Annotated in this window: 52 protein-coding genes, 2 tRNA genes and 1 pseudogene (1 of these 55 cut by a window edge); 22 read left to right on the plus strand and 33 right to left on the minus strand. The window is 62.1% G+C overall.

All coding sequences use genetic code 11. From position 1 onward, the window contains the following. Positions 1-234: 234 nt before the first annotated feature. Positions 235-981: pseudogene (locus HNH97_RS17250) on the minus strand (IS5 family transposase). A gap of 101 nt (positions 982-1,082) precedes the next feature. Here HNH97_RS17250 and HNH97_RS17255 point away from each other — a divergent pair. Next, positions 1,083-1,739 carry an IS1595 family transposase gene (locus HNH97_RS17255; protein WP_171791699.1) on the plus strand — a complete coding sequence of 219 codons (657 nt, stop codon included), beginning with the start codon at positions 1,083-1,085 and terminating at the stop codon, positions 1,737-1,739. Positions 1,740-2,036: 297 nt separating this feature from the next. On the opposite strand, the gene HNH97_RS17260 is transcribed toward HNH97_RS17255, so the two are convergent. From HNH97_RS17260 to gatC, 4 genes are all read right to left on the minus strand, one after another. Next, positions 2,037-2,128, minus strand: a tRNA-Ser gene (locus HNH97_RS17260). 100 nt (positions 2,129-2,228) lie between these two features. Next, positions 2,229-3,677, minus strand: a complete 1,449-nt coding sequence (gene gatB, locus HNH97_RS17265; protein WP_171791700.1) for an Asp-tRNA(Asn)/Glu-tRNA(Gln) amidotransferase subunit GatB — start codon at positions 3,675-3,677, stop codon at positions 2,229-2,231. Continuing rightward, positions 3,677-5,158 (minus strand): Asp-tRNA(Asn)/Glu-tRNA(Gln) amidotransferase subunit GatA, encoded by a 1,482-nt coding sequence (gatA, locus tag HNH97_RS17270; protein WP_171791701.1) that lies wholly within the window; start codon positions 5,156-5,158, stop codon positions 3,677-3,679. The genes gatB and gatA overlap by 1 nt, the downstream gene beginning before the upstream one ends. Beyond that, positions 5,158-5,445, minus strand: a complete 288-nt coding sequence (gene gatC, locus HNH97_RS17275) for an Asp-tRNA(Asn)/Glu-tRNA(Gln) amidotransferase subunit GatC (RefSeq protein WP_110914238.1) — start codon at positions 5,443-5,445, stop codon at positions 5,158-5,160. The genes gatA and gatC overlap by 1 nt, the downstream gene beginning before the upstream one ends. A 75-nt stretch (positions 5,446-5,520) precedes the next feature. On the opposite strand from gatC, the gene ruvX reads away from it, so the two are divergent. Continuing rightward, on the plus strand, positions 5,521-5,982 hold the full coding sequence (gene ruvX, locus HNH97_RS17280; RefSeq protein ID WP_110914224.1) for a Holliday junction resolvase RuvX: 462 nt from the start codon (positions 5,521-5,523) through the stop codon (positions 5,980-5,982). Here ruvX and HNH97_RS17285 read toward each other — a convergent pair. Further along, positions 5,946-6,272, minus strand: coding sequence for a hypothetical protein (locus HNH97_RS17285; RefSeq protein ID WP_171791702.1), 327 nt, complete (start codon positions 6,270-6,272; stop codon positions 5,946-5,948). The genes ruvX and HNH97_RS17285 overlap by 37 nt on opposite strands. A 200-nt stretch (positions 6,273-6,472) precedes the next feature. On the opposite strand from HNH97_RS17285, the gene HNH97_RS17290 reads away from it, so the two are divergent. The 3 genes from HNH97_RS17290 to HNH97_RS17300 all read left to right on the plus strand — a co-directional run bounded on the left by HNH97_RS17290 (position 6,473) and on the right by HNH97_RS17300 (position 9,563). Further along, on the plus strand, positions 6,473-7,789 hold the full coding sequence (locus tag HNH97_RS17290; protein ID WP_110914222.1) for a UDP-glucose dehydrogenase family protein: 1,317 nt from the start codon (positions 6,473-6,475) through the stop codon (positions 7,787-7,789). A gap of 245 nt (positions 7,790-8,034) precedes the next feature. Beyond that, complete coding sequence (locus tag HNH97_RS17295) at positions 8,035-9,093, plus strand: AI-2E family transporter (RefSeq protein WP_171791703.1); 1,059 nt, start codon at positions 8,035-8,037, stop codon at positions 9,091-9,093. Positions 9,094-9,149: 56 nt separating this feature from the next. Then, a complete protein-coding gene (locus HNH97_RS17300; RefSeq protein WP_171791704.1) occupies positions 9,150-9,563 on the plus strand; it encodes an Ivy family c-type lysozyme inhibitor in 414 nt (137 codons plus the stop codon). Positions 9,564-9,914: 351 nt separating this feature from the next. Here the strand turns inward: HNH97_RS17300 and HNH97_RS17310 are convergent, their stop codons facing one another. The 7 genes from HNH97_RS17310 to HNH97_RS17340 all read right to left on the minus strand — a co-directional run bounded on the left by HNH97_RS17310 (position 9,915) and on the right by HNH97_RS17340 (position 18,681). Beyond that, the gene (locus HNH97_RS17310) at positions 9,915-10,628 is read right to left on the minus strand and encodes a VIT1/CCC1 transporter family protein (RefSeq protein WP_110914219.1); all 714 of its coding nucleotides are present in this window, start codon (positions 10,626-10,628) and stop codon (positions 9,915-9,917) included. Positions 10,629-10,783: 155 nt separating this feature from the next. Next, the gene (locus HNH97_RS17315) at positions 10,784-12,136 is read right to left on the minus strand and encodes a sensor histidine kinase (protein WP_171791705.1); all 1,353 of its coding nucleotides are present in this window, start codon (positions 12,134-12,136) and stop codon (positions 10,784-10,786) included. After that, the gene (locus tag HNH97_RS17320; protein ID WP_171791706.1) at positions 12,133-12,804 is read right to left on the minus strand and encodes a response regulator transcription factor; all 672 of its coding nucleotides are present in this window, start codon (positions 12,802-12,804) and stop codon (positions 12,133-12,135) included. Before HNH97_RS17320 ends, HNH97_RS17315 begins: the two co-directional genes overlap by 4 nt. Next, a complete protein-coding gene (locus tag HNH97_RS17325; protein ID WP_171791707.1) occupies positions 12,804-15,878 on the minus strand; it encodes an efflux RND transporter permease subunit in 3,075 nt (1,024 codons plus the stop codon). The genes HNH97_RS17320 and HNH97_RS17325 overlap by 1 nt, the downstream gene beginning before the upstream one ends. Then, complete coding sequence (locus HNH97_RS17330) at positions 15,878-16,993, minus strand: efflux RND transporter periplasmic adaptor subunit (RefSeq protein ID WP_407716847.1); 1,116 nt, start codon at positions 16,991-16,993, stop codon at positions 15,878-15,880. Before HNH97_RS17330 ends, HNH97_RS17325 begins: the two co-directional genes overlap by 1 nt. A gap of 44 nt (positions 16,994-17,037) precedes the next feature. Continuing rightward, complete coding sequence (locus tag HNH97_RS17335) at positions 17,038-18,279, minus strand: TolC family protein (RefSeq protein ID WP_171791709.1); 1,242 nt, start codon at positions 18,277-18,279, stop codon at positions 17,038-17,040. Between the two features lie 21 nt (positions 18,280-18,300). Next, positions 18,301-18,681, minus strand: coding sequence for a hypothetical protein (locus HNH97_RS17340; RefSeq protein WP_171791710.1), 381 nt, complete (start codon positions 18,679-18,681; stop codon positions 18,301-18,303). Between the two features lie 700 nt (positions 18,682-19,381). Between HNH97_RS17340 and HNH97_RS17345 the strand changes: the two genes are divergently transcribed. Continuing rightward, positions 19,382-20,311, plus strand: coding sequence for a DMT family transporter (locus HNH97_RS17345; protein ID WP_171791711.1), 930 nt, complete (start codon positions 19,382-19,384; stop codon positions 20,309-20,311). Between the two features lie 125 nt (positions 20,312-20,436). On the opposite strand, the gene HNH97_RS17350 is transcribed toward HNH97_RS17345, so the two are convergent. Then, positions 20,437-22,011: a carbohydrate porin gene (locus tag HNH97_RS17350; RefSeq protein WP_171791712.1), complete on the minus strand. Its 1,575-nt coding sequence runs from the start codon at positions 22,009-22,011 to the stop codon at positions 20,437-20,439. Between the two features lie 327 nt (positions 22,012-22,338). Here HNH97_RS17350 and HNH97_RS17355 point away from each other — a divergent pair, with 327 nt between their 5' ends. Further along, complete coding sequence (locus tag HNH97_RS17355) at positions 22,339-23,214, plus strand: peptidylprolyl isomerase (protein WP_171791713.1); 876 nt, start codon at positions 22,339-22,341, stop codon at positions 23,212-23,214. Positions 23,215-23,692: 478 nt separating this feature from the next. Here HNH97_RS17355 and HNH97_RS17360 read toward each other — a convergent pair whose 3' ends face one another. Together HNH97_RS17360 and HNH97_RS17365 are read right to left on the minus strand one after the other, a co-directional pair. After that, the gene (locus tag HNH97_RS17360; RefSeq protein WP_171791714.1) at positions 23,693-23,830 is read right to left on the minus strand and encodes a hypothetical protein; all 138 of its coding nucleotides are present in this window, start codon (positions 23,828-23,830) and stop codon (positions 23,693-23,695) included. Further along, on the minus strand, positions 23,827-24,099 hold the full coding sequence (locus HNH97_RS17365; RefSeq protein WP_244949524.1) for a hypothetical protein: 273 nt from the start codon (positions 24,097-24,099) through the stop codon (positions 23,827-23,829). Before HNH97_RS17365 ends, HNH97_RS17360 begins: the two co-directional genes overlap by 4 nt. Positions 24,100-24,256: 157 nt before the next feature. Between HNH97_RS17365 and HNH97_RS17370 the strand changes: the two genes are divergently transcribed. The 4 genes from HNH97_RS17370 to HNH97_RS18460 all read left to right on the plus strand — a co-directional run bounded on the left by HNH97_RS17370 (position 24,257) and on the right by HNH97_RS18460 (position 26,231). Next, complete coding sequence (locus HNH97_RS17370; protein WP_244949525.1) at positions 24,257-24,745, plus strand: hypothetical protein; 489 nt, start codon at positions 24,257-24,259, stop codon at positions 24,743-24,745. A gap of 205 nt (positions 24,746-24,950) precedes the next feature. Continuing rightward, positions 24,951-25,187 (plus strand): type II toxin-antitoxin system HicB family antitoxin, encoded by a 237-nt coding sequence (locus tag HNH97_RS17375; protein WP_171791715.1) that lies wholly within the window; start codon positions 24,951-24,953, stop codon positions 25,185-25,187. A 19-nt stretch (positions 25,188-25,206) separates the two neighbouring features. After that, positions 25,207-25,590 carry a helix-turn-helix domain-containing protein gene (locus tag HNH97_RS17380; protein ID WP_216657706.1) on the plus strand — a complete coding sequence of 128 codons (384 nt, stop codon included), beginning with the start codon at positions 25,207-25,209 and terminating at the stop codon, positions 25,588-25,590. 452 nt (positions 25,591-26,042) lie between these two features. Next, positions 26,043-26,231, plus strand: coding sequence for a KTSC domain-containing protein (locus HNH97_RS18460; RefSeq protein WP_171791716.1), 189 nt, complete (start codon positions 26,043-26,045; stop codon positions 26,229-26,231). 198 nt (positions 26,232-26,429) lie between these two features. On the opposite strand, the gene HNH97_RS17395 is transcribed toward HNH97_RS18460, so the two are convergent. Then, complete coding sequence (locus HNH97_RS17395; RefSeq protein WP_171791717.1) at positions 26,430-26,720, minus strand: hypothetical protein; 291 nt, start codon at positions 26,718-26,720, stop codon at positions 26,430-26,432. Between the two features lie 4 nt (positions 26,721-26,724). Continuing rightward, complete coding sequence (locus tag HNH97_RS17400; RefSeq protein WP_216657707.1) at positions 26,725-28,488, minus strand: glycoside hydrolase family 55 protein; 1,764 nt, start codon at positions 28,486-28,488, stop codon at positions 26,725-26,727. Between the two features lie 415 nt (positions 28,489-28,903). Here HNH97_RS17400 and HNH97_RS17405 point away from each other — a divergent pair, with 415 nt between their 5' ends. After that, positions 28,904-29,251, plus strand: a complete 348-nt coding sequence (locus tag HNH97_RS17405; RefSeq protein WP_171791718.1) for a tyrosine-type recombinase/integrase — start codon at positions 28,904-28,906, stop codon at positions 29,249-29,251. Here the strand turns inward: HNH97_RS17405 and HNH97_RS17410 are convergent. Next, positions 29,230-29,304 (minus strand) — tRNA-Val (locus HNH97_RS17410). The two genes, HNH97_RS17405 and HNH97_RS17410, sit on opposite strands and share 22 nt — an antisense overlap. Before the next feature lie 162 nt (positions 29,305-29,466). On the opposite strand from HNH97_RS17410, the gene HNH97_RS17415 reads away from it, so the two are divergent. Continuing rightward, positions 29,467-30,318: an N-formylglutamate amidohydrolase gene (locus tag HNH97_RS17415; RefSeq protein ID WP_171791719.1), complete on the plus strand. Its 852-nt coding sequence runs from the start codon at positions 29,467-29,469 to the stop codon at positions 30,316-30,318. Positions 30,319-30,330: 12 nt separating this feature from the next. Here HNH97_RS17415 and HNH97_RS17420 read toward each other — a convergent pair whose 3' ends face one another. From HNH97_RS17420 to HNH97_RS17435, 4 genes are all read right to left on the minus strand, one after another. Continuing rightward, positions 30,331-30,690 (minus strand): YidB family protein, encoded by a 360-nt coding sequence (locus tag HNH97_RS17420; protein WP_110914411.1) that lies wholly within the window; start codon positions 30,688-30,690, stop codon positions 30,331-30,333. Positions 30,691-30,897: 207 nt separating this feature from the next. After that, positions 30,898-31,602, minus strand: coding sequence for an NUDIX domain-containing protein (locus tag HNH97_RS17425; RefSeq protein ID WP_171791720.1), 705 nt, complete (start codon positions 31,600-31,602; stop codon positions 30,898-30,900). Positions 31,603-31,705: 103 nt separating this feature from the next. Next, the gene (locus tag HNH97_RS17430; RefSeq protein ID WP_227744478.1) at positions 31,706-32,845 is read right to left on the minus strand and encodes a YncE family protein; all 1,140 of its coding nucleotides are present in this window, start codon (positions 32,843-32,845) and stop codon (positions 31,706-31,708) included. A 73-nt stretch (positions 32,846-32,918) separates the two neighbouring features. Next, positions 32,919-33,740 (minus strand): creatininase family protein, encoded by an 822-nt coding sequence (locus tag HNH97_RS17435; protein ID WP_171791755.1) that lies wholly within the window; start codon positions 33,738-33,740, stop codon positions 32,919-32,921. Between the two features lie 156 nt (positions 33,741-33,896). Here HNH97_RS17435 and HNH97_RS17440 point away from each other — a divergent pair, with 156 nt between their 5' ends. The 5 genes from HNH97_RS17440 (at position 33,897) to HNH97_RS17460 (ending at position 40,014) form a co-directional block, all read left to right on the plus strand. Continuing rightward, on the plus strand, positions 33,897-36,002 hold the full coding sequence (locus HNH97_RS17440) for a catalase (RefSeq protein ID WP_171791722.1): 2,106 nt from the start codon (positions 33,897-33,899) through the stop codon (positions 36,000-36,002). A gap of 81 nt (positions 36,003-36,083) precedes the next feature. After that, positions 36,084-36,362 carry a SelT/SelW/SelH family protein gene (locus tag HNH97_RS17445; protein WP_110914408.1) on the plus strand — a complete coding sequence of 93 codons (279 nt, stop codon included), beginning with the start codon at positions 36,084-36,086 and terminating at the stop codon, positions 36,360-36,362. Positions 36,363-36,515: 153 nt separating this feature from the next. Then, complete coding sequence (locus HNH97_RS17450) at positions 36,516-36,890, plus strand: DUF4112 domain-containing protein (protein ID WP_244949526.1); 375 nt, start codon at positions 36,516-36,518, stop codon at positions 36,888-36,890. Positions 36,891-36,957: 67 nt separating this feature from the next. Beyond that, on the plus strand, positions 36,958-38,376 hold the full coding sequence (locus HNH97_RS17455; protein ID WP_244949527.1) for an FAD-binding oxidoreductase: 1,419 nt from the start codon (positions 36,958-36,960) through the stop codon (positions 38,374-38,376). A 39-nt stretch (positions 38,377-38,415) separates the two neighbouring features. Continuing rightward, the gene (locus tag HNH97_RS17460) at positions 38,416-40,014 is read left to right on the plus strand and encodes a glycosyltransferase family 9 protein (protein ID WP_244949528.1); all 1,599 of its coding nucleotides are present in this window, start codon (positions 38,416-38,418) and stop codon (positions 40,012-40,014) included. 113 nt (positions 40,015-40,127) lie between these two features. On the opposite strand, the gene HNH97_RS17465 is transcribed toward HNH97_RS17460, so the two are convergent. After that, a complete protein-coding gene (locus HNH97_RS17465; protein WP_227744477.1) occupies positions 40,128-40,805 on the minus strand; it encodes a FadR/GntR family transcriptional regulator in 678 nt (225 codons plus the stop codon). Between the two features lie 67 nt (positions 40,806-40,872). Next, on the minus strand, positions 40,873-42,153 hold the full coding sequence (locus HNH97_RS17470; protein WP_110914404.1) for an NAD(P)/FAD-dependent oxidoreductase: 1,281 nt from the start codon (positions 42,151-42,153) through the stop codon (positions 40,873-40,875). Between the two features lie 346 nt (positions 42,154-42,499). Between HNH97_RS17470 and HNH97_RS17475 the strand changes: the two genes are divergently transcribed. Continuing rightward, positions 42,500-43,051, plus strand: a complete 552-nt coding sequence (locus HNH97_RS17475) for a hypothetical protein (RefSeq protein WP_171791726.1) — start codon at positions 42,500-42,502, stop codon at positions 43,049-43,051. 224 nt (positions 43,052-43,275) lie between these two features. On the opposite strand, the gene HNH97_RS17480 is transcribed toward HNH97_RS17475, so the two are convergent. From HNH97_RS17480 to glpD, 5 genes are all read right to left on the minus strand, one after another. Next, on the minus strand, positions 43,276-44,076 hold the full coding sequence (locus HNH97_RS17480) for a DeoR/GlpR family DNA-binding transcription regulator (RefSeq protein ID WP_171791727.1): 801 nt from the start codon (positions 44,074-44,076) through the stop codon (positions 43,276-43,278). 154 nt (positions 44,077-44,230) lie between these two features. Next, positions 44,231-45,319, minus strand: coding sequence for a class II fructose-bisphosphate aldolase (fbaA, locus tag HNH97_RS17485; RefSeq protein ID WP_171791728.1), 1,089 nt, complete (start codon positions 45,317-45,319; stop codon positions 44,231-44,233). Positions 45,320-45,351: 32 nt separating this feature from the next. Continuing rightward, a complete protein-coding gene (gene glpX / locus HNH97_RS17490) occupies positions 45,352-46,338 on the minus strand; it encodes a class II fructose-bisphosphatase (RefSeq protein WP_171791729.1) in 987 nt (328 codons plus the stop codon). A gap of 37 nt (positions 46,339-46,375) precedes the next feature. Next, positions 46,376-47,875: a glycerol kinase GlpK gene (gene glpK / locus HNH97_RS17495; RefSeq protein WP_110914401.1), complete on the minus strand. Its 1,500-nt coding sequence runs from the start codon at positions 47,873-47,875 to the stop codon at positions 46,376-46,378. A gap of 69 nt (positions 47,876-47,944) precedes the next feature. After that, positions 47,945-49,507, minus strand: a complete 1,563-nt coding sequence (gene glpD / locus HNH97_RS17500; RefSeq protein ID WP_110913432.1) for a glycerol-3-phosphate dehydrogenase — start codon at positions 49,505-49,507, stop codon at positions 47,945-47,947. Between the two features lie 432 nt (positions 49,508-49,939). Between glpD and HNH97_RS17505 the strand changes: the two genes are divergently transcribed. Beyond that, the gene (locus HNH97_RS17505; protein ID WP_171791730.1) at positions 49,940-50,800 is read left to right on the plus strand and encodes an MIP/aquaporin family protein; all 861 of its coding nucleotides are present in this window, start codon (positions 49,940-49,942) and stop codon (positions 50,798-50,800) included. A 71-nt stretch (positions 50,801-50,871) separates the two neighbouring features. On the opposite strand, the gene HNH97_RS17510 is transcribed toward HNH97_RS17505, so the two are convergent. Then, on the minus strand, positions 50,872-51,321 hold the full coding sequence (locus HNH97_RS17510) for an Lrp/AsnC family transcriptional regulator (RefSeq protein WP_110913442.1): 450 nt from the start codon (positions 51,319-51,321) through the stop codon (positions 50,872-50,874). 111 nt (positions 51,322-51,432) lie between these two features. On the opposite strand from HNH97_RS17510, the gene alr reads away from it, so the two are divergent. Together alr and HNH97_RS17520 are read left to right on the plus strand one after the other, a co-directional pair. Next, the gene (gene alr / locus HNH97_RS17515) at positions 51,433-52,605 is read left to right on the plus strand and encodes an alanine racemase (protein WP_171791731.1); all 1,173 of its coding nucleotides are present in this window, start codon (positions 51,433-51,435) and stop codon (positions 52,603-52,605) included. A gap of 42 nt (positions 52,606-52,647) precedes the next feature. Further along, positions 52,648-53,904: a D-amino acid dehydrogenase gene (locus HNH97_RS17520; RefSeq protein WP_171791732.1), complete on the plus strand. Its 1,257-nt coding sequence runs from the start codon at positions 52,648-52,650 to the stop codon at positions 53,902-53,904. 157 nt (positions 53,905-54,061) lie between these two features. Here HNH97_RS17520 and HNH97_RS17525 read toward each other — a convergent pair whose 3' ends face one another. Further along, entirely contained in the window at positions 54,062-55,405 is a 1,344-nt protein-coding gene (locus HNH97_RS17525) for a GntT/GntP/DsdX family permease (RefSeq protein ID WP_171791733.1), read from the minus strand. A 30-nt stretch (positions 55,406-55,435) separates the two neighbouring features. After that, positions 55,436-56,773: the 3' portion of a TolC family protein gene (locus HNH97_RS17530; protein ID WP_171791734.1), read on the minus strand. Its footprint extends 129 nt past the window's final position; the window shows 1,338 of its 1,467 coding nt (coding positions 130-1,467); the start codon falls outside the window, past its right edge; it ends in the stop codon at positions 55,436-55,438.

Raw genomic sequence — 56,773 nt, forward strand, 5'->3', positions numbered from 1 at the left:
GCAGGCGATCGCCGCCCGGCTTCTGGTCCACGAACTGGATGCCAATGCGGGTCGGCCGCCACGGCAGTTTGAGCCGCTGCCATCCTATCCCGCCCCACCTGTCGAACCAGCAGACCCTATGCCTGACCAAGAGGACATAAAAAAAGAGGTCTGATTGACCTCTCAGAACCCTCTAAGAATGCGTTCTATGGGGTTCCAAACTATGTGTCCCGCGGTTCCAATCCTGTTGGCGCGCTACATTGCTGCGATGTGGATTGCAGACATGAATGTATGAGCACAGCGGTCGTCGTATCTGGTCGCAACACGCCGCCAGTCTTTCAGTTTTGCGAACATGTTTTCGATCAGATGGCGCTTCTTATACAGATGCCAGTTGTAAGGCGGCTTTGATTTCCGGTTCTTTTTCGGGGGAATACAGGCAGTGATATTGCGTTCTGCAAGCGATAACCTGATCCGGTTGCTGTCATAGCCTCTGTGCCCGATGACTTCTTCTGTCTCGTCGGAGAGATCTGCCAGCAGCACGTCTGCGGCTTTGAAGTTACTGACCTGATCTGCTATCAGATGCAGGCGAACAGGCCGACCCTGACCATCGCACACGGCATGGAGTTTTGAGTTCAGGCCGCCTTTTGTCTGCCCGATATGGCGGGGAAAAGCCCTTTTTTGAGCAGTGACGCCGATGTCCGGTGCGCTTTGAGATGTGTCGCATCGATCATCAGGCGCTTCGAACGGCCAGCCTGTTCTGTCAGGGCGACGAAGATCCGGTCAAAGACACCCAGGCGGCTCCACCGGATGAAGCGATTATACAAAGTCTTGTGCGGACCATACGCTTTCGGGACGTCTTTCCACTGAAGGCCGTTGCGGATCACATAAACGATCCCGCTCAGAACACGCCGGTCATCCACGCGTGGCACTCCGTGCGCCAGAGGAAAAAAATGGCTCAGTCCGCTCCATCTGGCTCTCAGATCGCAAAAATACCTCATTCACAGCCTCACCTCCAGCGGTAAGCCTGTGAATCACAACGTCTCGCTCAGTTCAATAAATTAAGGGGCTGGCATAGGTAAGCCAACAGAGGCTTGATATGTTGTATGAAAGCACGTCGTCGCAGCCGGCTGCCTGTCAGCATCCAAAAGCGCCTTCTGGAGCACTTCGTGGCGGGAACGCCCGCCCGGAGCGCTGCCGAACTTGTCGGCGTCAATCGCAATACAGCGACCCTGTATTACCGGAAATTGCGAGAGATCATCGCGGAACAGATTGCTCATGAGGCACCGGTCTCAGGTGAAATCGAAGTCGATGAGAGCTATTTCGGTGGACATCGCAAAGGAAAACGGGGCCGGGGTGCTGCCGGAAAAGTGGCTGTCTTTGGCCTGCTGAAACGGCATGGCCGCGTCCATGCCGTCATGATCCCCAATGCCGGACATCAGACGCTGATGTCGATCATTCGAAAGAAAGTGCAGCCGGATTCAAACGTCTACAGCGATTCCTGGCACGCTTACGACAAACTGGATGTCTCGGAATTTCATCACGAACGCATCGATCACAGCAGGCATCTTGCCTTGGGCAGAAACCATATCAATGGCATCGAGAATTTCTGGAGCCAGGCGAAACGGCATCTGCGGCGATACAATGGAATACCAGGCAAGGACTTCCATCTCTTCCTGGCCGAGTGCGAGTGGCGCTTCAACATCCGCTCGCCTGCAAAACTCCTGAAAATCCTCATTCAATGGGCTAAACTGCCTGCGTGAATCGTTCCAAATAATCCTTACCTATGCCAGCCCCTAAATTAATAGGTCCTGAGCCTAGAACATCCTCTGCTTTTTGGTCAGAGGGGGCGGCTTGTAAGGTTTTTGGCTTTGCACGCCGGATCGCGGCATCCGTCAGCATGGATACCCCCATGCATGCAGAGAGATACCCCCATATATACCCCCATCGTATCCGTCCTTCGGCGTCTCTCCATGTCATCGCATGGCAGACCAGAAGGCGACAAAACGGCAGAAATCCCTAAAGATTGTCAACCGTTGTCACTGTATGTCAGGGGAAATTGGCGGAGGGGATGGGATTCGAACCCACGGAACGAGTTACCCCGTTCAGCGATTTAGCAAACCGCCGCCTTCAGCCTCTCGGCCACCCCTCCGCCGGGGAAAAGCGTATATTTCTACACGGCGTTTGCAGCGCTGCTTGTAGCGTGTTCCAGCAGCGCCGTCAAACGTTCATACGAAAAAAATATCCAGTTTTTACAAAACCTTTTTCAGCGCCTCGTTCACGAGGGCCGGATTGGCCTTTCCGGCCATCGCTTTCATGACCTGGCCGACGAAAAACCCGAACAGACGGTCCTTGCCACCGCGATATTCCTCAACCTTGTCGGCATGTTTGGCCATGATGTCGGCCACGACCCTGTCGATGGCCCCCGTGTCCGTCACCTGCTTCAGGCCCTTGCGCTCGACAATGTCGGCGGCGCTGTCGCCCGTCTCCAGCATGTCCTCGAACACTTCCTTGGCGATCTTGCCGTTGATCGTCCCGTCTGCAACGAGGTCCAGCATCCCGCCAAGGGCCGCCGCCGAAATCGGGCTGTCGCCGATATTGCGCCCCGTTTTGTTCAGCGCCGCGAACAGGTCGCCAGTGACCCAGTTGGCCGCCAGTCGCCCGTCACGCCCACGGGCCACGGTCTCGTAATAATCCGCGATCGCCTGCTCCGCCACCAGCACGCTGGCGTCGTAATGCGGGATCTTGTATTCCTTTTCAAAGCGGTCGCGCTTGTCATCCGGCAGTTCCGGCAGGCCCTTTTCCAGATCGCGCACCCACTCCTCCTCGATCACCAGCGGAAGCAGGTCTGGATCGGGGAAATAGCGGTAGTCGTGGGCGTCTTCCTTGCTGCGCAGGGACCGGGTCTCGTTACGCGACGGATCGAACAGGCGCGTTTCCTGATCAACCGTGCCGCCCGATTCCCAGATTTCCACCTGCCGCGTGGCCTCGACCTCGATCGCATGCATGACATAGCGGATCGAATTGACGTTCTTGATCTCGCAGCGCGTGCGGAAGGGTTCGTCCTTCTTGCGCACGGACACGTTCACGTCCGCACGCATGGAGCCTTCCTCCATGTTGCCATCGCAGGTGCCGAGGTAACGCAGGATCATGCGCAGCTTGCGCAGGTAGGCACCCGCTTCCTCGGGCGAGCGGATGTCCGGTTCGCTGACGATTTCCATCAGCGCCACACCCGCGCGGTTCAGGTCGATGAAGGAACGGGTCGGGTCCTGGTCATGCATCGACTTGCCTGCATCCTGCTCCAGATGCAGGCGCGTGATCCCGATATGGCGTACTGTTCCGTCGGACAGTTCGATCTCGACCGTCCCCTCCCCCACGATGGGATGGGTGAACTGGCTGATCTGGTATCCGGTGGGCAGGTCGGCGTAGAAGTAGTTCTTCCGGTCAAAACGGCTCTGCAGGTTGATGCGCGCCTTCAGGCCCAGTCCCGTGCGCACGGCCTGCGCCACGCATTCACGGTTGATGACCGGCAGCATGCCGGGGAAACCCGCATCCACCAGGCTGACATGGGTGTTCGCCTCCCCGCCATAGGTGGCCGAGGCTCCGGAAAACAGCTTCGACTTGCTGATGACCTGCGCGTGGACCTCAAGGCCTACGACAATTTCCCACGTTCCGGTCTTGCCTTCGATCAGGTAGGACATCACACGCCCTCCGCACGGATGGTGGGACGGTGCGTGAAGCCCGCCGCCCGTTCAAGCGCATGACCCGCCGCCAGCACGCTTTTTTCATCAAAGGGACGCCCGATCAGTTGCAGCCCCAGCGGCAGCCTGCGCTCGCTCAGACCCACCGGCAGCGACATGGCGGGCATGCCGGCCATGCTGGCGGGAACGGTGAACACGTCATTGAGGTACATCTGGACCGGATCGTCCGTCGTCTCACCCTGTGCAAAGGCCGGGGAAGGCGCAGTCGGTGTCAACAATACGTCAACCTTCTCAAAGGCTTCTGTGAAATCACGACGGATCAGGGAACGCACTTTCTGCGCCTTGAGGTAATAGGCATCGTAATAACCCGCGGACAGGACGTAGGTCCCGATCATGATGCGGCGGCGCACTTCGGTGCCAAACCCTTCCCGACGGGTCTTTTCATACATTTCATCGAGCGTCGGCGCCTCCACCCGGCGTCCGAAACGCACGCCGTCATACCGGGCGAGGTTGGACGAACATTCCGCCGGGGCGACGATGTAGTAGGTCGCAAGCCCGTATTTCGTATGCGGCAGCGAAACATCGACGATCTCGCACCCCGCATCGCGCAGCCATTCGATCCCTTTCTGCCACGAGGCCTCGATTTCGGCGGGCATGCCTTCCACGCGGTATTCACGCGGGATACCGACGCGCATGCCCTTGAGGCTGGAGGAACAGGCAGCGCGATAGTCATCAAGCGGATGATCGACGCTGGTGCTGTCCTTGGGATCAAACCCCGCCATGGACTGCAGCATGATGGCGCAATCCTCCACCGTGCGGGCCATCGGTCCCGCCTGGTCGAGCGAACTGGCGAACGCAATGGTGCCCCAGCGGCTGCACCGGCCATAGGTCGGCTTCAGCCCGACAATCCCGCAATAGGCGGCAGGCTGGCGGATGGAGCCCCCCGTATCGGTGCCGGTCGCCCCCATGGCAAGCCCCGCCGCAACGGCTGCTGCCGACCCGCCCGAGGAGCCACCGGGAACAAGGGCGGCCTGCGGATCGCCTTCACGCTTCCACGGGTTTTCGACCTTGCCGAAGGCCGACGTGATGTTGGCCGACCCCATGGCGAATTCGTCGAGGTTCGTCTTGCCCACGAACACCGCGCCATCGCGCAGCAGGTTCGCCGTCACCGTGCTTTCATACGGGGGCACAAAATTTTCCAGCATCCGGCTGGCGGCGGTGGTGCGCACGCCATTGGTGCAGAACAGGTCCTTGATCCCCAGCGGGATACCCGTCAGGACCGGGGCCTCATTCCCTGCCAGCAGGTCATCGGCGCGCTTCGCAGCCGCCAGCGCCTGTTCGGAGGTCACGGTAATGAAGGCGTTGAGCCGTCCGTTGAGCCGCCCGATCGCATCAACATGCGCGCCCACCAGTTCAGCGGCGGAGAATTCGCGCCGTCGCAACCCATCGTGCGCCGCGGCGATTGTCAGTTCGGTCAGCATTATTCAACCACCTTCGGCACAGTATAATAGGGGCCAGCCGTATCGGTGGCGTTGGACAGAACGGCGTCACGCATGTTTCCATCCGTCACGATGTCCTCACGCATGCGCAGGACCGCCGTTTCGGTCCCCACCATGGGGGCGACGCCATCGACATTGACCTCGTTGAGCTGTTCGATCCAGCCGAGGATGCCGTTCAGGTCCCCTTGCAGGGACTGCAGGTCGGATTCGTCAATACCAATCCGTGCCAGCCGGGCAATTCGGCGGACGGTCGCGGGATCAAGCGACATGAAGCAATAACTTTCCATCGTGACGGGACAAGAATACCCTGCAAGCAGGAACGCGAAGGACAATAGCCCCAGACCATGCCCCTGTTCAACATACCCGAACTGCGATCCGCCCTGCGGCCCGGACAACGCCTGATGGGAATCGATCCCGGGCAGAAGACGATCGGGATCGCGCTGTCGGATGTCTCGCTCATGCTGGCCTCACCCTGCACCACCGTGCGGCGGCGCAAGCTGTCGCTTGTCGCGGCGGAGATCGCGGAACTGGCACGAAAACACGATGTCGGCGGACTGGTGGGCGGGCTGCCGCTTTCGCTGGATGGCAGCTTCGGCCCTGCGGCGCAGGCCGCGCGCGACTGGATGATGAACCTGTCGCAGCAGGTGGGCCTGCCCGCGGCGATGTGGGACGAACGCCTGTCCTCGTCCGCGGTGAACCGCATGCTGATACAGGACGTGGACATGACCCGGCAGCGGCGCGAACAGGTGGTCGACAAACTGGCGGCGGCCTATATCCTCCAGGCCGCACTCGACGCTTCGGCGTGATGGCGCGCGTGGATCCGGTCGCCATCCGCAGGATCGCCAAACAGCGCCTGTAGCAGCAGCAGGGTCAGGAAAACCGCGGCCAGAAGCCCGAAAGCACGGCCGAAGACCCGGAACGCCGCGATGATGAGCGCCACGAGCACGAGCGTCAGCACGACGCGCTGCACCTGCCCATGGATGCCGATGGTATCGAGCATGGCCGCCATGAACCCCTCGACCATCACAATTCCGGCGATGACGAGGCCAATGAGGCCGAACAGCATGTTGCCCAGCAGGTTGAGGGCATGGTTCATGGGCGCGCGACTTTCCCTTGCGATGGCGGTGGCAGGCGGCATGGGCACATAACGCGGGCGGGGCCCATGCGTTCGGGAAGAGCGAACACACGATGTTACGGAAAATTGCGCCCTTGCGGGCAACCCGCCCTCCCCTTGTCAGAAGGCGGCCTCCGTGCTGTTTAAGCCTGCGAAACGCGATTGGAAGGGACTGACAGCGGATGAAGATTGCCGTCATCGGGGCAGGTTACGTGGGTCTGGTATCGGGCGCGTGCCTTGCCGATTTTGGCCATGAGGTCCGTTGCATCGACCGGGATCTGCATCGTGTGGAGGGACTGCGCGCGGGACGCATGCCCATCTACGAACCCGGCCTTGCGGAACTGACGGCCCGCAACGTGGCGGAAGGCCGCCTGTCGTTCGAGCATGACCTCGCGGTCGGCATGAAGGATGCGGAGGTGATTTTCATCGCCGTGGGCACCCCCTCCCGTCCCGAGGACGGGCATGCGGACCTGACCTTCGTCTATGAAGTCACGCGCGAGATTGCGCAAAATCTCGACGGCTATGCGGTCATCGTGACGAAATCCACGGTTCCGGTCGGCACCAGTGACGAGGTGGAGCGCCTTGTGCGCTCGCTGCGTCCGGAGGCGGCGTTCTCCGTGGCGTCCAATCCGGAATTCCTGCGCGAGGGTGCTGCGATCGGGGATTTCAAGATCCCCGACCGTATCGTCGTGGGCGTGGAGGACGACCGCGCGCGTGAAGTCATGGCCGCGGTCTATCGCCCCCTGTTCCTCAACCAGGCGCCGCTGCTGTTCACCGACCGCCGCACGTCCGAACTGACGAAATACGCGGCGAATGCGTTTCTGGCGACCAAGATCACGTTCATCAACGAAATCGCCGATATCTGTGAAAAGACCGGGGCCAACGTGCAGGACGTTGCGCGCGGCATGGGCCTCGACAAGCGGATCGGGCCGAAATTCCTGCATGCCGGGCCGGGATTTGGCGGATCATGTTTCCCCAAGGATGTCCGCGCGCTGATCAAGACCGGGCAGGACTATGACGTTCCCAGTCGCATTGTGGAGGCGGTGGCCGATGTCAATGAACGGCGCAAGCGCCGGATGGGACGCAGGATCATCGCCGCGTGTGGCGGGGAAATCCGTGACCGTGTCATCGCGGTGCTCGGCCTGACCTTCAAGCCGCGCACGGATGACATGCGCGACGCCCCCTCCATCGCCATCATCCAGACACTGCGTGATGCAGGGGGGCGGGTGCATGCGTTCGACCCCGCCGGGATGGAGCAGGCCCGCGATGTTTTGGGTGACGTGACCTATTTCCAGGACCCGTACCAGGCGGTCGCCGGTGCCGACGCCGTGGCCATCGTCACGGAGTGGGAGTCCCTGCGCGCGCTGGACCTGAAGAAAATCCATGGCCTGATGCGCACGCCCGTCCTGGTCGATCTGCGCAACATCTATGTACCGGATGAGGCAAAGGCTGCCGGCTTCACCTATATCGCCGTCGGCCGCGGGGATCTGGAGGCGTAGGACACCGCTTCCCCTCTCCACCGGCATTATTTCGCTGTGGAGAGGGCGTCCCCCCATCCCAGGTTTCTGGTGACGCCTGTTGGGGAAACCTCCGAAGAAAACCGCACTCCTGACAAAAGACGACATCGGGAAACTTTTATTGTCGTCTTTGCCGACAGGCTATCCAGAAACAGGCTATTGGGGATATGGTAATCATATCCACCATATATTGCCGTCCTTGCCGAAATATCAGGAAACCATGATTCATGGGAAATACGTCGCGGGTCCAGTATGTCGCCACAGGTATCTTTGTCTGCCTTGTCATCATGGCGTCGCTGTATATCGAGCAGTCCTTCCTCGGTGCGTTCGTCTGGGGCATCATCCTGTCGATCACGGCCTTCCCGCTTTACCAGATCCTGCGTCGGCGCGGATGCGGCAACATGGTGGCGTCACTGATCATCAGCATCGGGATTTTCGCGCTGCTTGCGGTGCCCCTCGTGGCCATGGTGGCAAAGGCCGTGGGTGACCTGCCGTCACTGTATGACTGGGCCAAGTCCGCCTCACAGACAGGCATTGCGGTGCCCCGACAGGTGGAGGACCTGCCGGGGGCGGGGTCAAAGATCGTCCCCCTGTGGCGCAAATACCTGTCCGACCCCGATGAACTGCGCAACTGGCTGGGCACGGTTTCGCACACATTCGCCACCGCCGATGGAAAAACGCTGACCCACCGCCTGATGGAAATTGCCGAGACCTTCATGATCGCGGTCCTGTCGGTCTATTTCTTTCTGGTGTCCGCCGAAAGCCTGATTGGTGACATCCGCGCAGTGGGCAAGAAATTCCTCGGCCGCCGGGCAACCGATGCCATCGACAACATCGTGGGGTCGGTGCGTGGTACCGTCGCGGGCCTTGTCCTGGTCGGGATGGGCGAAGGTGCGATTATCGGGATCGGCTATTTCGTGGCCGGTACCCCTCACCCCGCACTGTTCATGCTGGTAACCGCCATCGTCAGCATCGTGCCCTTTTGCGGTCCCGTCATTCTGGCGCTGGCCGCCGCGACCACTTTTGCCGCAAGCGGCGGGACGTCTGCGCTGATTGTCGGGCTTGTCGGGGGCATTGCCTATTTCTTTGGCGACCATTTCGTACGGCCCAAACTGATCAGCGGAAATACGAAAATCCCGTTCCTTGCCGTCCTGACCGCCATATTGGGGGGCCTGCATGCCTGCGGCCTGCTGGGACTGTTTATCGGCCCTGCCGTCATCGCGGTCGCGTTCTCGCTATGGCGTTCGGCGGTGGCGGACAGTCGCGCCGATTGCGCGGCACAGTGACAGGAGGGACGGTCATGAAACCCGGTATACTGCTCGGCGGCCTGCTGGCCCTTGTCATGACAGGTACGGCAGCAAATGCCGATCCGGTAACCTTCAGCACCTATCTGAAGGATCCCGTCTGGGCAAAGCAGCTCGATGCGATGTTTGGCAAGACCCCAAAGCCAGACTGGCTGCGCAACGCCACCGAATCAGAGGCCGTTCCCGTCACCATGGATGGCAGGCCCTATACGGTGCTGCTGGCATGCAGGAAACATGATTGCGCCAACCATCAGTTGGCCGTGCTCTTTGACAAGACCGCAATCTATGGCCTGCGTTTTGAAACCCGCGATAACAGCCCGAAAGAGGAACTGACCTGGTTCAACATTGGCGGTGGGCCGGAAAGCATTGATGGAAAAACGATCCTCTATGCGGCCATTACCGGTAGCCTGTTCAACCATCCCGGGATGTTTTCTTTTCCGGCGGGAAAGTAGGGTGCGGGACCATTATCATATGACCTGGGCAGATCAGGCAGACGGAGAAACGCAGGCCTCGGCCTGCATGCAGAGGCCGCGCTGGATTGTCCGTGACCGTTAAACCGGACGGTACATCCTGTGTGACGACACTGCCCGTCCCGATAACGGCATCATCACCGATCACCACGCCCGGCAGGATGATGGCAGGGACATTGCTGTCGGGTTATGAATTACAGGCATCTGCCGCACGCAAGACTGAACTGGCCGCCATCATGCGCAAAATGGATACGCACCAGCGGGGCTGACCGGTCGGGCGTTCGCTGCACAGGTAAAAGGCAGGGGCATATCCGCTCAACTGTTTTCGCGACATTATCCCTGAACGCCAAATATCCTGCCAATGCCTGCGGTGATCACCATGGCCATCACGCCCCAGAATATGACCCGCAATGCCGGGCGTAGGGGGGCCGCACCTCCGGCACGCGCGCCAACACATCCCAGAATGGCAAGTCCCAGCAGGGAAACGACCGAAACCGTCCACGGCACCAGGCCCGACGGGGAAAGTGTGGCGCCCAGCACGGGCAGCATGGCCCCTGATGCAAAGGCACACGCGGAGGCAAGGGCAGCCTGGACCGGGCGCGCTGCCGTTTCTTCGGAAATGCCAAGTTCATCGCGGGCATGGGCGCCCAGCGCATCATGTTTCATCAGCGCAACGGCAACCCTGCGCGCCAGAAGGTTATCAAGACCACGCTTCCGGTAAATACCGGCAAGTTCGCCCACTTCGGCATCCCAACTGCTGCCCAGTTCCCTTTTTTCCCGCGCCAGGTCGGCTTTTTCCGAATCTGCCTGTGAACTGACGGACACATATTCGCCCGCAGCCATGGACATTGCGCCTGCCACCAGGCTGGAGATACCGGCCAGCAATATGCTCCCCCGTGTCGCATGGGCGCTTGCCACACCGATGATGAGGCTGGACGTTGACAGGATGCCGTCATTCGCCCCCAGTACGGCGGCCCGCAGCCAGCCAAGACGCGATGTGGCATGCACCTCCCGCGTATCGGGCACGCCGTCATCTGCTGCATTCATCAGTCATATTCCCTGCATCCAGATATTCCATACGCAACACCGGCATGGACAATGGGTTCGTGAAAACATGTGTCCCGGGCATGGGGTGTCACAAAACGGCATGTTTCAGGCCCCATCATATGGCCCGGACATGACGCAAACCTGAACGCATGGCCTTACGCTCCCTCCGGCGCGGATGTTATTTCAGCATCCGGAAATGCAAGGAAAATCCCGAACCCCCTGCCCGTCCCCGCAAGGGGCGAACACAGGCGGAAGGAAACATCCATCTGCGTGGCGATATTGTTGGCAATGGCCAACCCAAGGCCACTTCCATGCGCACCGGTCCCGCCCCGCACGAACGGACTGGTCAGTCGTGCCAGCATGTCCGGCGCCAGTGCGGGGCAGTCGTTGGTGATATCGATGCCACCATCAGGCGTGACGGCAACATGCACCGCCGTGCCGGGACTGCCATGCAGCAGCGCGTTTTCAAGCAGGTTGCGCAGCATGATGCCGGTCGCATCCATGTCGCCATGCACGAATATGTGGCTGATGCCATTCGTCTTCATGACGATATTGCGCCCGTCGCGCGGGATATGCCCCAGATCATCGACCAGGACATGCAGCACGGTCAGCAGGTCAAAACGATTGCGCCTGAAAGCAATGCCGGAAGACGCGCGCGAAAACTGCAGCAGTTTTTCCACACTCCGGGCCAGTCGGCGGGTACGTTCGGCAATGATATCCACCCGCTTTCCCGCCTCTGATTGCGCAGGCACCATGCGGCCCAGCATCTGCACCTGCGCCAGAAGGGCGCCCAGCGGGTTGCGCAGTTCATGCGCGGCACTCGCCGCGAAGGCACGTTCCGTAGACAGCGCCGTTTCCAGACGGGACAGCAGGGTATTGACGGCGTGCTGGATGGGAACCAGTTCGACCGGCAGGTCAAGTGATGCGATGGGCCGCAGGTTCCCGCTGCCACGCACCTGCATTTCATCATGCAACCGCCCCAATGGACGCAGGGCGCGACGCACGATCAGGCGCACCAGCACCCAGATGACAGGCAGGAACACCAGTATCGGCACGATCGCGATGGCCGTGGCACGCAGCAGGGCCCCACGGCGATGCAATGTGGGTTCGCCCACCAGCACACGATACGCCGTCGTGGTGGGCGCTGCGATATACACCCTGAAAAGCGGCGTATCGGCAAATCCCGTGTGTATGTCAGGCACAAAAGGCCGGACCGGAGCATTCTGGGAGCGCAGCACGACATGCCCCGCCCGATCGACCACCTGATAGGCCAGCGTCCGTGGCCCGACATCGGGCACCCAGGCGACAGTACCCGACTGCGGCCCATGAAGCTGGGTTGCAATCGTCGCCTGCAGGCGTTCGGAGACTTCCTGCAGGGAATTGTCCAGCCGCTCCGTTATTTCATAGCGCGTGAAACCGGCGACCGCGATGCTGAGCGTCACAAGGCTCAGCATGACGACGCTCAGGACACTGCTGACGATCCGGGCGGCAAGGCTCCATCGCTTCATGCGGCTTCCCCGTCGGCAAGGCAGTATCCCCGCCCCCGCACGGTCCTGATGACCGCATTGCCTACTTTCTTGCGCAGGCGACTGATGAAGACCTCGACCGTATTGCTGTCCACGTCACGGTCCAGCGCATACAGCGCCGTGTCGATCTGCTGGCGGGAATAGATCTGCCCGGGACTGCGCGACAGGAGTTCCATGATCGCCCATTCGCGCGCGGTCAGGTCAAGCCTCTGCCCGTCACGCGATACGGAACGGTTTTCACGGTCGATCGTGACCTCGTCCACCCGGTAGCACGCCTGCCTGCGTGGGGTGGCATACCGCCGCGCCACGGCCGCGATCCGCGCGACAAGTTCATTCAGGTCATAAGGCTTGACGATATAATCATCCGCCCCGTCGGACAGGCCGGCAATCCGGTCGCTGATCTGGTCCTCCGCCGTGGTGATGAGGATGGCGATATCCATGGACGTACGCCGTATGTCACGCAGCAGGGCGCGTCCGTTCCCGTCCGGCAGGCCAAGGTCGAGCAGCATGAAATCATAATCCACGGTGGCAATGGCCGCGCGCGCCTCCTCCAGCGTCGTGAACCAGTCCACCGCATGCCCGTCCATCCGCACGCGTTCCTGCACCGCCGCCCCCAGGTCATGTTCATCCTCGACCACAAGAATACGCATCAGTCCTGGACCTTCTCTTTCATCACCCGGGCATAGAGCGACGGCAGCACCAGCAGCGTCAGCAGCGTGGATGTCACCAGTCCGCCAATCACCACGCTGGCCAGCGGGCGTTCGACCTCCGCCCCCGCGCTCTGGGAAAACGCCATGGGGAAAAAGCCCAGACTGGCGACAAGCGCGGTGGCCATGACCGGGCGGAAGCGGGATTCCGCCGCCGCAAAGGCCGCCTGCGCCACCGCCATGCCCCGCGCCCGCAGGGCCGAGATCTCGCTGACCAGCACTACGCCGTTGAGGATGGCCACGCCAAACAGCGCGATGAAGCCGATCCCCGCCGAAATGCTGAACGGCATGCCCCGCAGCGTCAGCGCGATCACCCCGCCCGTGGCCGCCACCGGCAGGTTGACAAAGACCAGAAGGGCAGGCCGCACCGCGCCAAACGCCACCACCAGCAGCGCAAAGATCAGGCCCAGCGCGATGGGCAGGACGATTTCCAGACGCCGCATGGCCGATTGCAGGTTCCGGAACTGCCCGTCCCACTGCAGGGTATAGCCTGCGGGCAGCCTGACATCACGCGCCACGCGGGCCTGTGCCTCCGCCACGAAGGATGCAAGGTCGCGCCCGCGCACATTGGCCTGCACCACCATGCGCCGACGCACGCCATCGCGACTGATGCGCGGCGGGCCATCGACCTCATGCACATGGGCGACCTGCGACAGCATGACGCTCCCCTGCCCGTCCATGCGCCGGACCTGCAGCGCGCCAATGGCCGCGGCCGAACCGGCGGCACGCGGGTCAAGGCGCACCTGCGTGCCAATGATGGCGTTGTCCACGATCACGGGACGCGCACCGATATGTCCGCCCACCGCCTCCACCATATCCAGGATGTCCTGCACCGCCACGTTGCGGCTGGCGGCCTGCGTGCGGTCGATATCGGCCACGATCAGCGGCACGGTGCCATCACCCGCCGCCGCCACGTCCGCCGCCCCCTTCACGCCTGACATGGATGCCACCACCCGGTCGCCAAGGTCGGCCAGCTTTGCAAGGTCATCGCCAAAGATCGACACGGCGATCTGCGTGCGCACCCCCGACAGCAGGTCGTCCATGCGCATCTGCACCGGCTGGCTCCATGAATACAGCGCATCGGGCAGTTCGCGCCGCAGGGTATCGTCCATCGCGGCCACCAGTCCCGCCTGCGTCCGGGCGGTTTTCCATGTGGACGGATCATTGAGGAAGATGAAGCTGTCGGTCTCGTTCACGCCCATCGGGTCGGTGGGAATGGCGGACGTGCCGGTATTGCTGACCACGGAGCGGACCTCGGGGAAGCGGCGCAGGATCTGCTCCTGCTTCGTGACCGACGCCAGTACGGTCTCAAGCGAGGCCGAGGGCAGCCGCGTGGTCGTGACCGCAAGTGCACCTTCATCAAGCTGGGGTATGAACTCCCCCCCCAGTCGCGTCGCAAGTCCCGCAGAGATCGCCAGCACGGCGATCGTGCCGCCAAACAGGATACGCGGGTGCGCCTCGCCCCATGTCACCATGCGGGTATAGGGACGGCGCATGAAGGCGATCAGCCGCGTATCGCCCGCAGGCCGGACACGCGCCAGCGCAAGGGTGGCCAGCACGGGAATGCAGATGAAGCAGTACGCCAGAGAGGCCAGCAGCGCCATGATGACCGTCTGCGCCATGGGGCGGAACATGTGCCCCTCGATCCCCTGCAGGGTCAGGATGGGCAGGTAGACCATGATGATGACCAGGATGGCGAACCCCACCGGACGCATGACCTGCTGCACGGAGGAGATCACAAGCGGGATGAAGGACGCATCCGGTTCCTCCTCCCGCCGGGACAGGACATGTTCGATCACCACCAGCGACCCGTCCACGATCATGCCGAAATCGATCGCGCCGAGGCTGAGCAGGTTGGCCGATATCCCGAACTGCCGCATCCCTGCCATGGCGCAGACCAGGGCCACCGGAATGACCGAGGCAATGACCAGCGCTGCCTGCCAGTGGCCGATCACCACCACCAGCACGCCCACCACCAGCACTGCCCCCATAACCAGGTTGTCGCGCACGGTGGCGATCGTCTGCCCCGTCAGGGTGGCGCGGGTGTAATAGGGCTCCAGCGTAACGCCTGCGGGCAGCGCCTGCCTGATGCCGGGCAGGGCACGGTTGATGGCGGCAAGGGTGGCATTGGAACTCGCCCCGCTTTCCATCATCACCACGCCGATCACGATCTCCCCCCGCCCGTCGCGCGTCACGGCCCCCAGTCGCGTACGCGCGCCCGTGGTGATGCGCCCGAGGTCACGCAGGCGCACGACAGACCCATCGGGATTGGTCCGCACCGCGATGTTGCCGAAATCCGCAAGGCTGCTGATCAGGCCGCGTCCGACCACGCTCTGCTGTTCGGCATGATGTGTGATCCACCCGCCGCCGGATGCCGCATTGTTCGCATCCACCGCGCGATAGACCTCGCCCACCGAAAGGTTGGCCCCGATCATCCGCGCGGGGTCCAGCGTGACCTCATAGGTTTCCTCCGCCCCTCCGTTGACGTTGACGTCCACCACACCGGGGACAAGGCGCATCTGTGGCACCACGGTCCAGTTCATGATGCGGTTGAGGTCCATGGGGGAACGCCCGCTGCCCCGGATCTGGAACTGCATGATCTCGCCCATGCCGGTGGCAAGCGGCCCCATGCTGACGGTGATGCCGGGCACGGAGATACTGGCGCGCGCCTGCTGTATGCGCTCGTTCACGCGGGTGCGGTCAAGGTTGATGTCCGTCGCATCCTCAAACTGCACATACACCACCGACACCCCGCCACGGGAGACGGAGCGCAGGTCGGTCATGCCGGGGATGCCGGTCATGCTGGCCTCCACGGGAAAGGTGATGAGCTTTTCCACCTCCTCCGTCGCAAGGCCGGGTGCAACGACCGAGACGAGCACCTGTTTTGGCGAGATGTCGGGCACGGCCTCCACCGGCAGGCCCAGCACCGCCACGATGCCCGCCACCAGCAGCAGGCCAAGGCCGCCGAGCACCAGCATGCGCGCACGCAGCAGCGCCTCAAGGTACCTCCGCGCCATCAGTCCGCGTCCATTCCGGCAAGCCCGATGACCGAACGCAGGGCGAAGCTGCCATGGTCCACGACCGCCTCGCCCCCCTTCAGGCCGGAGCGGATGACCGCCCGCGTCCCGTCATCGAGCGCCACATCGACCATGACGGGCCGGTAGTCGGTTTCACTTGCACGGACGAACACGACGCTGTGGCCGTCGATCCGCTGGATCGCAGCGGAAGGCACGACAATGCCCGCTACACTGTCACGTTCGGCCAGCGTCGCGTCAAAGACCATGCCGGGCACCAGCGCGCCATGCGGGCTTGCGACGCTGCTGATGACGCGGACCAGCCCGGTCAGCGGGCTTGCCATGCCATCGACCGTATCGATACGCGATGCCAGCGGCCCCTGCGTCGTCTGCGTCACCTGCGCCCCACCGACCTGCACACGCGCCGCCTGGTCGGGGGCGATGTCAGAGACGATCCAGACACTGGACAGGTCCGCGATGGTGGCCACGTCCATGTTCGAGGTCAGGTCCCCCGCCACGGAGGTGTCGATCGCCTGCACCATGCCATCGACCGGGGAAATCAGGGTCGAGGTTTCATCCTGTCCCTCGCGCCCGCCCTGTTCGGAGGTTGAATTGAACTCCTCGTCAAAACGGTGGCCCAGCGTGTCCACGTCGGCCTGGCGTGCGCGCATGGTCGCATCGGCCTGCGCCAGCGCATCCTGCCTGCGGCGCAGTTCGGCGACGGAAATGACCCCGCCCACCAGCGCCCTGGCCCGCTGCACTGCGGCGGCGGCATCCGCACGGGCCGCGCGCGCGGCGGTCAGCGCCGCGCCCATCTGCGTCGCCTGCAGGCGCGCGACATGCAGCGAATGGTCCTGGTACCGCAGCAGCGCCTGCCCCCGGCGGACCGGCGTGCCCGGCCGCACCAGCACCGCAAGTACCTTGCCATTGCCTGCGGGATGGATGTGCACCACCCGCGTCGTGTCCGCCATGACCCGACTGATGACCGGCAGCGTCAGCGCAAGGGTGCCGGGCGTGGCCGTGGTGACGCTCACGCCTTCGTTGGCGACGGCCGCCGCGTCCAGCCTGACGACCGGAGGCAGCGTTTCATCAGCGGCATGGGCCGGCAGGCACGACATGCCTGACACGAACATGGCCGCAGCAATACGCCAGACACCCCCTGTCATGGCACGATGCCTGTCGCGATCAGCATGCGGATGCTGGCGACATGCCACTCCACCTCCGCCCGGGCGCTGGCCAGGCGGGTCGTGCATGCCGCCTGCCGGGCCGCAAGTGCCGCATCCAGACCGACCTCCCCCAGGCGCCAGGCGCGTTCATGTGCCTGCGCCCGCCTTTCCATCTCCGCGGCGGCGGCACGCGTCGTCTGCCGCGCCGTGGTGGCCGCGATCAGGCGTTCACGCACGCGCGTCATTTCCAGATGCACCATGCGCCGGGCCTGCGTTTCCTGGCTGCTTGCCGCGGCCAGGCGGTTGCGGGCCTCGGACATGATGGGGGTATTCCGGACCTCGCTGGGCAGGGGGATGCTGAAATTCAGGCCCACGCGGTCATCCCATGGGCTGGCATACTGCTTTTCATGGATCGCATCGACGCCGATTTCCGGATTGGGCATGAAGGAACGCCGCGCCAGTTTCATGTTCGCCTCCGCAGCTTCGACGTTGCGGTGCGCGACCCTGATGCGCGGATCATTCTCCTCGATATCGCGCGGGGTGACGAAACGGGCATGGGTCACATCATCACCGCCATAACGTGACAGGTCCGGCATGCCCGGCCGGCCAAGCAGTACCTCGAGTGCCGCCGTGGCATTTTCGGCCTCCTCCTGCGCCAGGGCCAGTTCGTTACGGGCGTTTTCCATCGCCGCCTGCGCCATCTGCCCATCGGCGGAGGCCAGTTCGCCCCCACGCACCGCATGCGCGACACTGGCGCTGATCCGGGCCGTTGCCTCATGCAGGTCACGGGCGACCTCCACGCGCGTCCGGGCGATCCGGGCGGCGGCACTGGCGTCAAGCACCCGGACCGACAGCGCCATATGTTCGACATTGATCTGTTCATCAATGGACAGGGCCTCGGCGCTGGCGACCTGTTTCGTCGCACTTCCCTGTCCCGGCAGCCACAGCGGCACCGACACCCCGCCCTGATAGGTGGTATAGCCTTCGTTACTGCCCAGCATATGGTCATCCATATATTCACCCGACACGGTCGGGCCGCCGGCGAACCAAGATCCCGCCGCACTGGCGCGGGCTTTGGCGGAATGATGCCCGACCTGCAGTTCGGTGCGGACGGGATCAATGGCCCATGCCATTGCGACCGCTTCATGAAAGGACAGCGCGGACGGCGGTGTCTGCGCACGCAGGGGGGAAAACCACGCCACGGCACAGAGCATGGTTGCAAGCACGACCGGCAGCATCGATGGGTCAGGCCTTTCCCGTCATGGAATGACGGGACCGCCGCGACCGACCCGCGCGGCAAGATCGTCCCACAGGCGCGCCATCAGGAGATTGACGTCCGAAGTTATCGAGAAAGGGGACTGCGACCGTGCAAGTGGGGAAAGGGACATGCGCTCCCCGATGACGAAATGTCCCCGGGAGTACAGGCGCGCGGAAATCGCCCCCTGCTGCCCCTGCCCTATTGGGCGCATGACCGCGATATGCAGGTGGGGTGCCGGGGTGGCGATCAGGCCCAGCGCATGCAGTTCCGCCTCGCTGGAGGGGCAGGCCACCCCCTGCAGCACGGCATCGCGCAATACGGAATGGGGATACCCGCCATACATGCCGTTCACATGCAGTCGGATCCCCTGCTGGATCGTCATGCATATGCCTTCGGTGCCGCTTTCTGCCCGTGCGTCGCGTAGGGTCAGGGACAAAGCACAGGCGGCACACAGGCTGGCCAGAAATATCCTTAGCATAATATGTGGCGTTTCCCCGGCAGAGACAAAACCCATGTCATCATCGCAATGACTTCACGGTTATAGCAGGGAAAGCTGACACGAACCTGAACAAATGGCCCGCTGCAGAAATTTTCAGGACATTCCATTGTGAAAATAATTATCATTACAATGAAATGTCCCATACCGGACACGAAGGCAGGTATTATTACTTTCCTGCTTCGCCCGGGACGTCATTTCCCGCCTGTTGCAGGGCGGTCAGGGCGCGCATGCCATGAAGGGGCGTGGCATCCATCCGGACGGGAAACGATGCCAGATGCGGGGACGTCATGTCCGTATCCGGTGGAGTGAATTGACGGCAGGCGTTTCCGGGCGCTGCTTTTTTAAAAAGCGCCCCTGCCCTGAAGCTTTTTGAAAAAAGCTTTACCGGAAACCTCCTGGGGGTTCAGGACCTGTTCCAAGTGGCGGGGCCAGATTTCAGGGCGCAACCTGCTACCCGAAAAAACCGGGCGCGTCATATGAAATCTGACGCCAAAAACGCATGACTGGCTTTACTGACAAGCGCTGGTCTTTCTTCATCGACATCCATATCTGCGCCTGAACAATTTTTTCGTGAGCAACGTGGATGAAGAATACCGGTCTTTCGGCAGGCATGATGCTGGCATTCGCGGCGTTCGCCTCGTTTTCGATCAGCGACGCTTATTCCAAGCTGCTCGCGGGGCAGGTTGACCCGTTTGAGGTGGCATTTTTCGGTGGCGTGTTCGGCCTGCTGCTGATTCCGTTCATACGCGGGAAAAACGAATCCTGCCGTGACCTGTTCGTCATCCGCCAGCCTGTGATGTGGATGGTGCGGGCAGCGTCCACCTTTGCCGCAACGGCGGCAAGTGTCGAAGCCTTCATGCTGCTGCCCATGCCGGAGGCATTTTCGCTTATTTTCCTCATGCCGCTGTTCGTGACCATTCTTTCAGTCGTGCTGCTGCGCGAAAAAGTCTCCGCACTGGGATGGATGTCGGTCATCGTGGGGTTTGCCGGTGTCCTGATCGTGCTGCGCCCCGGCCTGCGCGCGTTGCAGTTCGGGCACCTGTGTGCGCTGATTGCGGCAATGGCCAGCGCCGTGGGCGTCATCGCCTACAGGCTGTCCGGCAGGAACACGCCCCGCCTGTCCATGTTCGGCTCCAGCCTCTGTGGCCCGCTGCTGGGCAATGGCGTGCTCATGACCGCACATGCAAGCTGGCCGCACGGGGCCACGGCCTGGATGTTCCTGTTTGGCTACGGCTTTCTTGCCGCACTTGGACAACTGCTCATGATGCTGGCCACCGCCCGGGCCGAGGCCAGCACAATCGCCCTGCCGCAATACAGCCAGATGCTGTGGGCCGTGGCGTTCAGCTACTACGTGTTCCATGAACCGCTCGACGACTGGACCTTTGTCGGCATCGCGGTGATCATCTCCTCCGCCCTGTTCAAATGGGTCTGGCCGGGTGTGGCGGGCAGGATGGCGGCCATGAAGCGGCAGCGGGCCATGCGGCCGCCCTATGACCCCTGCCCCCTGGCCTGACACCGGGGCAAGGTGCCGTTTGTGGGAAAGGCGGCACCTGAAACCTTCTGTTTTATCAAGGCTGTTTTCGCACGCATCACGACCGGATCGCATAATGCCCGTCCCTTGACCCGCAGGCGGCCGGGCTAGAACGTAATGCTGCTGTGCAGGCCAAAGACGGCTTCATTCCCCACACGACGGTTACAGGACACGCCGTAATCCGGCACACCGCCGGAGGGATGCCAGATGTACTGGAAATCCGGCTGCATCACCAGCCATGGCGTGACCTGCGCCTGATAGGTCAGTTCAAGGTGATTCTCGTTACCCTGCACCGGACTATAGGCACCGGTCCGCGCCACATTACGGTCGAACTGGCGCTCCCCCGAACTGACACGGCCGATCCCCCAGCCCAGCCCCAGCGTATCATTATCGCGCCCCCGGAACGGGGCTTTCAGGTTGAATCCGGCATCCATGGCAAAACTGATGAGGTTACGATCGCCACCATTGCCCGTGGCGCGGACAAACAGCCCCAGTGAACGTGTGGATGTGAGCGAGGGCCGCCAGATCATCTGGTCAATGATGCCATAGACCATCCAGTCCCCCCGGTCCCAGCGCGGGATGCCGGTACTGTCATCGGGCCCGCCAAGCGCCTGCCCCATGTTGTTGTAGCGGTAATCAGGGAACCTGCCGGTATCGTAATAACCACCCAGCTTGTACACACCCGGTAGTCCCGGATCCTTGCCCGCACTGGACATGTCGTCAGGCTGCTGGTTGAGGGCATATTGCAGTTCGGTGATCAGCAGGGCACCGGTCCCCATGTTGAACTGCGTGCCGCTGCCGTCATTTGTGACCTGGTTGGTCGGATCGGCCCCGTTGCCGCCATTCTGGATGGCAAAGGAATTGTCCCGGTTCCCGGGCGGATTATCATCGGCAGCCGCAAACATGAAGGTGAATGCCTGGCTGGGACGGTAACGGACCCTGACGGCGGGCGAGGCAAGCGGCCAGGACGGCCCGCCACTGTACAGATTGAGCGACGGGGCCATCGGCCAGCCAAAGCTCGCATTCAGGTAGAGTGCTGCGTAATCGCTGATGAGAAATTCGGTATCAAGGTCCTGCTGCCCGATCTTCACATCCAGCTTTCCGTTCAGGAAGGACTGCTGGTACCACAGTTCGAACAGGCGGGTGGAACGATCGGCCTCGAACCCGCTGACGGGGTTGAAATCGGCCAGATGATCCTGCGAGATGGAGCGCCCACGTGTCTGTAACGCACTGACATTGAACAGTCCCCCCTTCAGGCCGAACAGTTTTTCCGTATCAATGGTCAGGGTCGGCATGGTCACGCCATCATAGGCAGGGCCTGTGCCGGAGCCATGCACGCCGTCATTGGCGGAGGGTGTGCCACCGGTGCCATTGCCCCAAACCTCGTCGACATCCTGAATGTCGAAGGTAATGCCATGTTTGTACAGCCATGGCCGCGCGCCCCACATGTTCCCCAGCAGACTGCCGCTGGTGTCGGGCCGGTCGTCCTCTGCGGCCTTTTCCGCGGTTTCGGCCTGTGCACGCTGCGAATCCCGTACGCTGGCGGGATCGATTTGCTCGATCAGCGGAGTGGAGTTGCCAAGCCGGACACGGTCCTGCGCAATCTGGGTCTGGGGTGCCTGCGCGCAGGCATTCGAATATGCAAAAAAACTTCCCACCAACGCGGAATTGATAAAAAGCATACGGACCGGGCATCGCAGAGCACACCGGGAAGCAGAAAACGTCATCAAAGGAGCCTGTCAGGGACATGTCGGGCAAAAATAAACAACAATTCCGGATGCAGCCATCTCCTGAACAGGAAACGGGCATGCATATCGCCACAACAGGACTTCAGGAAAGAAAATACATCACATCCTGACCCATCCCTGGCTCCGTCCGCCCGGCGACATGCCTGCCGCTGTCTTTTGCAACATGTGGCCAGCATCATTGATTGAGGTGTCCGCAATCTCAAAACCCGTCCGCGCGGAACGCATCTGTTCACATACAAAAAAAGCGGGCATCCTTTTCCCATGCGCCTGTATCCCGCCCTGCTCGCCTTCCTGCTCCTTGACGCGACCGCCTGTGCGGCCGCGCCAAATCCTGCGGAGATCGTCGCGCATGCGCCAGACAGCGCATGGCGAACGGTTGCCCCGGAACGGCTCCTGCTGATGACGACAGCCGATGGCAGGCGTATCATCATCGAACTTGCATCGGACTTCGCCCCCGTCCATGTGGCCAATGTCATACGTCTTGCACGGACCCATGCGTGGGAGGGAGGCGCCATCATCCGCGTGCAGGACAATTATGTCGTGCAGTGGCGTGTGCGGGACGAAAAGGCGCCGCCGCCAAAAGGCTTCATAAAGACCCCACCCGCTGAATATGACCGGCCCCTGGCGGGTATCGGGTTTCGCCCACTGGGCTATCCTGATTCCTACGCACCGCAGGCCGGGATCGCGGCGGACTGGGCCGTGGGAAGCGATGGCGTGCGGGTGTGGCCCGCGCAATGTTATGGAACCGTGGGCGTGGCGCGCGACATGCCGCCGGATACCGGTGACGGACAGGAACTTTATGTCGTCAATGGTGAGGCCCCGCGACAGCTTGATCGCAATCTCGCGGTTGTTGGACGGGTTCTCGTGGGGATGGAACTGCTCGGTTCGCTCCCGCGCGGGACGGGATCGCTGGGTTTTTATACCGACGCGCACCAGGACGTTCCGATCAAAAGCATGACGCTCGCCGCTGACCTGCCGCCGGCGGCACGTCCGAACATTCAGACGATGCGAACACAAAGTCCTTCATTTGACGCCTATCTCGCGGCACGCGCGGCGCGGACGGATCCGTTTTTTGTTCATGCAGCGCATGGCGTCGCGCTGTGCAACGTCCCCATCCCGTCGCGGGAGGTCCGATAACGCAGGGGGAAAGACCGGACGGACGTGGATAGCAAAAACAGCAGTCCGGATTTTCCATGCCTCCCCACTATCTCGTCTCCGGCGGCCCATGTGCATATGGCAGAGGAACCGTCCTGCCCATGTATTCGTTGCCCCCAGGCCAATATCAGGAGGCTTTGATGTCTTACCGCGGAAAGATGGGACTGGCGTGCATGGCCATGCTGGTCTGTGGCTATCCTCTGGCGGCACATGCGCAGTTTGCCGCGCCCCGCTCCTCACCGGGGAAGCCGGTTACCACGACGCCACCGCCAGTACACGATCAGGCCGGATCATCGGCTCATCAGCATGGCAAAACCCATGGCGTGCCAGAGCAGTATCCATCAGGCCAACCGCCTGCAGGACAGGAGCCGGTAACAAGCGATCAGCAGAGAACAAAGCAGGCAGCGCCCATGCAGTAACGGCGGACGCGGCGCCCGTCGCCGCTCCTTGCCTCCCGGGATCAGGTGTGTGGTCCCAGCGCCATCTGCACCGCGCATGCCCGCCGTTGCCTGCGCCACAGGAACAGCCCCACCCCGGCACCAGCCGAGACAAGGCTGCCCGCGAACCCGGCCAGCAGGCCCGCGACGAAGATGCTCACGATGCCTGGATCGCCGCGTCGTCGGCCTTGCACCTGGCGTAGATCGCCTCGATATCGGCGGCGATCGGACCGCCTGACGACACGGTGTCTTCCACCGCCGTCTCGATCGTGGTCCATGCCTCGGGGCCATATTTCTCGATCAGGCCGAGGACGAGGCTCGTGCTGTTGACGATGGCATTCAGGACCGCCTGCATTCCGGGCAGGCCATCTCCCCTCGCCTCGCCCCATGCAGTGCGCGCTGCGGTGTCCGGATGCTGGTGAGGCAGCAACGCGTGCCCTCATGAGCACCACGCGCAGAAAGTCGGATTGGTGACACTTCGGGCAGAGAGTGCGTCGGACAACGGCTGACAGCAAAAAGCCGCCCGGGGGCGCTCATTAATTGTTAATTCCATTGACGGCCATCCATCTACAGATAACGATTAACTCATGATTAGATATTTTTGGAATGCTGGCGTGAAAAAACTATTATTAATTACATTGGCATCCACCGCTCTGACAGCCCATGCCTATGCCGATGATATCAAACTTCCGGATGGCACCCCTGCAAGCGTGGACAGTCAAACGCCCTGTAAGACGGATGGATATAAGGACTATCCAATTTGCATCAATGCGATGCTACAGACCCCATCCGATGGCGGGGGAACCATTGATATCCGCGCCATTGAGGCTCTCTTACCCAAAGGCGCGGAGAAAGCAGTCATTATCAGCGAAATACTGGCGACACGTGTAATGCCAATGAATGTGTCGTTAAGTCATTTTGATGACAAGGACATTACATGGCCCGCGTCTGAATTCCCCCTTGATCATATCACCATTCCCAATAACGGGACCTATCAGGTAGTTTTAAGCACCAATAATGGCGGAAAGTCTTGGGGGCTGCGAATAGTGATAGAACAGGCGGGATACACGGAATGATTTCTTGTGCCACGCCTTACCCGGAACTGCCCTGAAGATACCGCCAGCCTGCTTCCTGCCATCATAAAACTGAAATGGCTGCCAGAATCTGGCTATGCTCTCATCCCCTGAAGATATAGAAAATATCCTTCACGCTACATCACCTGTATAGGCAGTGCAGCGATCAATTTCCCCCTGTTGGACATCAGTCCGGAACACCTCGTACATGACCTGCTATATCGGACTGATCCGTAAAGACGCCGACAGTGATTTCGGGGTTGATTTCCCAGACTTCCCCGGTTGCGTCTCTGCTGGCAGCACACTGGCTGAAGCGCAGCAGATGGCGAAGGAAGCCTTCATGCGAGAAGATGGCGAGGTTCTACCCGCCCCATCTTCCTTGGAAAACATCATGTCTGACCCCGAAAATCGGGATGGCAGTCCGGTTGTGATAGAGGTCGATTAGAAAAGGCGAAACCGGGCTAATGATGGATATCCGACCGATCCGCACTGACGCGGATTACGAATGGGCGCTCAAGGAAATAGAACCGTATTTCGACCATGAACCTGCACGCGGCACACCAGAGGCTGACCGCTTTGACGTGCTGGCGACCCTGATCGAGGCCTATGAAGAACGGGTCCATCGGATCCCTGCCCCCTCCCCTCTGGAGGTGCTGCGCTTCCATATGGACCAGAACGGGCTGACGCAGGCGGACCTTGCACACGTGATCGGCTCCCGCTCCCGCGCCAGCGAGGTCATGGGCGGACACCGTTCCCTCAGTCTGGCGATGATTGCAGCCATCCGCGCCGCATGGAAAATCCCGGCTGACCTGCTGATGTCGGCACCCGTGGATGTGGCGACAGAGTAGCAGCGGTGCATAACAACTCTGCAGACAGCGCGTTGGAGCGACTCTTTCATCTATGGAATGTTTTCTCTCCAAGGAGACATCCATGACAGTAGAATGCCCTAATTGTGTATCTAAGAAGGTTCAATACATAAAAATGGTGAAAAAGTCGGAACTGCAATTGGAGGAATTGTCGGAATAGTTGGCGGTCCGGCCGCTTTAGCTACCGCTGGAGCAGAGGCCGGGCTTATGCTTGGAGCGATTGGCGGACCAATAGGAATGGCCGTTGGATCAGCGGCGGGTGCTGTTGAAGGTGGACTTATCGGGTTTATTGCCGGAGCGACCGTAGGCGCCAAAGCAGGAAAGCTTGCAGACAAACATCTGTTGGATCCATATAAATGCTTGGAATGCGGACATCATTTTTCCGTCGAATCAGAAGATTGATCTCATCTCTTTAAAGATGGACTGGAACCCATATGCCCGCTGTCTTTTCATCAGCTATATCACGGATAGAATACGACGCCGGAACACATGTTCTTTCAATCTGGTTTAGAAGCGCCAAGAGATACGATTATTATGGTGTCCCCATTTCGGTTTACACAGCCTTCCTGAACGCTCCATCAAAGGGACGGTACTATGACAGCTACATCAAGGATCGTTACTGATATTCAATCTATATTGACCGATATTATGGCTGACCCACTACGCTGCATAACAATTTTCCCATTGACGCATATCTGATAAATATCTTTTTTGCCCCTTCAACCTCGAAGGTCGTTACGCCTAATCGTGATGATAACTCATCCTGTATCTGTGAGGTGTAGAATCCTTCGAGGCCGATGCCTGATGATCCTTGCTCTTTATTAGGGCGTGTCGTCAGTTAGCTCCGATGACAACGGAGACGAGTTGCGCTGCTGCGAGGAAGCCAGTCGCGGCAGGCTGGTCGCATCCTTCACCGCGCCGACATACTGCGTGCCAGGACGGTTGCTTGCGCCACCCTGCACATGCACGAAGAAGTTCGTCAGTTCACACGCCCCGGTCTGCCATTTCTCCATGTCGGAGCGAAAGCGCAGCATCGGCGAGATGATGCCCGCCGCAAATGCCGGGCGATATGCGATGGACGGCCGTGGGCCTTCGGGATACTGCGATGCCATATGCTTACGGTCCTGAATTGTTTGCAACGACATTGACGGTTTCGCCGGAATTGTCGGCAACACCGGCCGCGCATCCCCGGAATATGTTTCCGGTAATGGTGCCGTAACTGACGCCGCTGTCGATGCGGACGGCCCCAAACGGTGCGGCAGCACTCGTGGCGCCGTCACAGAAATTCACGCCATTGACAACGAAGGATCCGCCATCTGCGCTATTTCCGTCCGCAGCGGCCTGCAGCAGTATCCCGAAGGTGCTGTTGGTTGCGGAATAGGTAGCGCCGTCCTGATTGCAGCCGATGATGTCACCACCTATGAACCTGAAATCCTTCGCGGCGTAGGAAACGCAGGCTTCCGCCGCGCCTTCGACTTTCCCGCCATAAAACTCGACATGACCGATGCTTGGAAACTTGCCGGATGTAATGAACCGGATCAGGTTTGTAGGCTCGTTGTAGCCGTAGCACTGGAACGAATATGCTTCCAGGTGTGTGACATCGGTCCCGGAAATGCACGTTGACCCGGCCGCATCGCCTGTCGCGTTGATTTCTGCCTCCAGCCGATCAAGATGTATGAACTGCGGGCATGCAGCCGCCGATGTGCTGGTCGGGCAGTCGATATTGAGTGCGATGTGAACCTGATTGCACGTTCCATGCGCAATCCACGTGGTGGCCGCGAAATCGGAAATATGCACACAGCTTCCGGGGACGAAGCCCGTACTGGAAGACAGGGCTTCGTCCACGTGGAAATCAAGGACTTCCGTCACGTCCCCGCGTGTCGGGCAGCTTCCGATATCCGAAGCGCAGTTCGCCCCGGTTTCGTCCCCGTGGTAATAAACCGCATAGCCGCCACCAAGCGCCACGCTGGACATCATCTGCGTTGCATAGAACTCGCGGAACCTGTTCTTGAAACCCGAATACGCCTCGAACAGGTTATACGCCCCGTAGGAATACACATGGTCGGCGACGCATCCGGCGCAGTGCGTGAACTTCACCGCAGGGCCTTTCTGCGTCACGCTTGCGGTCGTATTGGCGAACATGAATGCCACATCCGTCATCCGGCCGCCGTAAAAATAACGGTCGCCTGACACCACGGGCGCATCGAAATCAAAGAGCGCCACGCTCCCGGTTCCGGTTACAAGAAAGCGCGTGCCGCCAGCCTGCACCGCGCCGCCGCCCGCGCCACGGATACTCACGCCAGCGCATGGCACGGAATGGCCGGTCGCGGCAGAAATCACATAGTCCCCGGATGGGAAATACAGTTCGCCCCCCTTCCCCGCAGTACGGGCGCAGAGCGCGGTCAGCGCGGTCTGGATTGCGGCGTCATCGTTCGTGGCCCCGTCGCCTTTGGCCCCGAAATCCTTGACGCTGCTCCGGTCGTATTCCTTTGACTGGACGCTCCGGCTGACGGCGGTGGCGTCGGGTCCGATGACCGACGCGGCCGACGCCGCCGTTCCAGACAGGCTGCCGCCCGTGATGACCGGCATGCGCAGCGACTGCGCATTCGATGTGCCCCCCGTGATGGCCGGCGTTGTCAGCGCCTGGTTGGTCGAGGACCCGGACGACATGTCAACCTTTTTGCCGAGCAGGTCGGGCAGCGTGCAATTATCCCACGTCAGGTTCGCCCCGTCGCCGTTCGTATCGGGCTTCGTCGCCCACCACTGCCGCCATTCCTGCACGGTGGGAATATCTTTCTGCTGCCAGTTCGGAAAGGACTGCGCCCTTGATGGAGAAACCATGGCAACACACGCAAGAATTGCCAGTATAACCACCTTCATTGTTCGGCCTTTCCTTTTTTGCCATGGCACCTTCATGATCGCGGATTACTGCGTCACGCCATTGATGATTGCGGCGGACAGCCGCGGCGGCGTGTCATAGCCATCCGAGAAATAGCGCGGCTTTGGGATGTGGATATGCCCGATCATCTGCGGCGGTTTCTGGCACTCCTGATCGGCACAGCTTCCGGCCCGAAGCCCTGCTGGAACTGACGCGGGAGCAATGCGGCATGGATAATAGACCTGAACCCACCGGGTCGTGACCAGACCAAAAAGCGGCGCCCTTGTGTCCCTATGCCGGACTTTCTGCGCTCGTGGATTGAGAACGTGCCGACGGAGAATTTGATCACATGGACAAGGTCTGCCGATAAAAAAATATCTGCCGGATGGCGTGCGGCGCGAAGGGCGGCCGCCCTCAATGACGAAATCATCCCATAATACAGTGCGCCATACCATGGCGACGGAACTGGCCCGCCGTGGTGTTCCTGATTTGGAGATTGCAAGCCTGCTGGGGCATCACATGCCGAACTTCAAAACCACAGCCCGCTACGTCCATGTGTGGCCGGAATATCTCTCACGGGCCCGGAAGGCGATCAATGATGTGGTGGAGGAAATCCAGAAAAGCGCGCGCCAGCCGATTGACAATGTTCCGTCTCGTGCTAGTTGCGTGTTAGCACATCAGACGGCAGCCATGCTTGGATATTCATATTCGCTTGAATATCAAGGCTTTAAGACCGAAGCAAATGGTGGGCGCAACAGGGATTGAACCTGTGACCCCTACCATGTCAAGGTAGTGCTCTACCGCTGAGCTATGCGCCCATTTGCTTCGGTGAGAAGGCTTCTAACTGCCGTCAGGGTTTCGTGCAACCCCCTTTTTTCAGAAAAAATCAGATTGACCAGCACTGCGCCGCCTGCACCTATGCCCGGCATGCGATTTTACCCCGTCCCACCGGCCAAAAGCTACGTTTTGTGTGTGTTCCCATGCCACTAGCCCCGTTGCCACCGTTCGAGATTCTCTCTCCCACCGCCTCTGCGGCGCCGCTGGTGGTGGCCTCACCGCATTCTGGCCGGGATTACACCGATCATTTTCTCAGCCTGTCCCGCCTATCGCCTGCCGCCCTGCGCCGCAGCGAGGACTGCTTTGTGGAGGAACTTCTGCACTCCGCACCATCGTGGGGGGCCCCCCTGCTCCATGCCAATTTCCCGCGTGCCTATTGCGATGCCAACCGGGAAGCATGGGAACTGGATCCCAGCATGTTTCGCGGCACGTTGCCCGACTGGTGCAATACCTCCAGCAGGAAGGTACAGGCCGGGTTCGGCACCATTGCCCGTCTGGTCGGAAATGGTGGACCGATCTACTGCCGCCCCCTGGACTTTGAGGAAGCGGAACGCCGCATCCGCACCTGCTGGTATCCCTACCACGCGGCACTGCTCAACCTGATCGAAACCAGCGTGGCGCAACATGGCCTGTGCATCCTGCTGGATGGACATTCGATGCCGCGGCAGGGACAGCGCGACAGTGCCGATTTCATTCTGGGAAATGCGTGGGGCACGTCATGCGCGCCCGAAATCACCGCCACGGTCGAAAACATCCTGACCGGACATGGATATCGCGTGGCGCGCAACATGCCCTTTGCCGGGGGGTATGTGACGCGCCATTACGGCAGGCCACGCAAAGGCGTGCACGCCCTGCAGATGGAAATCAGCCGCCATCTGTATATGGATGAAGGCACGCTGGAACGTCATGACGGTTTTTCCAGCGTGCAGCAGGCCCTGTCGCGCGTTATGGCGGAACTGGCCGATCTGGCCCGTCACATGGCGCGCCAGACCTGACAAGACGTAAAATCAGGCTTTTGCGGGCACCTCGCCCTGCGGGGTCTGCGCATTGACGGCAACCGGAAGCAGATGCGCCAGAACCGGCAGGATCGTGGCGGCGGGCAGGCCGGTATGATCCACCATCGCCTGCACCTGCTGGCTGCTGAGCAACGAGCGCAGTTCGTCGGTGGAAATCGGCAGGTTTTCGCCCGACCCGATCCATGACTTCACCTTATCCGTCAGGCCGGCTTTATCCGCCTGATCCAGCAGCGAAGAAATCGTGGCGGGGGTCAGCAGTTGCCCCAGATAGGAATGGACCTGCTCCGCCAGCCCCGAATTGGCCGCAAGATCGGTCAGCTTTCCCATTACGTCGTCGAAAATACCACTCATGATCATGTCCCTGAAGTTAGCCTAGCGCTTTTCAGCATAGGCGATCTTGGACAATTATAAAAAAAATATATAAGCCCGGACAAAAAAAAGCGGTGCAATCGCACCGCTTGAGTTTAGGGAGGAAACGTCCAAGAAGCAGGTTGCCAAGGCAAATCTGCTTCCCGACTTTATGATGTCCCTCACGCTTATGTGTCAAGGACAAAATCACTATACGGCTTTATCCTTCCTGCCTCCACGCGCCATATACAGGTGGTAGGACAGCAGCGTCTTCGCATCGGTCCGGCCAATTGCGGGCAGATCCGCAAGCGGGAGGACATGCAGGTGTATGTTTTCATGCTCGCTCGACAGGCCGGTATGCCGCCCGTCCAGCGCATGCAGGACCTCGGGCGAGACCGGGATTTCGGCGTAATACAGGGCGATGGCTTCATCCGTGCCACCGGGCGAAAGCCACACGGTATCCAGCAGCACCAGATCCGCCTGCCTGACCTTCAGGTCCGCCCCGACTTCCTCCGACAGTTCGCGCAGGGCCGTGCTGACGAACTCCCCCCCGTCCAGCATGCCCGCAGGCAATGCGAGAAGGTCGGGACGCGCGATGGGAATGCGGGCTTCGCGCGTCAGGACCGTACGCGGCGCCTCCCCCGGGCATTGCAGCACCAGCAGGATGGACACCGAATCCCCACGCAGCATCGCGGCCCCGGGAACGGGCCTGCCGTCGCTGTAGGCATCCGCCACGGCAAGGATGAACCCCACCCGCGTACCGAACATGACGACGTCACGCACATCGATGCGGCGGACATCGAAACGCGCCAGCAATCCGTCGCGCCAGCGTACGAAATGGGGGGCTGACAGGACCCTGCCCTGCAGTTCCACGGGGATGGCAGGGCAAAAATGAATCAGGTCCGGATCGGGCATGTCGCATACTCCTGTTTCACGGCCACGGAAACATACGCCGGCATGCCCGGAACCTTTCATCACATTAAGGGACTGTTTCAGGCGGCCTGCCCGCAAACCCTCCCTAGCGCAGGATCCCGGTATGCCCGATCGAATAGCGTCCCGGCTGTGGCCAGACCGTCAGGCCATGCGGCTCCAGCCCTACGGCAACCTTGCGTACCGCGCCACTCGTAGTATCAAAGGCATAGACCACATCGTCAAACCGTCCCGACAGCCACAGCGTCTTTCCATCCGCACTGACATTGCCCATGTCCGGGCTGCCGCCACCGGGAATGGGCCACTGGCTGACCACCTTTTCGGTTGCAAAGCTTATGACCGACACGCCACCGGCCTTGCTGTGGGGCGTTCCATGGATCTTGTGCGACCCACGGTTGGCCACGTACATCATCGTGCCGTCCCTGCTGGGATACAGGCCGTGCGTGCCGACCCCGGTCGGGATGAAGCCGGTTTCGCGGAAACTGTCGCCATCGATGATGAACACACCATCGGCATGCATGTCCGCGACATAGAAGGTGTGCCCGTTCGGCGCCGTCAGGATATCCTGCGGCATGCCACCGCTCGACAGCTTGAGATATCCGAGCACCGCATGGTTGACGGTATCCACCTTCGCCAGATAGCCGCCGAACTCACACGTGAAGATGGCATAGCGCCCATCGATCGAGAAATCGGCATGGTTGACGCCCTTGCACTGCGGCACCTCGACCGATGTCTGCAACTGCATCGTGTGGGGGTCACGGAAATCGAGGCGTTTGCGCGCTTCGGCCACCGTAATGGCCGATTTGCCATCGGGCGTGAAATACATGTTGTACGGATCATCGACCGCAACTTCCGGTCCCGGCAGGGTGGTGCGCGGGTCGATGGGCGTCAGGCTGCCGTTGGTCGTGCCCTCGGCATTGTTGGTGACCCACAGCGTCCGCAGGTCCCATGACGGCACGACGTGCTGGGGACTCTTGCCGACCGGAAAGCGGTTGACGACCTTGTAGGTCTGCGGGTCAATGACATAGACATTGTTCGACCGAAGGTTGGGAACATAGATCCGTGCCGGGTCCTGCGCCACTTCCGGCGCGATATGCGAAGGCGTCGTTTCGGTATAGATATTCTGCGGGTCCACGACCGGCGGCATGCCGGGAATGGTCTGTACCTGCTGTGCCCGCGCCCCGGACAATCCCGCACATCCCAGGGCCGCAACGCACAGCCCCGACATCAGAAACAGTTTTTTTACGCTCATGCGATCCAATCTCCTGGCGCCCCTATAGCACGCGGCAGAAATCTGGCAATCACGGAGAAATCGGACCATTCCGGTCGGTCTGGAGCGCCCTGACCGCCGCCGCAACCTGCATGTCCGCCCCCACCTGTCCCAGTGCCGCGGTGGCCGGACGCGGGTCGCCACCATACACCCCCAGCGACGGACCCGGCAGGGTCGCATGGCGCAGGGCATTTTCGCGCACCATGTCCGGCTGGATCGCCAGCATCAGCGAGGTGTCGCTGATATCGGCATGCATGCCCACATCCGCCCCCAGTCCGCGCCTGCGCAGGAAATCGGCGTAGCTTCCGGCGACCACGTCATAATACGCCCCCAGATAGACCACGCGCGCGCCCGTGCCCGCCCATTTATGGTTGAGCGCCAGCGCCACGGCCTTCAGGTCCTTCTGGTATCCGCCATGGTCGCCCAGCAGGATAATACGCCGGAACCCCTGCACACGCAGGCTTTCGGCCGCCCCGGAAAGCAGTTCACGAAAGACGGCCGGCGGGATGCTGAGTGTCCCGGCAAAACGCATGTGCGACGTGCGCGGCGACGTCCCGCCTTCGGGAACATAGGCAATGGTGGGCGCGACCAGCATGTGACCGACCTGGCGGGCGATACGCTGCGACAGGACGGTGGCGCGGACATTGTGCTTGCCCACCGCGATGAACGGGCCGCTCTGTTCCGTGCCACCCACGGGGATGATGACGCTGGTCCATCCCTGCGCCAGGGCGTCGCGGATTTCCGTCCACGTCAACTGCTCGAACACGACATCGGGCGGCGCGGCGGCGCGGGCAGTCCCATGGCCCGGGGGGATGATCGCCACGCCACACAGCACCACACATGCCCGAACCATCGCGCGGCCCCATTTCAACATCCGTCGCATCACGCCTTCATCCTGTCCCCGCCACATGCCCACGCCGGAACCATCAGGCGGACATCCCGTTATGTTACCGAATATTTTACCCCGGACCTGCCATGACTGGCGCGTCGGTATAAAGGAGAAACGGCCATGAACACCAGTGCCAGCCCACATCCATCGCATACCACCACGGGTCAGGGGGGAGAGACACACCAGAGTGCGGATGATGCTGGCATTCCCACCATGACCACGCAGCAGGGGGTACCGGTTTCCGACGACCAGAACACCCTGCGCAACGGTGCGGGTGGTCCGGCCCTGATGGAGGATTTCCATTTCCGCGAAAAGATCTTCCATTTCGACCATGAACGCATCCCCGAGCGCGTGGTCCATGCCCGTGGCTATGGCGCGCATGGCTATTTCGAACTGACCGATTCCCTTGCCGATGTCTGCCATGCCGACATTTTCAAGAATGTCGGGGAAAAGACCCCGGCCTTCGTGCGCTTTTCCACCGTGGCGGGCGGGCGTGGCTCATCCGACGTGGTGCGCGACGTGCGCGGCTTTGCGGTGAAGCTTTATACCAAGCAGGGAAACTGGGACATCGTCGGTAACAACATCCCGGTCTTCTTCATACAGGACGCGATCAAGTTCCCCGATTTCGTCCACGCCGCCAAGGAAGAGCCAGACCGTGGCTTTCCGCAGGCGCAGACGGCGCATGACAATTTCTGGGATTTCGTCTCCCTCTCGCCCGAGGCCACGCACATGGTCTGCTGGGCCATGTCGGACCGGGCCATCCCGCGCTCCTTCCGCTTCATGGAGGGATTTGGCGTGCATACCTTCCGCCTGATCGATGCGAAGGGGCGCTCGACCTACGTCAAATTCCACTGGAAACCGCGTCAGGGCCTGCAATCGGTCGTCTGGAACGAGGCGCTGAAGATCAACGGCGCGGACCCCGATTTCCATCGCCGCGACCTGTGGAACGCCATCCATGCGGGCGACTACCCCGAATGGGAACTTGGCGTGCAACTGTTCGATGACGAATTCGCGGACAGCTTCGATTTCGACATCCTTGATCCCACCAAGCTGATCCCCGAGGAACTCGTCCCCGTCCGCCGTGTGGGGCGCCTCGTGCTCAACCGGGTGGTGGACAATTTCTTTGCGGAGACGGAGCAGGTCGCCTTCTGCACCCAGAACATCGTGCCGGGCATCGACTTCACCAACGACCCGCTGCTGCAGGGGCGCAATTTTTCCTACCTCGACACCCAGACCAAGCGGCTGGGCGGTCCCAATTTCACGCATATCCCCATAAACGCGCCCAAATGCCCGTTCCATAATTTCCAGCAGGACGGGCACATGGCGATGCACAACCCGAAGGGGCGCGCGAATTACGAACCCAATTCATGGCCACAGCCGCAGGGTGGCCCGCGCGAAAACCCCGTCTCCGGCTACCGCTCCTTCCCGCAGGAACAGTCGGGGGAGAAGGTGCGCCAGCGCTCCGCCTCGTTTGGCGACCATTACAGTCAGGCGCGCCAGTTCTATATCAGCCAGACCCCGGTCGAGCAGACCCACATGAAGGACGCCTTCGTCTTTGAACTGAGCAAGGTGGAGACACCGGCCATCCGTGTGCGCATGCTGACACACCTGCGCAACGTGGATGAAGCGCTGGCCCATGGCGTGGCGGAAGGGCTTGGCATTTCTCCCCTCCCCCCTGCCGCCCGGCCCTTCCTGCCGGTGCGCACCGACCTGCCGGCCTCCGACGCGCTGAGCATCCTGAAAAATGGGCCCGACAGTTTCCATGGCCGCAAGCTGGGCGTCGTGGTGACCGAGGGCACGGATGCCGACCTGCTGACCGCCGTGCTCGAGGCCGCCCATAATGTCGGCGCGGAGACGGAACTGGTCGGCCCGCGCATCGGCAATATCTGCAATGACAGGGGCAAGGTCCTGCCGGTCATGCAGAAGATCAATGGCGGGCCGTCGGTCCTGTATGACGCGGTGGTGCTCCTCCCCTCCGCGCAGGGCAGCAGGCTGCTGCTGGGCGAGGCGACGATGCGCGATTTCATTGCCGACGCCTTTGCCCATGCGAAGTTCATCGGATATGGGGCAGACGCCGAACCGCTGCTTGATGCCGCAGGCGTCACGTCCGCCGCGCGCGACGATGGTGTCATCCGGCTTGGCGGCGGCGGGGATGCGACGGCCTTTGTAAAGGCCTGCGCCGCCCTGCGCTTCTGGCCGCGTGAACAGCACGTGCACGCGGTCTGACCTTCACCTCCCCCTTTTTCGCGGCCTGCCCTTGGTCCATATCAGGTGACAGGCCCGATGAAAGGGAACGGAGGATCCGGCATGGATGAAAAACCGACCATCACCATCCACTACTGCACACGCTGCAACTGGCTGCTGCGTGCCGGGTGGATGGCGCAGGAACTGCTGTCCACCTTTGGCGAGGACCTTGGCGGCGTGACCCTTGTGCCGGGCAGCGGGGGACGGTTTGAAATCCTTGTCGGCCCCCACCTCGTCTGGGAACGCAAGCGCGACGGGGGTTTTCCCGGGCCAAAGGAACTCAAGCAGCGCGTGCGTGACGTCATCGCGCCCGAACGCGACCTGGGGCATACCGATCGGTAAAACTTTTGAAACTTCCCGATCCGCCAGTTTCCACCAGACATCTGCTGACGATCATGCCTCACGGTATTGTGCCGTCATCTTCCCCGCACCATATGACCGGGTATGGCACACACTGCTTCATCTTCGTTCACGGACCGCCCCTCGCTGGATGGCATGGACATCAGGCGTCGCATCATGCGGCTACGCCGGCTGGCGACGCTGCTGGATGCGGCCTTTGTCGTGCCCGGCACACATTTCCGCTGGGGGCTGGATACCCTGATCGGGCTGCTGCCGGTGGCAGGCACGCTGGTCATGGCGCTCCCCTCGCTCTACATCATATGGGAAGCCCACCGGATGAACGTGCCGGGCAGGCTCCTCGTCAGGATGATCGGGAATGTTGCGGTCGAACTCCTGGCCGACTTCGTCCCGGTCCTCGGCGACCTGGTCGATACCGTCTACAAGGCGAACCTGCGCAACATCGCCCTGCTTGAAGATCATTTCGGCATGACCGTGGACGGGACCGCACGCGAGACAACGCCCCCACGCTGACCTTGCGGCGGGACGGATGTACGGATAACCCGGAACGAAGGATTACTGCCTGATGGGACCGTCGTTCATGTTCTCTTCCCTCCCCCCCGCCATTGCGGACGTCGCCCGCATCCTGCACCAGCATCTGGGCGAGCGGGTGACGACCAACGAATCGATCCGTGAACAGCACAGCCATGGCGAAGGCTGGAAACATGCCAGCCTGCCAGCGCTTGTGGTCTTTGCCGAAAGCACGGCGGACGTGGCGCTGGCGCTGCGCACCTGCCATGAACATCAGGTCGCCGTGGTGGCGTTCGGCGGCGGCACCTCGGTGGAGGGACACGTCACCCCCGGCAACGACGCCATCAGCCTCGACCTGTCGCGCATGACCCGTGTCCTCGCCGTCAATGAAAATGACCTCGACTGCCGGGTGGAAGCAGGCGTGACGCGGCAGTCGCTCAATGCGCACCTGCGTGACATGGGCCTGTTCTTCCCCGTCGATCCGGGTGGGGAGGCCACGTTTGGCGGCATGTGCGCCACGCGCGCATCGGGCACCGCGGCGGTCCGTTACGGCACCATGCGCGAAAACGTGCTGGGGCTGCGCGTCGTCATGGCCGACGGGCGTATTGTCGATACGGGCGGGCGGGTGCGCAAATCCTCCACCGGCTATGACCTGACGGGCCTGTTCATCGGGTCCGAAGGGACGCTGGGCATCATTACCGAGGTGCAGTTGCGCCTGCATGGCATCCCCGAAACCATTGCCGCCGCGACGTGCCAGTTCGAAAACCTTGGCGATGCGGTGCGCACCGCCGTGTCCACCATCCAGGTGGGCGTGCCGATCGGGCGTATCGAACTGCTCGACGATGCGCAGATGCAGGCCTGCATCACCTATTCCAAACTGGAAGACTACCGCCCCATCACCACCCTGTTCTTCGAATTCCAGGGATCACCGGAGGCTGTGCGCGAACAGGTCGAGATGGTGGAGGCCATTGCCGCCGACAATAACGGCCTCGGCTTCGTCTGGAGCACAAGCCAGGAGGAACGCACCCGCCTGTGGAAGGCACGGCACAGCGCCTACTGGGCGGCGCTTGCGGCCTATCCCGGCCATAACGGCATCGCGACCGACGCCATCGTGCCCATTTCCGCCCTGACGGAACTGATTACAGGCGCCAAGGCGGATATCGAGGCCTCGGGCCTTGCGGCCCCCATTGTCGGGCATGTGGGGGATGGTAATTTCCATACCATCATCATGGTGCCCCCCGAACCCGGCGGGTACGAACGCGCCATGGAACTCGACCGCAAGATCGTGCGCCGGGCGCTCGCGCTGGGCGGATCGTGCAGCGGGGAGCACGGGATCGGCACCGGCAAGCTGGAATTCATGGCCGCCGAACATGGCGAAAACGCCCTGCAGGTCATGCGCGCGATCAAGCATGCCCTCGACCCGCAGAACATCCTCAACCCCGGGAAACTGCTTCCCCCCGCCAATACGCCCACCGGCGCAGCGGCCTGACCCGGATCCCGGACAACAACAAGGCGGACGGTACGGATCATGTCTGGCACTGAACCTGCGGGCACGGACGAAGCCACCCGCACCGAACGGTTGCGCGGGGCCATGCGCTGTCTGGAAAGCGGACAGTTCGCGCAGGCCCGCGCCCTTGTCGAACCCCTGTGCGATGACAGGCGGGCCGATGTGATCCTTGCCCATGCCCTTGCCGGCAGCGGCCGCAGCACCCGTGCCGCACGGATGCTGTGCCGGCTTGCGCATGACAACCCCACGGCCCGGCACCCCGCGCAGGACATGATGACGCTGCTGCTGCGTCATTCGCGGCTTGAGGAGATCGAGGCCACCCTGCAGGCCACCCTGCGCCAGACCCCCAATGATATCCGCCTGTATGACCAGTTGGGGGAATTCCTGCTGCTGCAGGGGCGCACGGATGAAGCCATCGAAGTCCTGATCGAAGGATGCAGGCGTCACCCTTCGGCCCTGAGGACGGGGAACCTGCTGGCCGTTACGCAGAACGAAACCGGCGACGCGCAGAAGGCGCAGGCCCTGTTGCGCCATCTGCTGACATACCATCCGCAAAGTGCGATGACGCATGCGAACCTTGCGCACATCCTGACGGTCGATAACCGGGTGGACGAGGCCCTGCATCACCATGCGCAGGCGCTCGAACTGCGTCCCGACGACCCGCATATCCACCTCAACCACGCCATGACCCTGCTGAAGGCGGGGCGGCATGCGCAGGGGTGGCCGGAATATGAATGGCGCCTGCGCATACCCGGACGCCTGAAATACCCGGCCGAACGCCTGCTGCCGACCCTGAAGCAGGACAGCGACCTGAGCGGGCAGCGCATCCTGATCCTGTCGGAGGCGGGACTGGGCGACATGCTGATGTATCTGCGCTTTGTCCCGGCGCTGGTCCGGCGCGGCGCACGCGTGACGCTTCAGGTCCCGCGCGAGATCCTGCCGCTTGCCGCGCGCATTTACGGGGTGGAACGGGTGATCGACCCGCTGCGCCCGGTTCCCGCACATGACTGGCACTGTCCCTTCGGCAGCCTGCCACGCGTACTGGGGCAGACGTCCGACATCATCGGCGCGCCCGTTCCCTACCTGCATGCCGACCCGCACAAGGTACTGGCGTGGGAGGACTATATGCCGTCCCGCCCCGGACTGCGGGTGGGCGTGGTCTGGGGGGGCGCAAGCCGCCCGGGTGTTGCGCAGGCGCAGGCCATCGACCGCAAGCGTTCGATGAACCTTGCGCAACTCGCCCCGCTTGCGACGATACCGGGCCTGCACCTCGTCAACCTGCAACGCGGGCAGCATGCCCGGCAGATGACCGACATCCCTGATGGCATGCAGTTATACGACCCCATGGATGACGTGCACGACATGGATGATACCGCCGCGATCATCATGAACCTCGACATCGTCGTGTCGGTCGATACCTCGATCGTGCATCTTGCGGGGGCGCTGGGCAGGCCCGTCATCATGATGGACCGGTATGACAATTGCTGGCGGTGGCAGTCCGGGCGAGGCGACAGCCAGTGGTATCCCGACCTGCGCATCGTGCGGCAGCCCCGGCCCGGCGCATGGGACGGGGTTGTCGCACGTGTGCGCGACATGCTGGCATCAGCCCCCCGCCCATAACCAAGGGACTGAAAAACAAAAGTTTTTGGTGAATCTTTTTGCAAAAAGCTTCGAAAGACACTACCTCTCTTGAAAAAAAACACACGAAAAGACTTCAAGAAATTACCGCAACATCACGACATAGCGGTAATCAATCCCTCCACGGCCGCGCGCGCGGCCTGTTCCGCACCGGGTGCGTCCTGCCTGCGGATCGCATCGAGAATGCGCCGGTGCGCCGCAAGGTCCGGTTCCGGCAGGGTCGGTTCCGCCACTGCCGTATGGGTGCCACGTCGCACTTCCGATACGAAATAGCGGTAGAGTTCACTCAACGCCGTATTGTGCGATGCCTGCGCGATGGCAAGGTGGAAGGCCGTATCGCGCGCGACGAAGGCCTCCATATCCATGCCGGGGGTCTTTTCCCCACGCGCCTGCAACAGCTTTTCCAGATGCTTCAGGTCACGTTCCGTCCGGCGCAGGGCGGCAAGGCGGGCGGCCTCCGCCTCCAGCACGACACGCAGTTCGAAATGATCCCGCAGGCCGGAGCGACTGATGCGATGGATGACATCGGCGGGGTCGGTGCGCGAACGGACATAGGTCCCGTCCCCCTGCCGCACCTCCAGCATGCCGGCATGCGACAGGACACGCACGGCCTCGCGCACGGTATTGCGCCCGACCTGCAGCAGTTGCGCCAGTTCCGTTTCCTTGGGGATACGCTCCCCCAGCGCCCATTCCCCCTGCGTCACGCGGTCACGCATGACGGCAATGGCCTGTTCCACAAGGGAATGTCGCGGGAGCGGGGGAAAGGAAGACATGGGCCGTTTCATACCCCAAAGTCCGCATGCGCAACAGGGTCACGCCAGCGAATGCACCGCCACATGTTCAGTCAAGCCGTACCGCAGGCCGGACAAACACGTCGAGCCAGTCCACAAGGCACGACACCATGCCACGGAACGGTCCATAAAGTTCGAACTGGTGCTGGCGATACAGCATCAGGTGCACCAGCCGCGCGGACAGTCCATGCAGCCATCCCCCACCAAAGACCGTACCACCGGGGAACGTGCCCCATCCATTGTAATCACCCAGGGCGACAACCGCGCCCTTGTTGTTGAATACGAAGGGCGGCAGCGGACGGCCGCCGATCCATGCAGGCAGGTGGCGCGCCAGATGGTGCGCCTGCTGGCGCGCCGCCTGCGCGGTGGGGGCCACCGGCTTTTCCGCGATGAAGGCGCAGTCCCCCATGGCGAAGACATTATCGTCCTCCAGCAGTTGCAGCGTGGGCCGCACCTCCATCTGGCCCGAACGTGACAGCTTGATGTCCCCGAATTTCCGCGTCACGTCTGGCGCCTTCACCCCCGCGGCCCAGACGCGCAATGTTGCGGGGATACGGCTGCCATCCTTGAGCATGAAGCCATTTTCATCCGCGCCGCTGACCATGGCGGAGGTCCTGACGGTCACCCCGATGGCCTGAAGCTGCTTCATCGCGGCCTCGGACACTGCTTCGGGGAAGGCCGGCAGGATGCGGGGACCGGCTTCGAGCAGCGTGATCTTCAGTTCCGGCGGCTTCTGCCCGAAGCTGTACAAGGCCGCAAGGCCCAGCGCCTTGTGCAGTTCGGCGGCCAGTTGCGTCCCGGTCGCACCACCGCCGACGATGGCGATGTCGAGTTCGCGGTGATAGGCAAACGCCTTGAGCAGTTCCGTGCGGAAGCGGTCATTGAAACCATTGGCATCGACCAGGTTGTCGATGAACATGCAGTGTTCGGCCACGCCGGGGGTGCCGAAATCGTTGGCGCGACTGCCGATCGACAGGATCAGCGCATCATATTCCAGCGTGCGTTCATCCAGGATGACCTCGCCGGTGGGTTCGACCACGGGGGCAAGGGTGATGGTCTTCGCCTTGCGGTCCATGCCGGAAATCTCGCCGGGCCAGAATTCGAAATGATTGCGACTGGCCTGCGACATGAAACTGATGCGGTCATTCTCGTTCGCGGCCGTACCCGCGGCGAAGCAGTGCAGCATCGGCTTCCACACATGGGCGAAGCTTTTATCGACAAGGGTGATTTCCGCGCGCCCGGATTTCCCGACCGACTTGCCAAGACGGGTGGCCAATGCAAGCCCGGCGACCCCGCCACCAACAATCACGATCCGAAACTTCTGCGCCATCTCACTCTGCTCCAACCCGTTCGCACGATCGGTCGGACGCCAGTATGGCGACCACCGTCTTTTCCGCCCCCAGTCCATCAGGCATGAGCCTTCGTACTTTAGTCAAAAGCACGCCGGGGACAATGCCGTGCCCTGAGACCCCGTCAACCTATATCCCATTACCTGTGACCAAAATCAAAAAACGGCGCGTCCTTGCGGCCCACGGGGCCGGATATTGGCGACGCTTCCCCCATGCCAACGCCCATCAGGCAATATGCACGATATCTTTACATGCAGCCGTACGGGACAAGGTTGCATGCCAACCGGCACCATGACCTGACATGGCATCATATGGAACATTGCAGACATGATCACGTCACATACGGGACTGCTCGACACCGTCCTGCCGCGCTACCAGTTCGTGGAAACACATCGCCTGCCCATGCGTACGTCACCTGCGCGCATCATGGCGGGCATCCGCGCCTATCGCGCCGGGCATGACCCGCTGGTCCGCATGGCAATCGCGATGCGCGAACTGCCCGCACGCCTGCTGGGTCACAGGGCGGGGCGGATGCTCGACCTTGATGATTTCAGCGTTGTGGGACAGGAGGGCACCACCGAGATTGTCTTTGGCCTGATGGGCGCGTTCTGGAAGCCCGATTACGGCCTTGTGCCGATTGCGTCGCCGCAGGCCTTCCTCTCCGGCAAACGCACCGACCTGTGCCGGCTTGCCATGGGGTTTCGCATCCTCACGGATGCATCCGGTTCCCACGCAATGGTCGTGACACAGACGCGCGTGGATTGCCCGACCACCGCCCTGCGCCGCCGTTTCGCCCCCTACTGGTACGCCATCCGTCCCGTCAGCGGCCTGATCAGGCAGCGCATGCTGGGCCGAATTCGCAACATGGCGGAGCATTGACCGGCCCCGGATGGAGAAGGTGGGCGACAGACCTGTATGCGAATATCATATCAAGGTGCGATAATAACATGGCGTTGCGACATGAAAAACCGCCTTCCCGGCATAAAATCCAGCCAGCCCTCAAAGGTTTTTGGTAAAGCTTCAAAGACCGCCGCCTTTCCAGATCAAAAGGCGGCTCCCACAAACGTCTGTATTGTCTCGACTGACCGCTCCGAACCCGTATTTCAGGAACGTCGCGTCGTTTTCACGCCGGCATCCTGCGCGACATGCACCTGCACCCCGTTATCCTTCAGGATCTGTCTGATGCGCGCAGGCGGCGGGCGGTCCGTGAAAAAGCCATGGATGTTCGACAGGTGCCCCAGACGCCCCATCGGACGACGCCCGAATTTGTCCTGATCGGCCAGCAGGAAGACCTTGCGCGCATTGCGCATCATCGCCTGGGCGATATTAATCTCATCCGCGTCGAAATCCAGCAGGGTGCCGTCTTCCTCAATCCCGCTGATGCCGATGACGGCGAAATCGGTCCTGTACTGATCGATGGACGTACTGGCGGTGGAACCGGTAATACCACCATCGGAAAACCGCACCTGCCCACCGGTGACAATGACCTGAAAATCCGTGCGCGAAGACAGGGTGGAGGCGACATGCAGGTTATTGGTGATGACCCGCAGGGCCTTGTGCTGGCGCAATGCCTGCGCGAACGCCTCTGTCGTGGTGCCGATACTTATGAAAAGGGAGGAATTGTCGGGAATGGCGCGCGCCGCGATCAGCCCGATCGCCTCCTTGGCGTTACGGTTCAGGACCTGACGTTCGGCATAGGCAATATTTTCAACCGAGGAGGCTAGCCCCGCGCCACCATGGTGCCGTGCCACCAGTCCCTGCCGTGCAAGGGCATTGACGTCACGGCGGATGGTCTGGACCGCCACATTCAGACGCTGGGCCAGATCCTCGTTGGAGACATATCCCTGAAGGCGCACGAGCTCCATGATCTCGCGATGCCGTTCTTCCGCCGATATGCTGGCCATAAATCCTGGATCCCGCCCCTGCCATTCTTCACCGCCCCGAACCCGTGGGAAAGTGTGATCCGTAATCTACAGCAATTCAGGAACATGCAAAACCACAGGCGGGGCTGTCGGAAATGATCTCCCGACAGCCCCGCCCTGAAACCACGTCATCCGATCACGGGGACGCAACCGTCTTGCCGGTCGCGCCGAGGTCGGCGAAGGTCTGTTCCAGGCGGGAGACGATGCTGCATTCACCCACGCGCAGCCATTTGCGCGGGTCATAAAGCTTCTTCAGCGGCCTGCCCGTCGTGGGTGAAATCTGGTGGCGGAAAGCCTCCGGATTTTCAAGCACATATCCCCCCACACCTTCGGCAAAGGCGAACTGGATGTCGGTATCGATATTCATCTTGAACACGCCATAGGACACGGCCTCGGCGATCTGGTGCTTTTCGGAACCGGAACCGCCATGGAAGACCAGCGCCAGCGGACGTTCCCCCTGCCCTGTCGCCTCTGCCACGGCCTGCTGTGAATGTAGCAGGATTTCAGGCCGCAGCTTCACGTTGCCCGGTGCGTACACGCCATGCACATTGCCAAAGGATGCGGCAATCGTGACGAAGCCAAGTGGTGAAAGTTCGTTATAGGCACGCAGCACATCGGCAGGCTGGGTATAGAGATGGGCATTATCCGCCCCGTCATCGAGGTCGTGGCCGATGCCATCTTCCTCGCCCCCCGTGACGCCGAGTTCGATTTCCAGCCCGATGCCCAGCGGGGCCATGCGGCGCAAAAAGCGCGCACATTCGGCAATGTTGTCATCCAGGGGTTCGGCCGACAGGTCGATCATGTGCGATGAAAACAGCGGCTGTCCCGTTTCACGGACCGCGACCGCACTTTCGTCGATCAGGTCCGAAACCCAGGGCAGGAGCTTACGGTCGGCATGATCGGTATGCAGGATGACACACACGCCATAGGCCGCCGCCAGCGTATGGACATGCCGCGCCGCCGCCACCGCACCAAGGACACGGGCACGATGCTGGTCCTTCATCCCCTCGCCCGCGTAAAAACGCGCACCGCCGTTCGACATCTGGATGATGACGTCGGAACGGTTCCGGGCGGCGGCCTCCAGCACGGCGTTGATGCTGTCTGTGCCCACGACGTTGACCGCAGGCAGGGCATATCCCTCGCTGCAGCAGGTCGCGACCAGCCTGCGGTAGTTTTCCCCCGTGACAACCCCCGGGGGAAGGGACGGACGTGCGGAATGAGCCATGGTCAAACCAGCCTTTCGTTGTTCTTGTTATTTTATCGCCAGGTCTTGGTGGTAAAGTCGTGATGCCCCTCGACGAAACGCAGCGTGCCGGACTTGGAACGCATGACCAGCGAATGGGTGATGGTCCATCCATTGTTCTGCGTGATCCCGCGCAGCAACGTGCCGCCCGTGACACCGGTTGCGGAAAACAGCACATCGCCGCTGGCGATATCCGTCAGGTCAAGCTTGCGCGACGGGTCGGCGCCGGGGTTCATCTTCTTTGCACGCTCAAGCTGGGTTTCGTCCTCGAACAGGAGGCGTCCCTGCATCTGCCCGTGCACGCAGCGCACGGCGGCGGCAGCCAGCACGCCTTCGGGCGCACCGCCTGAGCCGAGGTAGATATCGACCTCGTTATTCTCCAGGCACGCGGCGATGGCGGCGGCGACGTCCCCATCGCTGAGCAGCGTCACGCGCGCGCCCATCGAACGCGCCCGCCCGATGATCTCCTCGTGCCGGGGACGGTCCAGCGTGCACAGCATCAGGTCGCGGATGTCCTTGCCCTTTGCCGCGGCCAGCGCCTTCAGGTTGGCTTCCACGCTGGCATCAAGATCCACCACGTTTTCCGGCAGGTTCGGCCCCACCACGATCTTGTCCATGTAAATGTCGGGCGCATGGAGGAAGTGCCCTTCCTCCGCCAGCGCCACCACCGTCAGGGCGTTGGGCAGGTTCTTGGCGCACAGGTTCGTCCCCTCCAGCGGGTCCACGGCGATGTCCATCGCCGGGCCGCCGGCGCCGACATGTTCGCCGATGAACAGCATCGGGGCCTCGTCCATCTCGCCCTCGCCAATGACGACGGTGCCGTTGATGGCCACCGTGTCAAAGGCGCGGCGCATCGCTTCGACCGCCGCGCCATCGGCCTCGTTCTTCTTTCCGCGCCCGGTCCACGCGGACGCGGCGACCGCCGCCGCCTCCGTCACGCGCACCAGTTCAAGGGCGAGATTTCGGTCAGTAACCTGATAGGGGTTCGGCGTGACGGTCATTAAAACAGTCCTTCCTGTATGATTTTCTTGTAATCGCTTACGACGCGACGGTGCTGGTCAGGGTACGCTTGACGGCCTGGTGCCACCCACGGACCAGCTCCTCACGCTGTTCCGCCGGCATCTGGGGCTGGAACAGACGGCCCTGTGTCCAGGTTCCAGCCAGTTCGGGGATGCTGTCCCATACCCCGACCGCAAGCCCCGCCAGGAATGCCGCGCCCAGCGCCGTCGTTTCCACCTGCCGCGGGCGCTGCACCGGGGTCTGGAGCATATCGGCGAGGAACTGGCAGAACCAGTCATTGACCGACATCCCGCCATCAACACGTAGCGCGCTGAGCTTCCCGCCGCCATCCTCGAACATCGCGCTCACAAGGTCGAGCGTCTGGTACGCCACGGATTCCAGCGCCGCGCGCGCGATGTGCGCCGCCGTGGCATCCAGCGTCAGCCCGCAGATCAGGCCGCGCGCATCGGGATCCCAGTGCGGCGCGCCCAGCCCCACGAACCCCGGCACCATATAGACGCCGTGGCTGTGCGGGACACGTGTCGCCATGTCATCGGTCTGCGACGCATGGGTAATCAGGTTCAACCCGTCGCGCAGCCAGCGGATCGCGGCCCCCGCGACGAAAATCGACCCTTCGAGGGCATAGGTAATCCTGTCGCCAATGCGGTAGCCGATGGTCGTCAGCATGCGGTTGTTCGACATGACCGGACGATTGCCGGTATTGAGCAGCGCAAAGCAGCCCGTGCCATAGGTCGCCTTGACCATGCCCGGTTCAAAACAGGCCTGCCCCACCAGCGCCGCGTTCTGGTCCCCCGCCATGCCCGCAACCATGATCGGATGGCCGAACAGGGCGGGATCGGTTTCACCAAAAGGTTCGCTGTTGCCCTTGATGACCGGCAGGATCGCGCGCGGGATATGGAACAGCCGCAGCAGGTCGTCATCCCATTCGCCGGTATGGATATTGCACAGCAGCGTGCGCGAGGCATTGGTGATGTCCGTCGCATGCACCTTCCCCGCCGTCAGGCGCCACAGCAGGAAGCTGTCGATGGTGCCGCAGGCAAGTTCCCCTGCCTCCGCGCGCGCGCGGGCACCGGGGACGTTGTCAAGGATCCATGCCAGCTTGGTGGCCGAGAAATAGGGATCGAGCAGCAGGCCGGTGCGTTCACGCACCAGGGCCTCGTGCCCTTCGAGGCGCATGTGCGCGCACTGCGCCGTGGTGCGCCGGTCCTGCCAGACGATCGCGCGATGGATTGGCTCGCCCGTCCTGCGGTCCCATACGACAATGGTTTCACGCTGGTTGGTGATCCCGATGGCCGCGATCTGTTCCGCGCCGCCGACCTGCTCCATCGCTTCACGCGCGGTAGAGACGACATTGCCCCAGATCTCGATGGCGTCGTGCTCTACCCAGCCATGGTTCGGGTAATGCTGCTGGAATTCGACCCGCGCCGTGGCCAATGCCGCGATCTCACGATTGAACACGATGCTGCGTGTCGATGTCGTGCCCTGGTCAATGGCGAGAATCTTGTTCTTCTTGTTCATTGTCGTTTCCTGTCCCATCGGGATCCAGATGTCACAAAGTGCGGCAGGTTCACGCCGCGATGAAAGATGTCAAACCGCCGCCCGCTTCTTCTGAACATAGATGTCAAGGCGCGCCGCGTCTTCATCCGTCACATGCAGGCCCATACGCGACCGCCGCCATAGGATGTCCTCCACCGTTTCAGCACGTTCATGCGTCATCAGGTAATCGATTTCGCGCGCCGTCAGGCCACCGCCAAAGCTTTCGCCCATGTCCGCCGCCGATTTCGCATCCCCCACGATCTCCGTCGCGCGTGACCCGTAATTGCGCACAAGCCGCCAGTGCTGGTTCGCGTCGAGGAACGGCGTCGCCTGCGCAAACCGCGCCAGCGCGCCCTCGAACCCGCCTTCGCCAAGGTCACCGCCGGGCAGGACCCGGTCCGCCGTCCATCCCGATGCGGACAGCACCGGCAGGAAAGGCTGCAGTTTTTCGATCGCATGTTCGGCAAGGCGACGATAGGTCGTGATCTTGCCGCCAAAGATCGACAGCAGCGGCGCCTGCCCGTTGGCCGCGTCGATATCAAGCACGTAATCGCGCGTCACGGCCGACGCATTCTTCGACGCATCATCATAAAGCGGCCGCACGCCGGCATAGCTCCAGACCACGTCGTCGGGCGTCACCGGCTTTTTGAAATAGCGGCTGACGCTTTCGCACAGGTACCGGATTTCCTCGGGCGAGATCTCGACCTTGCCCGGCGCCTGCGTCCAGGGGACGTCGGTGGTGCCGATCAGGGTGAATTTCTGCTCGTACGGGATGGCGAACACGATGCGCTTGTCCGGGTTCTGCAGGATATAGGCCTGGTCGCCTTCGAACATGCGCGGCACGATGATGTGGCTGCCCTTGACCAGGCGCACCTGCTTGTCGGTCTGGATGCAGGCGCGTTCACGCAGGATCTCGCTCACCCACGGGCCGCCGGCATTGACCATGATGCGCGAACGCACGATTTCACGCGTGCCGTCACGGGTGTTCTCGATCACCGCTTCCCACATGCCGTTGACGCGCTTCGCACTGAGCATGCGGGTGCGCGTGCGCACATCCGCCCCGCGCGCCACGGCGTCCATGGCGTTGAGCACGACAAGGCGGCTGTCCTGCACCCAGCCATCGGAATAGGAAAATCCCTTGCTGCATGCGCCGTTGAGCGGGACACCCACCGGGTTGGTCGTGAAATTGATCGATTTCGACTTCGGCAGGGTCATCTGGCGACCGGCGAGGTGATCGTACAGGAACAGTCCCACGCGCAGCATCCACGCCGGACGCGCCTGCGGCGTATAGGGCAGGATGAAACGCATCGGCCAGATGATGTGCGGCGCAATGCGCAAAAGCCGTTCACGTTCGATCAGGGCCTCGCGCACCAGGCGGAATTCATAATATTCCAGATAGCGCAGGCCGCCGTGAATCAGCTTCGTACTGGCGGACGAGGTATGACTGGCAAAGTCATCCTGCTCCACCAGCAGGACGGAGGCACCCCGGCCCGCGGCATCGCGCGCGATGCCTGCTCCGTTGATCCCCCCACCTACAATCAGCAGATCGACAGTCGTGCCGTTGTCACGGGGCACCTGGGGCGATGACTGGGACGTTTCATCCATGGACAGCATGTGCGTAATTCCTCCTGTCATGTTCGTAAACGAACATTGAGGGGTTATCAATACGAGTTCCACACTTATTTCATTGATCTGCATCAAGCGTGAAACTGCTGAAAATCCATCCAATATGAACCTTTTCTGTCAGAAATCGGGCATGGATGGATTCCGGGGGCCACAATGCGCGGTATCGCGCACCATTGCGAACGTGATACTACAATGGTGCACCGCACAAAATACTTTATAAGAACATGTTACGCCGTCAGGTTTCTCATATTATAAAAATTTTTATAGCATTCTCCATCACATTTCCTTTGCCCCTCAAAATAATCATTTTGGAGACGACGATGTTCGTTTAAGAACATTCGTGATCACAAGGATCGTCGGGCGACGGTCCTGACCGACCATCGCCCATTGACCGAATAATAAAAGAACAAAGTAGGTCCGATGTTCACAAACCGACAATTCCTCGGGGAACTGATCTCCGAATGCCTCGCTGTCATGATTATCGTCCTGATCGGCGATTCCGTTGCCGCGATGTACACGCTTTACGATCCCAGCCCCTACAAGCTGTCCTACTGGGGGGTGTGCATCGTCTGGGGACTGGGCGTGACGATCGCCATCTATATCACCGGCAGCGTGTCGGGCACGCACGCCAACCCGGCCGTCACGCTTGCTCTGGCGCTGTATCGCGGGTTTTCATGGCGCAAGGTACTGCCCTACTGCATGGCGCAGGTCGTGGGCGGCATGATTGGCGCAATGCTGGTCTATACGCTGTATCAACCCGTGATCGACCATTACAACCTTGCGCATCACCTTGACCGGGCCACCGATGGCGGTGCGGCGGGCGTCTTCTTTACCCATCCGGGGGAATTCGTCACACCCATGCATGCCTTTCTGGATGAAATCATCCTGACGGCGCTGCTGCTGTTCGGCATCTTCGCCGTGACGTGCGAATATAATACCCAGGCCCCGCAGGCGAATTCGAGCGCACTGATCATCGGCCTGCTCGTCGCCTCCATCGGGGCGTGCGCGGGTTATCTGGAAGGATGGGCCATCAATCCCGCCCGTGATTTTGGCCCGCGCCTGTTCTGCTTCCTTGGGGGATGGAAATATTCCGCGCTGCCGGGACCGGACAGTTTCTGGTGGGTTCCCATTGTCGGGCCGCTCTGTGGCGGGGTGATCGGGGCTGGGGGCTACCAGTTCCTGGTGCGTCCGTTCATTCCCCGGCCTGCCACCACCGCCTCCGTGGTCGAGGTGGCCGTGGTTTCGACACCTGAACAGGAAGACCTCCTGCGCATGTCCTGAAAACCCGCCTTGCGCAGGTCAGCAGGACGTAGACAGGCCGGGCGGCAGGAATGGCGCCCGGCCTGATGGCGTCATGAGGACTTGCGCAGGACGGTGCGGATGGCAAAGTTGCTCTGGATACGTGCGACACCGGGCATGCGGGACAGTTCCTCCTTGTGGATGCGTTCATAATCGGCGGTGTCACGCACCTCCACCCGCAACAGGTAATCCGCATCCCCGGTCATCAGGTAACATTCGCGCACGTCGGGACAGTCGCGGACCCGTGCCTCGAACCGGCGCTGGCATTCGTCGGTCTGGCGTTCCAGCGTGATATGCACGATCACGGTGGTCATGCCATGCACCGAACGTTCGTCGATCATGGCGCGATAACCGCAGATAACCCCCTGCTTTTCCAACAGTTTGACCCGTCGCAGACATGCCGAGGGTGACAGCCCGACCTTCTGCGCAAGGTCCGCGTTCGTCATCCGCCCGTCATGGGACAGATGGCGCAGGATGGCATCATTCACCCGGTCCACGATCATGATAACATATTCCGCCATTATTCGCATTTAGATGCGCAACCGGACAATATCTTAGCAGATCCTGCCATTAAATGGCAGGACATTTCGTTTTGATCCGGCATAGGATTTTCCATGACTTCCCCTGTGCCGGAATCCGTGCCCGTGTCACCTGCCCCTGCCTCCGCCGTTTCCTCGCACTGGCCCCGCCACCGCGCTGGCGCGACCCTGCGGATCGACCTTGATGCGATCGCGGCCAACTACCGCCTTGTGCGCGACAGGCTCACCCCGCGCACGACCTGCGCGGCCGTGGTCAAGGCCGATGCCTATGGGCTGGGCCTGGCGCAGGTGGCGCCGGCGCTGCAGCGCGCAGGGGCGGAACATTTCTATGTCGCCCATCTGGAAGAAGGCATCGCCCTGCGTCCGCACGTCACCCCTGCCACGCGGATATTCGTACTGCATGGCCCCCTGCCGGGCACGGAAGAAGAATTCACGGCACATGGCCTGACCCCCGTCCTCAATTCCATCGAACAGATCGCAGGCTGGCGCGCGCTGGCCCGGCGGCAGGACAGGGTGCTGCCTGCCGTCATACAGCTTGATACCGGCATGTCGCGCTTCGGACTGTCGATGGACGATGTGCGCGCCATCGCCGATGACGCGGGCCTGCTGGCGGGCATCACGCCGGACCTGATCATCAGTCACCTCGCCTGTGCGGATACGCCGCGGGATCCCGCCAATGCGCAGCAGAGGGCACGCCTGCTGGACATGGCGGCCCTGCTGCCTGCCGCCCCGATGGCGCTTTCGGCGTCCTCCGGCATCTTCCTCGGCCCCGATTACCATTTCGACATGGTCCGTCCCGGCGCGGCGCTGTATGGCATCGCCCCGAACGAGGATGGCCCCAATCCCCTGCGCCCTGTTGTCCGCCTCAGCGCACGCATCCTGCAGGTCCGCGACATCGCGGCGGGTGACGGGGTGGGCTATGGCCTGACCTATCGCGCGTCCGGCCCGCGCCGCATCGCGACGATCGGGGCGGGCTACGCCGATGGCTGCCTGCGGCAGGGGGCCAGCCACGGGGCCGCATGGTTCGGGGAGACGCGGCTGCCGATCCTCGGCCGGATTTCCATGGATTCCATCACCATCGACATCACGGATGTCCCGGCAGGGGCGCTGGGGCCGGACATGGCGGTGGACCTGCTCGGACCGCAGCATGACGTCGATGCGGCGGCACGCGCCGCGGGCACGATCGGCTACGAGATCCTGACGTCCCTTGGCCACCGTTACCACCGCACCTACGTGGCCGGTGGCTGATATCTTCCTTTCACCTACCTTTTGCACGAAAGCACAAGCGCAATGAAAATCATCGTTCTGGGCAGCGGTGTCGTCGGCGTCACATCGGCGTGGTACCTGGCGCAGGCAGGGCATGAGGTCACGGTCGTGGACCGCCAGCCCGCCGCCGGTCTGGAAACCAGCTTCGCCAACGCGGGACAGGTCTCCCCCGGCTATTCCGCCCCGTGGGCAGGACCGGGTGTGCCGCTGAAATCCATCAAGTGGCTGCTGATGAAATACCGCCCGTTCGTGTTCTGGCCCATGCCTGACCCGCACCTGTGGTCGTGGCTGGTGCAGATGCTCGAAAACTGCACGACGTCGGCCTATGACCGCAACAAGGGACGCATGGTGCGCCTGGCGGAATACAGCCGCGACGTGCTTGACGACCTGCGCGCCAGCACGGGCATCACCTATGACGACCGCCAGCAGGGCACGCTGCAGGTCTTCCGCACGCAAAAACAGGTGGACGACGCGGCGGGTGATATCCGTGTGCTGGAACAGTACAACGTGAAATACGAGGTACTTGACGCCGCAGGGTGCATTGCCGCCGAACCCGGCCTGGCCAGCGCGCGTGACAAGATCGTCGGTGGCCTGCGCCTGCCGGGGGACCAGACGGGGGATGCGTTCAAATTCACCCAGAACCTTGCCGCCATGGCGCAGAAGGCCGGGGTGACGTTCCTGTATGATACGAAGATCCGCGCCCTGCACGCCGATGGCGGGAAGATCACCGGCGTACAGACCAGCCGTGGGCTGCTGAGCGCGGATTCCTATGTCCTGTCGCTGGGCAGCTATTCCCCCGCGATGGTACGTTCGCTGGGGCTGGACCTGCCGATCTATCCGGTCAAGGGCTATTCCATCACCACGCCGATCACCAATGAGGACCGCGCCCCGGTCTCCACCGTGATGGACGAGACGTTCAAGATCGGGATCACCCGTCTTGGCAACCGCACCCGCGTGGGCGGGACCGCCGAACTGGCGGGGTTCAGCACCCGCCTGCGCAAGCCCCGGCGCGAGACGCTGGAACATTCGCTGACGGACCTGTTCCCCGGCGGCAACAACCTGTCGGACGCCACCTTCTGGACCGGGCTGCGGCCCATGACGCCCGATGGCACGCCCATCATCGGTCGTACGCGCTATGACAACCTGTTCCTCAATACCGGTCATGGCACGCTGGGCTGGACCATGGCCTGCGGGTCAGGGCGTGTGCTGGCGGATCTGATGTCCGGACGCATGCCGGAAATCCCGTTCGAGGACCTGGGCCTCGTGCGGTACGGACGCTAAAACCTTCCCGAACCGGCAGGCATGATGTGCCTGCCGGTTCCTTTCTAAAAAACCCCATAAATATCAAAAGTTTTTGGTGAAGCTTTTTTCAAAAAGCTTCAAAAAACACCGCTTTCCTAAAAAAAGACGCCCCCCAAAAGCCCCGGACAAAGACAGCCTAGCCCAGCCCCGCCCATGACAGCGCGGCGCACAGGACCAGGCCGCTCACCCCGATCAGCGTTTCGATCACCGACCATGTGGCGATCGTCTGCAGCACGCTCAGGCCCAGCGCTTCCTTGACCTGCCAGAAACCGGAATCGTTCAGCGGCCCGAACATCACGGCCCCCGCCCCGGTCGCCAGCACCATCAGTTCGGGCGACACGCCATGCGACTGCAACACGATCGGGCCGACGACACCTGCGGTCGTCCCCATCGCCACCGTGGCCGATCCCACCGCAAGGCGCAGCGCCGCCGCAATCAGCCACGCCAGCAGCAGCACGGGAATATGCATGCCGATCGCGGCCCCGGTGATGGTGGTGGACAGGTTGCTGTCCATCAGTTCCTGCCCGAACCCGCCCCCTGCCCCGATCATCAGGAACAGTGACGCCAGCGGGCCAAGGCTGTCACTGCTCAGCCGCAGCATGTCCTGTCGTGACATCCCCTGCCGCGCGCCAAGCGTGTAGAAGGACAGCAGCACCGACAGCACCAGCCCCACGTTTGGATCCCCCACAAAGCGCAGGACCGTGCCCGGCAGGCTGCCCGGCGCGCAGGCCAGTCGCGCGACAGACCCCGCCAGCATCAGCACGACGGGGGCAAGGATCGTCAGCAGCGTGATGCCAAAGGACGGCATGGAGCGTCGGCTGGCCGGCGGCGGCGCGGCCGGGGCCATGTCGTGCGGGTTGGGGGCCAGTCGCGGCACGATGAAATCCGCATAAAGCGGGCCGGAAATGATGGCGATGGGAATGCTGAGCACGATGCCCAGCACGATCAGGCGCCCGACATCGGCATGGTAGGCCGCCTGCGCGAACATCGCCCCCGGATGCGGCGGCACCAGTCCCTGCACCACCGACAGCGCCGCCGTCATGGGCAACGCCACACGCAGCATCGGCAGTCGCGTCTGGCGCGCGACCGACATCGCCAGCGGCACGAGAATGACGAAACCGACCGTAAAGAAGACCGAAATCCCGACCAGCAGCCCGATCAGCATCATGGCCCATCCCATATGCCGCCGCCCCGACAGCCGCACGACCGTCAGCGCGATCTGGTCCGCGCCACCGGATGCCTCCAGCATCTTTCCCAGCATCGCGCCAAGGGCGATGACCGACGCGATCTGGCCCAGCACCTGTCCCGCCCCGGTTTCAAAGGCGGCGATGACATGCGCAGGCGCCATCCCGGCGCACAGGCCAAGGAACAGCGACGTCAGGAACAGGGCGATGAACGGGTGCAGCCTGCACCGCTGGATCAGCACCACCGCCATGATGATGGAAACCGTGACGGTCAGGAACGCCAGTGAAACCGACATCCGCCCTTACCCTCCCCCCTGCGGCACGCGTTACCCGCGCGTCCGGGCACCGGAACGTGACGGAAGCGGCGGGGCGTCATCGGCCTCGTGCTTCCACCCACCACCCAGCGCGCGGGCCAGATGGATGCTTGCCAGCGTCTGCATGTCCTCGTTACGCAGCACCTGCTCGCGCGCGTCGAGTTCATCAAGGCGGGCGCGCAGGATGTCCTGCATCATGCGCTGTCCCCCTTCATACAGGCCCGTCACGTCGGACACGTTGCGTCCCGCCTGCGATACGGCAGTGGCAAGGTCATGGGCGCGGGTATCGGCACTGGTGCGGGCCTCATACGCGTCCTCGACCTCTCCGAGGGCATTGAGCACGGTGCGGTCATATCCTGCAACCGCGGCATCGAGCCGCGCATGGGCGGCATGGATGCGCGCATGCACCCGTCCGGCGGTAAAGATCGGCAGGTAGGTCGTCAGCGCGATCAGCCCCCCCGTACCCGACAGGCCGGGGATGCCGTCAAAGCGCAACCGCCCGTCGCCGCCAAAGAATTCCAGCCCGAAACGGGGCAGCAGGTCGGTCTTCGCACTCTTGAGGCGATCAAGCGCCGCCTCCACCTGATCCCGCCGGGCCAGCACATCGGGACGGCGTTCCAGCACGGTATCGGGCATCTCCCCCAACGGGGCAGCGGGGACAAAGAACGCGCCGGGCGCAGGAAGCGACGGTGCATTTTCCGGCGCCTGCCCCGACAGGATCGCAAGCCTGCGGCGATGGAGGTCATATTCCTCCACCAGCAGCGGACGGCGCGCCCGCTGGAGCGAGAGTTTCTCGTCCACCGCCCGCACGTCGGCCGAAACCGCCTGCCCGGCCACGAAACGCGCCTGTGTATAGGTGCGCAGGCGCTGCAATATCCCGATGCTGCGATCAAGCAGGTCGATCTGCCGCTGCACCCCCTGCGCACGGAGGTAGTTTTCCGCCGCGTCGGCCGCGACCAGCATCTGCATGCCGTGATATTCGGCCTGCTGGCCCAGCATCAGCGCACGCGCGGCACGGCTGTCGGCATGGCGTCCGCCAAACAAGTCAGGCTCCCACGACGCCCCGATCCCCGCGAGGTGGGCATCCGTGGCGGGATCCCCGTCCGAGAGTTGCGACAGGCCGGCGGGATTGCGCCAGCTCATCCCGCCGCCGCCAATGTTTCCCGTCGCCCCCACCGTGGGATACAGCGTCGAACGCGCGATCACATGCGCCGCGCGCGCCTGCAGCACATTGTCACGGGCGATGCGGATATCGGGATTGGCCGCCAGCGCCGTCTCCACCACGTGGGTCAGGGCCGGATCGTTCCACGACCGCCACCATGTCGTCAGGTCCGTCGCCGGATCGGTCCC

This window comes from Gluconacetobacter entanii (genome assembly GCF_013155425.1).
In the GTDB taxonomy this organism is placed as follows: domain Bacteria; phylum Pseudomonadota; class Alphaproteobacteria; order Acetobacterales; family Acetobacteraceae; genus Novacetimonas; species Novacetimonas entanii.

Excerpts from the sequence above, each read along its gene's own strand:
- HNH97_RS17355 (WP_171791713.1), top strand. The coding sequence starts at position 22,339 with ATGCGCCTGTATCCCGCCCTGCTCGCCTTCCTGCTCCTTGACGCGACC.
- HNH97_RS17290 (WP_110914222.1), top strand. The coding sequence starts at position 6,473 with ATGAAGATTGCCGTCATCGGGGCAGGTTACGTGGGTCTGGTATCGGGC.
- gatA (WP_171791701.1), bottom strand. The coding sequence starts at position 5,158 with ATGCTGACCGAACTGACAATCGCCGCGGCGCACGATGGGTTGCGACGG.
- HNH97_RS17380 (WP_216657706.1), top strand. The coding sequence starts at position 25,207 with ATGATGGATATCCGACCGATCCGCACTGACGCGGATTACGAATGGGCG.
- HNH97_RS17430 (WP_227744478.1), bottom strand. The coding sequence starts at position 32,845 with ATGTCGGGGCTGTGCGTTGCGGCCCTGGGATGTGCGGGATTGTCCGGG.
- HNH97_RS17340 (WP_171791710.1), bottom strand. The coding sequence starts at position 18,681 with ATGACGATCCAGCAGGGGATCCGACTGCATGTGAACGGCATGTATGGC.
- HNH97_RS17335 (WP_171791709.1), bottom strand. The coding sequence starts at position 18,279 with ATGCTGCCGGTCGTGCTTGCAACCATGCTCTGTGCCGTGGCGTGGTTT.
- HNH97_RS17330 (WP_407716847.1), bottom strand. The coding sequence starts at position 16,993 with ATGTCGTGCCTGCCGGCCCATGCCGCTGATGAAACGCTGCCTCCGGTC.
- gatC (WP_110914238.1), bottom strand. The coding sequence starts at position 5,445 with ATGTCGCTTGATCCCGCGACCGTCCGCCGAATTGCCCGGCTGGCACGG.
- HNH97_RS17525 (WP_171791733.1), bottom strand. The coding sequence starts at position 55,405 with ATGTCGGTTTCACTGGCGTTCCTGACCGTCACGGTTTCCATCATCATG.
- alr (WP_171791731.1), top strand. The coding sequence starts at position 51,433 with ATGACTTCCCCTGTGCCGGAATCCGTGCCCGTGTCACCTGCCCCTGCC.
- HNH97_RS17455 (WP_244949527.1), top strand. The coding sequence starts at position 36,958 with ATGTTCTCTTCCCTCCCCCCCGCCATTGCGGACGTCGCCCGCATCCTG.
- HNH97_RS17480 (WP_171791727.1), bottom strand. The coding sequence starts at position 44,076 with ATGGCCAGCATATCGGCGGAAGAACGGCATCGCGAGATCATGGAGCTC.
- gatB (WP_171791700.1), bottom strand. The coding sequence starts at position 3,677 with ATGTCCTACCTGATCGAAGGCAAGACCGGAACGTGGGAAATTGTCGTA.
- HNH97_RS17440 (WP_171791722.1), top strand. The coding sequence starts at position 33,897 with ATGAACACCAGTGCCAGCCCACATCCATCGCATACCACCACGGGTCAG.
- HNH97_RS17285 (WP_171791702.1), bottom strand. The coding sequence starts at position 6,272 with ATGAACCATGCCCTCAACCTGCTGGGCAACATGCTGTTCGGCCTCATT.
- HNH97_RS17425 (WP_171791720.1), bottom strand. The coding sequence starts at position 31,602 with ATGCCCGATCCGGACCTGATTCATTTTTGCCCTGCCATCCCCGTGGAA.
- HNH97_RS17325 (WP_171791707.1), bottom strand. The coding sequence starts at position 15,878 with ATGGCGCGGAGGTACCTTGAGGCGCTGCTGCGTGCGCGCATGCTGGTG.
- ruvX (WP_110914224.1), top strand. The coding sequence starts at position 5,521 with ATGCCCCTGTTCAACATACCCGAACTGCGATCCGCCCTGCGGCCCGGA.
- HNH97_RS17315 (WP_171791705.1), bottom strand. The coding sequence starts at position 12,136 with ATGAAGCGATGGAGCCTTGCCGCCCGGATCGTCAGCAGTGTCCTGAGC.
- HNH97_RS17465 (WP_227744477.1), bottom strand. The coding sequence starts at position 40,805 with ATGTCTTCCTTTCCCCCGCTCCCGCGACATTCCCTTGTGGAACAGGCC.
- HNH97_RS17310 (WP_110914219.1), bottom strand. The coding sequence starts at position 10,628 with ATGAATGCAGCAGATGACGGCGTGCCCGATACGCGGGAGGTGCATGCC.
- HNH97_RS17445 (WP_110914408.1), top strand. The coding sequence starts at position 36,084 with ATGGATGAAAAACCGACCATCACCATCCACTACTGCACACGCTGCAAC.
- HNH97_RS17350 (WP_171791712.1), bottom strand. The coding sequence starts at position 22,011 with ATGCTTTTTATCAATTCCGCGTTGGTGGGAAGTTTTTTTGCATATTCG.
- HNH97_RS17300 (WP_171791704.1), top strand. The coding sequence starts at position 9,150 with ATGACAGGTACGGCAGCAAATGCCGATCCGGTAACCTTCAGCACCTAT.
- HNH97_RS18460 (WP_171791716.1), top strand. The coding sequence starts at position 26,043 with ATGCCCGCTGTCTTTTCATCAGCTATATCACGGATAGAATACGACGCC.
- HNH97_RS17460 (WP_244949528.1), top strand. The coding sequence starts at position 38,416 with ATGTCTGGCACTGAACCTGCGGGCACGGACGAAGCCACCCGCACCGAA.
- HNH97_RS17405 (WP_171791718.1), top strand. The coding sequence starts at position 28,904 with ATGACGAAATCATCCCATAATACAGTGCGCCATACCATGGCGACGGAA.
- HNH97_RS17295 (WP_171791703.1), top strand. The coding sequence starts at position 8,035 with ATGGGAAATACGTCGCGGGTCCAGTATGTCGCCACAGGTATCTTTGTC.
- HNH97_RS17395 (WP_171791717.1), bottom strand. The coding sequence starts at position 26,720 with ATGGCATCGCAGTATCCCGAAGGCCCACGGCCGTCCATCGCATATCGC.
- glpX (WP_171791729.1), bottom strand. The coding sequence starts at position 46,338 with ATGACCGTCACGCCGAACCCCTATCAGGTTACTGACCGAAATCTCGCC.
- HNH97_RS17370 (WP_244949525.1), top strand. The coding sequence starts at position 24,257 with ATGATTAGATATTTTTGGAATGCTGGCGTGAAAAAACTATTATTAATT.
- HNH97_RS17255 (WP_171791699.1), top strand. The coding sequence starts at position 1,083 with ATGAAAGCACGTCGTCGCAGCCGGCTGCCTGTCAGCATCCAAAAGCGC.
- HNH97_RS17375 (WP_171791715.1), top strand. The coding sequence starts at position 24,951 with ATGACCTGCTATATCGGACTGATCCGTAAAGACGCCGACAGTGATTTC.
- HNH97_RS17435 (WP_171791755.1), bottom strand. The coding sequence starts at position 33,740 with ATGGTTCGGGCATGTGTGGTGCTGTGTGGCGTGGCGATCATCCCCCCG.
- HNH97_RS17470 (WP_110914404.1), bottom strand. The coding sequence starts at position 42,153 with ATGGCGCAGAAGTTTCGGATCGTGATTGTTGGTGGCGGGGTCGCCGGG.
- HNH97_RS17505 (WP_171791730.1), top strand. The coding sequence starts at position 49,940 with ATGTTCACAAACCGACAATTCCTCGGGGAACTGATCTCCGAATGCCTC.
- HNH97_RS17415 (WP_171791719.1), top strand. The coding sequence starts at position 29,467 with ATGCCACTAGCCCCGTTGCCACCGTTCGAGATTCTCTCTCCCACCGCC.
- glpD (WP_110913432.1), bottom strand. The coding sequence starts at position 49,507 with ATGCTGTCCATGGATGAAACGTCCCAGTCATCGCCCCAGGTGCCCCGT.
- HNH97_RS17345 (WP_171791711.1), top strand. The coding sequence starts at position 19,382 with ATGAAGAATACCGGTCTTTCGGCAGGCATGATGCTGGCATTCGCGGCG.
- HNH97_RS17420 (WP_110914411.1), bottom strand. The coding sequence starts at position 30,690 with ATGAGTGGTATTTTCGACGACGTAATGGGAAAGCTGACCGATCTTGCG.
- HNH97_RS17520 (WP_171791732.1), top strand. The coding sequence starts at position 52,648 with ATGAAAATCATCGTTCTGGGCAGCGGTGTCGTCGGCGTCACATCGGCG.
- HNH97_RS17400 (WP_216657707.1), bottom strand. The coding sequence starts at position 28,488 with ATGAAGGTGGTTATACTGGCAATTCTTGCGTGTGTTGCCATGGTTTCT.
- glpK (WP_110914401.1), bottom strand. The coding sequence starts at position 47,875 with ATGAACAAGAAGAACAAGATTCTCGCCATTGACCAGGGCACGACATCG.
- HNH97_RS17510 (WP_110913442.1), bottom strand. The coding sequence starts at position 51,321 with ATGATCGTGGACCGGGTGAATGATGCCATCCTGCGCCATCTGTCCCAT.
- HNH97_RS17320 (WP_171791706.1), bottom strand. The coding sequence starts at position 12,804 with ATGCGTATTCTTGTGGTCGAGGATGAACATGACCTGGGGGCGGCGGTG.
- HNH97_RS17475 (WP_171791726.1), top strand. The coding sequence starts at position 42,500 with ATGATCACGTCACATACGGGACTGCTCGACACCGTCCTGCCGCGCTAC.
- fbaA (WP_171791728.1), bottom strand. The coding sequence starts at position 45,319 with ATGGCTCATTCCGCACGTCCGTCCCTTCCCCCGGGGGTTGTCACGGGG.
- HNH97_RS17450 (WP_244949526.1), top strand. The coding sequence starts at position 36,516 with ATGGACATCAGGCGTCGCATCATGCGGCTACGCCGGCTGGCGACGCTG.